Source organism: Alloalcanivorax balearicus MACL04 (genome assembly GCF_025532145.1).
Classification (GTDB): Bacteria; Pseudomonadota; Gammaproteobacteria; order Pseudomonadales; family Alcanivoracaceae; genus Alloalcanivorax; species Alloalcanivorax balearicus.
In genome coordinates this window covers 57,672-108,253 of the sequence record NZ_ARXS01000016.1, presented here as the reverse complement: position 1 = coordinate 108,253, position 50,582 = coordinate 57,672, and the positions used below count along the sequence as shown (strand labels likewise).

At 56.7% G+C, this 50,582-nt stretch carries 54 protein-coding genes (1 of these 54 only partly in view); 43 read left to right on the top strand and 11 right to left on the bottom strand.

Translation table 11 applies throughout. The features are described 5' to 3' along the window. Positions 1–58: 58 nt before the first annotated feature. Together MA04_RS14225 and MA04_RS14220 are read right to left on the bottom strand one after the other, a co-directional pair. A complete protein-coding gene (locus MA04_RS14225; RefSeq protein ID WP_262461116.1) occupies positions 59–457 on the bottom strand; it encodes a GntR family transcriptional regulator in 399 nt (132 codons plus the stop codon). Further along, positions 454–717, bottom strand: coding sequence for a hypothetical protein (locus tag MA04_RS14220; RefSeq protein WP_163121362.1), 264 nt, complete (start codon positions 715–717; stop codon positions 454–456). Before MA04_RS14220 ends, MA04_RS14225 begins: the two co-directional genes overlap by 4 nt. 111 nt (positions 718–828) lie before the next feature. On the opposite strand from MA04_RS14220, the gene MA04_RS14215 reads away from it, so the two are divergent. The 10 genes from MA04_RS14215 to MA04_RS14170 all read left to right on the top strand — a co-directional run bounded on the left by MA04_RS14215 (position 829) and on the right by MA04_RS14170 (position 12,740). Further along, positions 829–1,605, top strand: coding sequence for an AraC family transcriptional regulator (locus tag MA04_RS14215; RefSeq protein WP_262461113.1), 777 nt, complete (start codon positions 829–831; stop codon positions 1,603–1,605). Positions 1,606–1,857: 252 nt separating this feature from the next. After that, positions 1,858–2,313: an REP-associated tyrosine transposase gene (locus tag MA04_RS14210; protein ID WP_163121358.1), complete on the top strand. Its 456-nt coding sequence runs from the start codon at positions 1,858–1,860 to the stop codon at positions 2,311–2,313. Between the two features lie 210 nt (positions 2,314–2,523). Continuing rightward, complete coding sequence (locus MA04_RS14205; protein WP_262461112.1) at positions 2,524–3,498, top strand: quinone oxidoreductase family protein; 975 nt, start codon at positions 2,524–2,526, stop codon at positions 3,496–3,498. A gap of 193 nt (positions 3,499–3,691) precedes the next feature. Continuing rightward, complete coding sequence (locus MA04_RS14200) at positions 3,692–4,303, top strand: IMPACT family protein (RefSeq protein WP_262461111.1); 612 nt, start codon at positions 3,692–3,694, stop codon at positions 4,301–4,303. A 354-nt stretch (positions 4,304–4,657) separates the two neighbouring features. Next, complete coding sequence (locus MA04_RS14195; protein ID WP_262461110.1) at positions 4,658–5,065, top strand: DUF1330 domain-containing protein; 408 nt, start codon at positions 4,658–4,660, stop codon at positions 5,063–5,065. Between the two features lie 380 nt (positions 5,066–5,445). Then, positions 5,446–6,945 carry a capsule assembly Wzi family protein gene (locus tag MA04_RS14190; RefSeq protein ID WP_262461109.1) on the top strand — a complete coding sequence of 500 codons (1,500 nt, stop codon included), beginning with the start codon at positions 5,446–5,448 and terminating at the stop codon, positions 6,943–6,945. Between the two features lie 18 nt (positions 6,946–6,963). After that, a complete protein-coding gene (locus tag MA04_RS14185) occupies positions 6,964–8,097 on the top strand; it encodes a polysaccharide export protein (RefSeq protein ID WP_262461108.1) in 1,134 nt (377 codons plus the stop codon). Then, on the top strand, positions 8,097–8,525 hold the full coding sequence (locus MA04_RS14180) for a low molecular weight protein-tyrosine-phosphatase (RefSeq protein ID WP_262461107.1): 429 nt from the start codon (positions 8,097–8,099) through the stop codon (positions 8,523–8,525). The genes MA04_RS14185 and MA04_RS14180 overlap by 1 nt, the downstream gene beginning before the upstream one ends. Positions 8,526–8,547: 22 nt before the next feature. Further along, a complete protein-coding gene (locus MA04_RS14175; RefSeq protein WP_262461106.1) occupies positions 8,548–10,758 on the top strand; it encodes a polysaccharide biosynthesis tyrosine autokinase in 2,211 nt (736 codons plus the stop codon). Positions 10,759–10,967: 209 nt separating this feature from the next. After that, positions 10,968–12,740, top strand: coding sequence for an SLC13 family permease (locus MA04_RS14170; RefSeq protein WP_262461105.1), 1,773 nt, complete (start codon positions 10,968–10,970; stop codon positions 12,738–12,740). 108 nt (positions 12,741–12,848) lie between these two features. On the opposite strand, the gene cysC is transcribed toward MA04_RS14170, so the two are convergent. Then, on the bottom strand, positions 12,849–13,466 hold the full coding sequence (cysC, locus tag MA04_RS14165; protein ID WP_026950059.1) for an adenylyl-sulfate kinase: 618 nt from the start codon (positions 13,464–13,466) through the stop codon (positions 12,849–12,851). A gap of 690 nt (positions 13,467–14,156) precedes the next feature. Here cysC and rfaH point away from each other — a divergent pair. The 32 genes from rfaH to MA04_RS14005 all read left to right on the top strand — a co-directional run bounded on the left by rfaH (position 14,157) and on the right by MA04_RS14005 (position 42,796). Beyond that, complete coding sequence (rfaH, locus tag MA04_RS14160) at positions 14,157–14,660, top strand: transcription/translation regulatory transformer protein RfaH (protein WP_262461103.1); 504 nt, start codon at positions 14,157–14,159, stop codon at positions 14,658–14,660. A 193-nt stretch (positions 14,661–14,853) separates the two neighbouring features. Further along, positions 14,854–15,138 (top strand): type II toxin-antitoxin system ParD family antitoxin, encoded by a 285-nt coding sequence (locus MA04_RS14155; RefSeq protein WP_163121338.1) that lies wholly within the window; start codon positions 14,854–14,856, stop codon positions 15,136–15,138. Beyond that, the gene (locus MA04_RS14150; RefSeq protein WP_316252608.1) at positions 15,089–15,391 is read left to right on the top strand and encodes a type II toxin-antitoxin system RelE/ParE family toxin; all 303 of its coding nucleotides are present in this window, start codon (positions 15,089–15,091) and stop codon (positions 15,389–15,391) included. Before MA04_RS14155 ends, MA04_RS14150 begins: the two co-directional genes overlap by 50 nt. 226 nt (positions 15,392–15,617) lie before the next feature. Then, entirely contained in the window at positions 15,618–16,160 is a 543-nt protein-coding gene (gene abiEi, locus MA04_RS14145) for a type IV toxin-antitoxin system AbiEi family antitoxin (RefSeq protein WP_063140803.1), read from the top strand. Further along, a complete protein-coding gene (locus MA04_RS14140; protein ID WP_163121336.1) occupies positions 16,150–17,058 on the top strand; it encodes a nucleotidyl transferase AbiEii/AbiGii toxin family protein in 909 nt (302 codons plus the stop codon). Before abiEi ends, MA04_RS14140 begins: the two co-directional genes overlap by 11 nt. Before the next feature lie 245 nt (positions 17,059–17,303). Then, entirely contained in the window at positions 17,304–17,552 is a 249-nt protein-coding gene (locus tag MA04_RS14135) for an addiction module protein (RefSeq protein ID WP_022997210.1), read from the top strand. Beyond that, positions 17,549–17,842, top strand: a complete 294-nt coding sequence (locus MA04_RS14130) for a type II toxin-antitoxin system RelE/ParE family toxin (RefSeq protein WP_163121334.1) — start codon at positions 17,549–17,551, stop codon at positions 17,840–17,842. The genes MA04_RS14135 and MA04_RS14130 overlap by 4 nt, the downstream gene beginning before the upstream one ends. 225 nt (positions 17,843–18,067) lie before the next feature. Then, entirely contained in the window at positions 18,068–19,498 is a 1,431-nt protein-coding gene (locus MA04_RS14125) for an MBL fold metallo-hydrolase RNA specificity domain-containing protein (RefSeq protein ID WP_262461101.1), read from the top strand. A gap of 89 nt (positions 19,499–19,587) precedes the next feature. Then, positions 19,588–20,112 (top strand): acyltransferase, encoded by a 525-nt coding sequence (locus MA04_RS14120; protein WP_262461100.1) that lies wholly within the window; start codon positions 19,588–19,590, stop codon positions 20,110–20,112. A 13-nt stretch (positions 20,113–20,125) separates the two neighbouring features. Further along, positions 20,126–21,070, top strand: coding sequence for a sulfotransferase family protein (locus tag MA04_RS14115; protein WP_262461099.1), 945 nt, complete (start codon positions 20,126–20,128; stop codon positions 21,068–21,070). Continuing rightward, entirely contained in the window at positions 21,051–22,160 is a 1,110-nt protein-coding gene (locus MA04_RS14110) for a glycosyltransferase (protein ID WP_262461098.1), read from the top strand. The genes MA04_RS14115 and MA04_RS14110 overlap by 20 nt, the downstream gene beginning before the upstream one ends. Then, positions 22,147–23,382, top strand: a complete 1,236-nt coding sequence (locus tag MA04_RS14105) for an O-antigen ligase family protein (protein ID WP_262461097.1) — start codon at positions 22,147–22,149, stop codon at positions 23,380–23,382. The genes MA04_RS14110 and MA04_RS14105 overlap by 14 nt, the downstream gene beginning before the upstream one ends. After that, entirely contained in the window at positions 23,379–24,599 is a 1,221-nt protein-coding gene (locus MA04_RS14100; RefSeq protein WP_262461096.1) for a glycosyltransferase family 4 protein, read from the top strand. Before MA04_RS14105 ends, MA04_RS14100 begins: the two co-directional genes overlap by 4 nt. After that, a complete protein-coding gene (locus MA04_RS14095; protein ID WP_262461095.1) occupies positions 24,592–25,443 on the top strand; it encodes a sulfotransferase family protein in 852 nt (283 codons plus the stop codon). The genes MA04_RS14100 and MA04_RS14095 overlap by 8 nt, the downstream gene beginning before the upstream one ends. After that, the gene (locus tag MA04_RS14090) at positions 25,430–26,062 is read left to right on the top strand and encodes a sugar transferase (protein WP_262461093.1); all 633 of its coding nucleotides are present in this window, start codon (positions 25,430–25,432) and stop codon (positions 26,060–26,062) included. The genes MA04_RS14095 and MA04_RS14090 overlap by 14 nt, the downstream gene beginning before the upstream one ends. Positions 26,063–26,117: 55 nt before the next feature. Next, a complete protein-coding gene (locus MA04_RS14085) occupies positions 26,118–27,293 on the top strand; it encodes a DegT/DnrJ/EryC1/StrS family aminotransferase (RefSeq protein ID WP_262461092.1) in 1,176 nt (391 codons plus the stop codon). Positions 27,294–27,651: 358 nt separating this feature from the next. After that, the gene (locus MA04_RS14080; protein ID WP_262461091.1) at positions 27,652–28,818 is read left to right on the top strand and encodes a lipopolysaccharide biosynthesis protein; all 1,167 of its coding nucleotides are present in this window, start codon (positions 27,652–27,654) and stop codon (positions 28,816–28,818) included. Positions 28,819–29,441: 623 nt separating this feature from the next. Beyond that, on the top strand, positions 29,442–30,608 hold the full coding sequence (locus tag MA04_RS14075; RefSeq protein ID WP_262461090.1) for a nucleotide sugar dehydrogenase: 1,167 nt from the start codon (positions 29,442–29,444) through the stop codon (positions 30,606–30,608). Between the two features lie 64 nt (positions 30,609–30,672). Further along, a complete protein-coding gene (gene galU, locus MA04_RS14070; RefSeq protein ID WP_262461089.1) occupies positions 30,673–31,560 on the top strand; it encodes a UTP--glucose-1-phosphate uridylyltransferase GalU in 888 nt (295 codons plus the stop codon). Then, positions 31,561–32,832 carry a UDP-glucose dehydrogenase family protein gene (locus MA04_RS14065; RefSeq protein ID WP_262461088.1) on the top strand — a complete coding sequence of 424 codons (1,272 nt, stop codon included), beginning with the start codon at positions 31,561–31,563 and terminating at the stop codon, positions 32,830–32,832. It begins immediately after the preceding gene. 28 nt (positions 32,833–32,860) lie between these two features. Then, positions 32,861–34,468, top strand: a complete 1,608-nt coding sequence (pgi, locus tag MA04_RS14060) for a glucose-6-phosphate isomerase (RefSeq protein WP_262461119.1) — start codon at positions 32,861–32,863, stop codon at positions 34,466–34,468. Between the two features lie 31 nt (positions 34,469–34,499). After that, the gene (locus MA04_RS14055; protein ID WP_262461087.1) at positions 34,500–35,882 is read left to right on the top strand and encodes a phosphomannomutase/phosphoglucomutase; all 1,383 of its coding nucleotides are present in this window, start codon (positions 34,500–34,502) and stop codon (positions 35,880–35,882) included. Positions 35,883–36,028: 146 nt separating this feature from the next. Continuing rightward, the gene (locus MA04_RS14050; RefSeq protein WP_262461086.1) at positions 36,029–37,231 is read left to right on the top strand and encodes an IS256 family transposase; all 1,203 of its coding nucleotides are present in this window, start codon (positions 36,029–36,031) and stop codon (positions 37,229–37,231) included. 487 nt (positions 37,232–37,718) lie between these two features. Further along, on the top strand, positions 37,719–38,864 hold the full coding sequence (locus MA04_RS14045) for an O-antigen ligase family protein (RefSeq protein WP_262461084.1): 1,146 nt from the start codon (positions 37,719–37,721) through the stop codon (positions 38,862–38,864). A 352-nt stretch (positions 38,865–39,216) separates the two neighbouring features. Continuing rightward, positions 39,217–39,456 (top strand): hypothetical protein, encoded by a 240-nt coding sequence (locus tag MA04_RS14040; protein WP_163121296.1) that lies wholly within the window; start codon positions 39,217–39,219, stop codon positions 39,454–39,456. Then, on the top strand, positions 39,456–39,770 hold the full coding sequence (locus MA04_RS14035) for a type II toxin-antitoxin system VapC family toxin (protein ID WP_262461082.1): 315 nt from the start codon (positions 39,456–39,458) through the stop codon (positions 39,768–39,770). The genes MA04_RS14040 and MA04_RS14035 overlap by 1 nt, the downstream gene beginning before the upstream one ends. A gap of 347 nt (positions 39,771–40,117) precedes the next feature. Then, entirely contained in the window at positions 40,118–40,405 is a 288-nt protein-coding gene (locus MA04_RS14030; protein ID WP_055100608.1) for a CopG family ribbon-helix-helix protein, read from the top strand. After that, positions 40,405–40,689 (top strand): type II toxin-antitoxin system RelE/ParE family toxin, encoded by a 285-nt coding sequence (locus MA04_RS14025; protein WP_262461080.1) that lies wholly within the window; start codon positions 40,405–40,407, stop codon positions 40,687–40,689. The genes MA04_RS14030 and MA04_RS14025 overlap by 1 nt, the downstream gene beginning before the upstream one ends. 42 nt (positions 40,690–40,731) lie before the next feature. After that, positions 40,732–41,289 carry a Fic family protein gene (locus tag MA04_RS14020; RefSeq protein WP_394356157.1) on the top strand — a complete coding sequence of 186 codons (558 nt, stop codon included), beginning with the start codon at positions 40,732–40,734 and terminating at the stop codon, positions 41,287–41,289. Between the two features lie 423 nt (positions 41,290–41,712). Next, complete coding sequence (locus MA04_RS14015; RefSeq protein WP_262461078.1) at positions 41,713–42,210, top strand: type II toxin-antitoxin system RelE/ParE family toxin; 498 nt, start codon at positions 41,713–41,715, stop codon at positions 42,208–42,210. Then, a complete protein-coding gene (locus tag MA04_RS14010) occupies positions 42,203–42,508 on the top strand; it encodes a helix-turn-helix domain-containing protein (protein WP_163121292.1) in 306 nt (101 codons plus the stop codon). The genes MA04_RS14015 and MA04_RS14010 overlap by 8 nt, the downstream gene beginning before the upstream one ends. Positions 42,509–42,535: 27 nt before the next feature. Further along, positions 42,536–42,796 carry a hypothetical protein gene (locus MA04_RS14005; RefSeq protein ID WP_262461076.1) on the top strand — a complete coding sequence of 87 codons (261 nt, stop codon included), beginning with the start codon at positions 42,536–42,538 and terminating at the stop codon, positions 42,794–42,796. A 269-nt stretch (positions 42,797–43,065) separates the two neighbouring features. On the opposite strand, the gene MA04_RS14000 is transcribed toward MA04_RS14005, so the two are convergent. The 8 genes from MA04_RS14000 to MA04_RS13965 form a co-directional block, all read right to left on the bottom strand. Next, a complete protein-coding gene (locus MA04_RS14000; protein WP_394356156.1) occupies positions 43,066–43,431 on the bottom strand; it encodes a helix-turn-helix domain-containing protein in 366 nt (121 codons plus the stop codon). Then, a complete protein-coding gene (locus tag MA04_RS13995) occupies positions 43,428–43,730 on the bottom strand; it encodes a type II toxin-antitoxin system HigB family toxin (protein WP_022997493.1) in 303 nt (100 codons plus the stop codon). Before MA04_RS13995 ends, MA04_RS14000 begins: the two co-directional genes overlap by 4 nt. 64 nt (positions 43,731–43,794) lie before the next feature. Continuing rightward, positions 43,795–45,117 carry a TRAP transporter large permease gene (locus tag MA04_RS13990; RefSeq protein ID WP_055100611.1) on the bottom strand — a complete coding sequence of 441 codons (1,323 nt, stop codon included), beginning with the start codon at positions 45,115–45,117 and terminating at the stop codon, positions 43,795–43,797. After that, a complete protein-coding gene (locus MA04_RS13985; protein WP_055100612.1) occupies positions 45,110–45,640 on the bottom strand; it encodes a TRAP transporter small permease subunit in 531 nt (176 codons plus the stop codon). Before MA04_RS13985 ends, MA04_RS13990 begins: the two co-directional genes overlap by 8 nt. A gap of 2 nt (positions 45,641–45,642) precedes the next feature. Further along, positions 45,643–46,788 carry a TRAP transporter substrate-binding protein DctP gene (gene dctP / locus MA04_RS13980; protein ID WP_262461074.1) on the bottom strand — a complete coding sequence of 382 codons (1,146 nt, stop codon included), beginning with the start codon at positions 46,786–46,788 and terminating at the stop codon, positions 45,643–45,645. 148 nt (positions 46,789–46,936) lie between these two features. Further along, positions 46,937–47,359 (bottom strand): Zn-ribbon domain-containing OB-fold protein, encoded by a 423-nt coding sequence (locus MA04_RS13975; RefSeq protein WP_262461072.1) that lies wholly within the window; start codon positions 47,357–47,359, stop codon positions 46,937–46,939. 26 nt (positions 47,360–47,385) lie between these two features. Next, the gene (locus MA04_RS13970) at positions 47,386–48,555 is read right to left on the bottom strand and encodes a thiolase C-terminal domain-containing protein (protein ID WP_163121286.1); all 1,170 of its coding nucleotides are present in this window, start codon (positions 48,553–48,555) and stop codon (positions 47,386–47,388) included. Continuing rightward, positions 48,552–50,216 carry an AMP-binding protein gene (locus tag MA04_RS13965; protein ID WP_262461070.1) on the bottom strand — a complete coding sequence of 555 codons (1,665 nt, stop codon included), beginning with the start codon at positions 50,214–50,216 and terminating at the stop codon, positions 48,552–48,554. Before MA04_RS13965 ends, MA04_RS13970 begins: the two co-directional genes overlap by 4 nt. 326 nt (positions 50,217–50,542) lie before the next feature. On the opposite strand from MA04_RS13965, the gene galE reads away from it, so the two are divergent. Next, positions 50,543–50,582, top strand: partial view of a UDP-glucose 4-epimerase GalE gene (gene galE / locus MA04_RS13960; protein ID WP_262461069.1) — the 5' end (the start) only. It continues 971 nt past the right edge of the window; only the first 40 of its 1,011 coding nucleotides appear in the window; its start codon is at positions 50,543–50,545; the stop codon falls past the right edge of the window.

Genomic DNA, 50,582 nt, shown 5'->3' with positions numbered 1-50,582 from the left:
GGAGACTTGCTCGCAAGCGAATGTCCCAACGTCGAAAAGGCGATTCGAGCAGTGCCCCTTACTCCGACAAAAACACCCGCCCCAGCCGTTCCGCCTCCTCCACGCTGGCCACTACCCGCAGCGGCACATTGAACAGCCCGGCCAGGGCCGCGCTCTGGGTTTGCATCACCAGCCGTTTGGTGGCGTTCGGCTGCACTCCGACCATGCCCTTGCAGGCACGGGCCAGCGCGTCCCGGTTGCGCTTGAGCCACAGCGTGCGCCGCTTGCGGTCCTCATGAGTCTCTTCCGCCACCTCGGCGTTACCCAGCAGCACCACGAACGGTTCCGGTTGGGTAATCAGAGCATCCATCTCTTTCTCCCAGCGCAGCGCGTAACCCTCCGGCAGGGACTCGGGGAAGAAACGCACCACCGGAAAGGCGCTGATGTCGTGAATCTCGAAGTCGTCCAGCGTCATCATCGCCCCTCCCGTTGATCATCCAGCCACTGGCGCAGGCTGGGTTGGCGCACCTGCAGGATATCGAACAGTCCCAGCGCATCCAGCGCCGGCAGCAATTCCGCCAGATCCCGTTCCGCTTCCCGCCGTTGCGGCTCCGGCGTGGCCGGGTCCAGCCACAGGCGGGCATTGACCAGAAACGCGCCCACCGACCCCTTGCGGATGGTGACGCCGTCGAGATTCAGGGTGCTTTGCTCGTCGGGCAGTATGTCATTGGCTCGCATGGTTAGGTCCTTTCAATGGAAGGGCGGGAACAAGGGGGTGAAAACAGACTAGCGCGAAGCGGATGACTGAAATACGGTATGGAGGTCATTCAATAACGGAAACTCGCCATCATGGCTTTAACTTCTGGCAGCGGCTCCTTCCCCGCCTTTCCCGGGCCTCTGGTGGCTCGTGTCTGGAGCAAACGGGACGCCGAACGCGAGGCGCGCATGGCTGGCGTGCACAGTCATGACGAAGGCCAGTTGTGCGGTGCCATCGAAGGGCTGTTGACCGTACGGACCGGCGCCACCCTGTGGGCGGTGCCGGCGGTTCACGCGATCTGGATTCCACCGCGCTGCGAGCACGGTATCGACCCCCATGGCCGGTTCGATGGCTGGGCGCTACTGATGCGTGAGGATCTGTGCGCGGGGCTGCCGGAGGAGCCATGCACGGTGCGGGTTTCCGGGCTGTTGATGGAAGCGGTGAAACGTGCCGCCAGCTGGGACCAGGAGAGCTGGGAGCGTCGGCGCGATCCGCTGGCGGCGGTCATCGCCGCCGAGATTCGCGAGCTGCCGGAAGCGCCGTTGGGGTTGCCCATGCCCACCGATCCACGCCTGCTGAAAGTGGCCCGCGCCCTGCTGGATGATCCGGCGGACCGGCGCGACCAAAGCGAATGGGCGTGTTGGGCCGGGCTCTCGGCGCGCACCCTGTCACGGCGCTTTCCCCAGGAAACCGGCCTCAGCTTCCAGCGATGGCGGCAACGGGCGCGGCTGCTGCGCGCCTTGGAGCGGCTGGCCAACGACACCCCGGTGACCACCGTCGCCCTGGAACTCGGTTACGACAACGTCAGCGCCTTCATCGCCGCCTTCCGCGACAGGTTCGGCGTAACACCAGGGAAGTGGCGGGGGTAGGGGGCGATACCATTCGCCAGCAGGCTGGCTCCCACAATTTGTGCTACGAAGCCGCTGTGGGAGATTCGCCAGCAAGCGGAGCGCCGCCCGGCTGGTCTCCCACAATCTTTCTACAGGGCCGCTGTGGGAGCTTGCCTGCAAGCGAACGGGGTTGCTATCCGTCCAATGGCGTTTTTTCCACGACGACCGGTATCCGTATCCCGACGCTCACCCTGCTAAGTTCAGAGTCCCATCAAGAACCGGAACACCGACATGCCAGGGAAGGCACAGTCACATCGCCTAAGGGCAGGCCGCCATAGCGAAGCCGGGCGGATTTATCATGTTTCAATAACGTGCCATCACCGACACGCTAATTTTGCGCAGCTCGGCCAGGGGCGCTGTGCGGTAAGAGCATTGCGGGCTGTTTCGGATTATGCCGATACCCTGTGCTTCGTGGTGATGCCGGACCATCTGCACTGGTTGCTGCAATTGCGACGTGATGCCGGCCTGTCCGGAACGGTACAGAAGGCGAAGTCAGTAGCAACGAGATATTGGCGCCTTGAGGAGGGGACAAAAGAGCCCCTTTGGCAAAGGGGCTTCCATGATCGGGCACTCCGAAAGGACGACGATGTCGTCGCCGCGGCCAGATACATCATCGCAAATCCTCTACGAGCAGGTCTGGTCCGCTCCGTGCGCGATTATTCGCTCTGGGATGCGGTTTGGATATGAAGACATTCGCCAGCAGGCTGGTTCCCACAGAGTATGCTACGAAGCCGCTGTGGGAGACTTGCTTGCAAGCGAATGCGCTAACGCCGGAGGTCGGGGATTCGCCAACAAGCTGGTCTCCCACAGCTTTTCTACAGGGCTGCTGTGGGAAGCTTGCTTGCAAGCGAATAGCCCGGGTACCGTTAAACCCTTTTCGAACTCGGGAGAACAACAATGGCGAAAGCCTTGGTAATGCGTGAAACCGGTGGCCCGGAAGTGTTGCGGGTGGAAGAGGTGGACGTGGGCGACCCCGGTCCCGGGGAAGTGCGGATCAAACAGACCGCCATCGGCGTCAATTTCCACGACATCTATGTGCGCTCCGGTCTGTATCAAACCTTGCCGCTACCCGGCATCCCCGGCCTGGAAGCCGCCGGTGAGATCACCGCGGTGGGCGAGGGCGTGGGAGGCTTCGCGGTAGGCGAACGAGTGGTGTACGTCTCCGGCAACTACGGCGCCTACGCGGACGAACGGCTAATCAGCGCCGATACCCTGGTGAAGATTCCCGATGGGGTGGATGAGATCAGCGCCGCCTCGATGATGGTGCGCGGCTCCACCGCCCACGTCCTGCTGCATCAGGTGTTCCCGCTACAGGCCGGCCAGACCATCCTGGTGCAATCCGCCGCCGGAGGTGTCGGGCAATTGCTGGTGCAATGGGCACACCATATGGGCGCCACGGTGATCGGCACCGTCGGCAGTGAGGAGAAAGCGGAGCTGGTACGCGCCCGGGGCTGTGACCACGTGATCCTCTATCGCCAGGAAGACATCGTCGAGCGGGTCCGGGAGATCACCCAAGGCGAGGGCGTGGCGGTGGCCTACGATTCCGTCGGCAAGGACACCTTTTACAAGTCCTTGGACTGCCTGGCACCGCTGGGACATTTGGTGAACTTTGGCCAGTCCTCCGGCCCGGTGGAACCGATGCCGGTCTCGCTGCTGGCGCGCGGTTCCAACACCGTGGTGCGGCCCATGCGGGGCCACTACACCCGTGACCCGAAAGAGCGGGACGCCACCGCCGCCGCCTTCTTCGAGGCCCTGAAAAGCGGCGTGCTGACACCGGAGCCGCCACGCGTGTACCCGTTCGAACAGATCGGCCAGGCGCACCAGGATATGGAGGATCGCCTCACCAGCGGCGCGGTGGCGTTGAAGGTGTAAGGCCTGGCGCCGCTGCGTTCGCCCGATTGTATGGCGACATGAATTCGCTGCCAAGGCAGCTTCCCACAGCGGAGGCTACGGAGCCGCTGTGGGAAGCTGCCTTGGCAGCGAACAGGCGAAGCAGGCTGTTCACAACCCTGGGGTAACAGGGAAGAGGCCGGACACAAAGGCCGGGACCCCGTACAATGCCGCCATGACGGAACCGGCCCCCCCTCCTTATCCGGTCCCCGCCGCGGCGGTGGATCGGGAGATTGAAATCAACAAAAGCCGCTTCATCGCCTGGCTGCGACCGGTCACCAACCGGGCGGCGGCACAGGCGGTGCTGGCGGAAGCCCGTGAGCGTTACCCGGACGCCACCCATCACTGCTATGCCTGGCTGATCGGGCCGCCGTCCTCCGCCCAGGGCGCCGCCAACGACGACGGCGAGCCCTCCGGCACCGCCGGACGGCCAATTCTCAACGTGCTGCAGCACAAAGGCGTGGGCGACGCCATGGTGGTGGTGATCCGCTACTTCGGTGGCGTCAAGCTGGGCGCCGGCGGCCTGGTGCGGGCCTATTCCGCCGCGGCGGAAGCGGTGCTGGCGGCCATGGAAGTGATCGAGCAGGAGCCCACCAGCGAGGTCACCGTGAGCCTGGACTTCGCCGGCGAGCAACCCTTGCGCCACTGGTGCGGCCAGCATGAAGCCGAGCTGATGGAGATCCTGTACGGCGAGGGCGTGACCGCCCGCCTCAGCCTGCCGGACCTGGCCCTGGCGGATCTGCGGGCGTTCTGCGCGGCGCATGGGTTTGCCATCGAGAAGTTGTAGGGAGATAGAATCTTCGCCAGCAGGCTAGCTCCCACAGACCATGCCACGAAGCCGCTGTGGGAGCTTGCCTGCAAGCGAATGGAGCAACGTCGGAGGCTGGAATTCGCCAGCAGGCTAGCTCCTACAGACCGTGCTACGAAGCCGCTGTGGGAAGCTTGCTTGCAAGCGAATGGGCCACGCCAGGGGCGGAATTCGCCAGCAGGCTGGCTCCCACAGACCGGGATTCGCCAGCAGGCTGGCTCCTACAGAGTCAGGGAAGCCCCAAGCCAAACACGTGACGCCTTTCACCATGGGCTAACCATCCCACTCCAGGCACTCTCGAAAGCCCCATTCCGATAATAAAAGGAGAGACTCATGTCCATTGTCGATCCGGACAAAGACCGCCTGCCGGAGATCCTCGCCGGCATTCCCGCCGATACCCCCATCGTCATGCTCAATCTGCTGCGTTTTCGCGCCGTGGCCCACTACCGGAAAACCGGTGACGCCGACTACGATGGCCGCGAAGCCTACCGCCGCTATTCCGAAGTGGCGTTCCGCAAAGTCGAAGGCGTGGGCGGCAAACTGATCTGGTCCGGGGACGCCCTGGCCGGGGTGATCGCGCCGCCGGATGAGCACTGGGATGAGGTGCTGCTGGTACGCTACCCCTCGATCCAGGCCTTCGCCGATATGCTGGCGGACCCGGAATACCGGGAAGCCACCCGTCACCGCACCGCCGCCCTGGAAGAAGCCCGCCTGGTCGCCATGAAGCAACAGTCCGCTTAATGCTCTGTAACAATTCCGGATCCGGGGCCGCCCCGGCCCCGTGCGCTGCGGCCCGCTCGCCGGTACCGTCCTGGCTTGCCGGGCCCCGGGGGTGGTCATAAACCGGTAACAGTGAGTCCTGACCCTGTTGCTCCGTGGTCCGGGGAGCAGGGCACCTTACCAACCGTGATTTCTGTCGAACAGAACACAGCGCGCCGAGGCTCGCGATGGCGAAATGATCAGGGCCTCGGGCCGGGCCGGATCGGGGAATCGCCTTTGGAGTAGCCATCCGGTGGTAAAGTCGATGTAAAATGCCGCCTGCCGCCGTATTCACGACGTAACGGCCGGGTCATAATCCCGCTCCGGAAGGAGTGTCAAAACGGGTTGGAAAAGGATCCCCAGTGGTTGATTGGGCTAAGTGGTTAAAAGGCAGCGCCGCCGTCGCGCTGGTCGGATGGGTGTCCGGGGTGCAAGCCGCGCCCTGGGTGGAAACCGGTGACCTGCGCGCCAGGCACCACGTGGAAGCGCTGTCCGCCATGGGCTGCTTCAAGGGGCTGACCCTGACCTGGCCGCTGAACTGGTCGGCGATTGCCGTGGGCATGTCCGGCATGCCGGAAGAATGCCGCAGTTCCGATCACGCCGCCTACCTGCGCGCGGCCATGGATCAGGCCAAGGGCCAGACCCGCACCGCCACCCTCACACTGGGCGGCGCCAACCAGGAACCGCTGTTCTCCCATTTCGGCTCCCAACCCATGGGCGAAGCCGATGCCCGCATGGCCGTCAGCTACACCGGCCGGCGCTGGGCCGCCAACATCGAAGCCCAATACATCGACAACGACCGTGATGAGCGCGAAGTGCGCGCCGACGGCAGCTACGTGGCCGGCCGTTTCGGCAACTGGCAACTGGGCGTCGGCGCCATCGACCGCTGGTGGGGTCCGGGCTGGCACAGTTCCCTGGCCTGGTCGTCCAATGCCCGGCCCGTGGCCGGTTTCTGGGTCAGCCGCCAAACCCCCTATGCACCCCAGTCCCGCTGGCTCAACTGGATCGGCCCCTGGGATCTGCAGATGTTCGGCGGGCAACTGGAGCAGGATCGCACCGTTCCCGATACCAAGCTGTTAGGTGGCCGCTTGACACTACGCCCGGCCTCTTTCCTGCAAATCGGCTTTACCCGGCTGTTCCAATGGGGTGGGGATGGCTTCTCCGAGAGTTGGAGTTCTCTGGGCGACGCCATCATCGGCAAGGACAACGGCCAGACCTCCGGCTTCGACGAAGGCGAGGACCCCAGTAACCAGGTTGCCGGTTTTGATTTCCGTGCAAACTTCCCGTTGTTCGGTGTGCCCACCAGTTTCTATGGCCAGGCCATGGGTGAGGACGAGGCCGGCTATATGCCGTCCAAGTACGCCACCCAGTTCGGCTTCGACTTCCTCACCCATATGGGCAAGGGCAGTCAGCGTTTCTTTATCGAGGGCGCCAACACCGTTGCCGGCGATCTGTTCGGCAACGCCCGTGAAGGCGTGATGTACGAACATTCAAGATATACCAGCGGCTTCCGATATTATGGACGCAACCTGGCCAGCACCTGGGAAAGCGACGCCAAGGTGGCGACCCTGGGGGTACAGCAGTTTTTCCGCAGCGGTGTGGTATTCACCGCGGCCCTCAGCAGCGCCACCCTCAATGTGGACGGCGGCAAACGGGCGCAGGTGCACCCGGACGGCGCCGAAATCCTCCAGGCCGTGGATGAGCAGGATGTGATCCTCGGTGAGCTGCGTCTGGAACACGATTTTCTCGGTGGCCGGCTCACCTGGGCGTTGGCCGCCACCGACGATCCGGTGGAAACCTTCGCTGGCGAGAGCGAACGTTTGACCGCCATGGCGCAATGGCGCCGTACCTTTGACTGGTAACAGGATTTTCCGGTGACTATGACGACAACTACCAAGTCCCTGCTGATCGCCGCCCTGTTGGGTGCGTTGGGCGGTTGTGCCTTCGCTCCGGGCGCGCACATCTCCAACGCGCCGGGCTGGTTCAGCGAAGACGACGGCGTGGAAGCCGAGGCGCTGCCCGATGTGGTGGAAATACACGAGATCAGCACCGCCATTCTGCGGCAGACCGAGCAGGAAGGGCCCTTGATGCCCCCCGAAGCGTTGCTGGACGAACCGGAAGATTACGATTACCGGGTGGGCCCCGGTGACGTACTGCAAATCACCGTTTGGGACCATCCGGAACTGACCATTCCCGCCGGCTCCATGCGCAGCCCCTCTGAGTCCGGTAACTGGGTGCACAACGACGGCACCATCTTTTACCCCTATGTGGGGAAAATCGACGTCAATGGTCTGAAGGTCACCGAGATCCGTGATTTGATCGCGAGCCGTATTTCTCAGTACATCGAAGACCCGCAAGTAGACGTTACCGTGGCGGCGTTCCGCAGCCAGAAGGTTTACGTCACCGGTGAGGTCAAACAGCCGGGGGCCTACCCCATCACCAACGTGCCCATGCGTTTGCTGGACGCGGTGAACGCCGCCGGCGGCCTGGGCGAAAACGCGGACTGGACCGATGTGGATCTGAGCCGTGATGGCACGGACTATCGTTTGAGCCTGAGAGCGGTTTATCAGCAAGGCAATCCGGCCCATAACGTGCTGATGCGCCCCGGCGACGTGGTGCATGTGGCCCGCAATGAAGACAACAAAGTCTTTGTGTTGGGTGAAGTGAAGGAAGCTCAGCCGGTGCCGATGACCCGTAACGGACTGACACTGGCGGAAGCACTGTCCACGGTGGGAGGCTTCAATCAAGATACCGCGGATGCTTCTGGCGTGTTCGTGGTGCGCCGGGCGCAACCGGGCTCCGAACACCTGATCGATGTCTACCAATTGAATGCCAAGGACGCCACCGCGCTGGTGATGGCGGACGCATTTCATCTGCAATCCCGTGATATCGTCTATATCACTGCGGCGCCGGTGGCTCGCTGGAATCGCGTGATCCGGAATATCCTGCCGACAGCTCAAGTCATTTACTATGGTGCTTTGTCACAGGATCGGTTGTGGGACAATGACAACTGATGTTTGACCATATCCTTGTGGTGTGCGATGGCAATATCTGTCGAAGCCCTACGGTGGCGGCGCTACTGCGTGAGCTAAAGCCGGAGAAGGCGGTGAGTTCCGCTGGTCTGGTGGGCCTCGAAGGGCACGATATGGACCAGATGGCCCGGGACGTGGCCCGGGCCAACGGCCTCGATTGTGGCGACCATAGCGGCCGCAAGCTCACCTCCGCCCTGTGTCGCGATGCCGACCTGATCCTGGTGATGGAAACCCGCCAACGAGACCGCATTATCAGTGAGTTTCCCGAAGCCAGTGGCAAGACCTTCCTGTTGAGCCACTGGAATGGCGGCCACGATATTCCCGACCCTTTCCGCCGTGGGCGGGAAGTGTTCGAACGCATCTACCCCATGCTGCGGCAGGCCACCGAGGCCTGGGCCGGCAAACTTTGATCAAAAGGAACGATCTCTCCCTATGAGCAGCCCGCAAACCGACAACTCCGGCCGCCTCAACGTGATCAACGACGAAATCGACCTGCGCCGCCTGTGGGGGCTGCTGATGGACGCCCGCTGGCTGGTTATCGGCACCACGGTGCTGGCGCTGTTGCTGGGGCTGGCCTACGGCTTTGTCGCCACCCCCATTTACAAAGCGGATGGTTTGCTACAGGTGGAACCGAAAACCGGCAGCATGGCGGGCATCGGCGATTTGAACGAGCTGTTGAGCCAGGAATCTTCTGCCGAGGCCGAGATCCAGTTGATCCGTTCCCGCATGGTGCTTGGCCAGGTAGTGGATCAGTTGCACATGGACATCGGCCTGGCGCCAGACCGGCTGCCACTGATCGGTGGTTTCAGGGCTCCGGAGCCGACCCCGGAAGGCGCTCCGGTGCCGCTGTTCGCCGGTTTCCGGGATAGCGAAACTTACGTCACCGTGAATCATTTCAATGTGCCGGACGGTTTGCTGGATGAGCCCTTTACCTTGCAATCCGAGGACGGCCAGCCGGCGCTCTATTACGACGGGGAACTGGTGGCCAAAGGCCCGGCGGATCAACCTCTGCGCAGCGAAGATGGCGGCATCCATCTGGAGTTAGGTGAATGGCAGCCCGGTGGAGAAGATCTCATCCTGACCAAGTATTCGATACTGACCGTGGTCAATGGTATTCGCGCCAACCTTGCTGTCAGCGAGGTGGGCAAACAGACCGGCATCATCAATATGAGTTATACCGGCCCAAATCAGGGACGTATCCGTGCCGTGCTCAACGCCATCGCCGATAACTATGTACTGCAGAACATTCAGCGTACCGCCGAGGAAGCGGAAAAGAGCCTGGAGTTCCTGGATCAGCAACTGCCGGAAATCAAAAGCACGCTAACCAATGCGGAAGAAAAACTTAACGCCTACCGGCTCAAGAGCGAGTCCGTGGACCTGAGCCTGGAAACCCAATCGGTATTGGAACGGCTGGTTTCCATCGAAGCCAAGCTCAATGAATTGAAAATCAAGGAAAGCGAAGTCTCCGCCCGTTTTACCCGTGAGCACCCGGCTTATCGCACCCTGCTGCAACAGCGCCGTTCCTTGGAAGGCGAGAAAGCGGAGATCAACAAGCAGATCAATGAATTGCCGGAAACCCAGCAGGAAATCCTGCGGCTGATGCGTGACGTGGAGGTGAACCAGGAGATTTACGTTGCCTTGCTGAACAAGGTGCAGGAACTGCGCATCATGCGTGCCAGCACCGTGGGTAACGTGCGTGTTATTGATAGTGCACTGGTGCAACCGGAGCCGGTGAAACCGCAAAAAGGCCTGATCGCTGCACTGGCCGGGCTATTGGGGTTGATGATGTCAGTGGGCCATGTGCTGGTGCGTGCCGCTTTCAATCGCGGCGTGGAAACTCCGGATCAGTTGGAAGAGCAGGGCATTTCGGTTTATGCGGCGGTGCCGCTGTCCGAAAGCCAGCAAAAACTGGACCGGGTGATGGCGGCATTGCGCCGTCGCAAACGCGGTAAGCACGAGCCTATTTCCCTGCTGGCGGAAAAAGATCCGGGCGACTTGGCCATCGAGGCGCTGCGCAGCCTGCGCACCAGCCTGCATTTCGCCATGATGGAAGCGGACAATAAAGTACTGATGATCTCCGGCCCCAGCCCGGGGGTGGGTAAATCCTTCGTCACCGCCAACCTGGCGGCGGTGCTGGCCCAGGTAGGACAGCGTGTGGTGGTGGTGGACGCGGATATGCGCAAGGGCCACCTGCACCGCTACTTTGAAAACGATGGCCAGACCGGGCTGTCGTCGTTCCTGTCCGGCCAGGCGGATCTGGATCAGGTGCTGGTGCAAACCAAGGAAGAAAACCTGTCCTTCATTTCCCGTGGCCAGATTCCACCGAACCCGGCGGAGCTGCTGATGCACAAGCGCTTCGGCGAGCTGATGGACAAACTCTCCGAGCAATTCGATCTGGTGCTGGTGGACACGCCGCCGATCCTGGCGGTGACCGACGCCGCCATTGTCGGCCAACTGGCCGGCACCAGCCTGATCGTGGCCCGCTACGGCCAAAACTCGGTGAAGGAAATTGACGTCACCATCAACCGCTTCGAACAGAACAAGGTCACCATCAAAGGCGCCATCCTCAACTGCATCGAACGCCGCGCCTCCAACGAATACGGTTATTACAGCTACTACAAGTACAGTAGCGATAAGAGCTGAGCTTCTCTCTGTGGGAGCTAGCTTGCTAGCGAATGTTTTTATTCATACGTAAGAGCAATTCGCTAGCAAGCTAGCTCCCACAGTAAATCCACACATAAACCCAAACGCTATATCCCCATAGCCAATCAATCATTGAATGGAATATGCGAGCCAGTACCATGGATGGCTTTAAGGTAATCCGCTACCTGACCACGGGCGCTCTCTGACCTATGACTCCGGAAATCCTGTTCACACTGCTGATTGTTCTGGGCGTGCTGGTCGCCCTGGCCAGTAACCGGGTACCGGCGGAAGTGACCATGATGGGGGCCATGGTGATTGTCCTGGTCTCCGGCATCATCACCCCGCAACAGGCCCTGGCCGGGTTCGCCAACCAGGGGTTGATGACCGTCGGCGTGCTGTACATCGTGGCCGCCGCGCTGCGGGATACCGGCGCCATCTATTGGGTGGCCCACAAGCTGCTCGGCCAGCCCAAAACCGCCTTTGGCAGCCAACTCCGTCTGATTGCTCCCACTGCCTTGCTCAGCGCCTTCCTCAACAACACCACCGTGGTGGCGATGATGATCCCGGCGGTGCAGGAATGGGCCCAGCGTCTGCGTTTGTCCGCCTCCAAACTGCTGATGCCGCTCAGCTACGCCGCCATCCTTGGTGGCACCTGCACCCTGATCGGCACCAGCACCAACCTGGTGGTGGACGGCCTGGTGCAGCAAAAAGGACTGCCCGGGTTCCACATTTTCGACCTCACCTGGGTGGGCTTGCCGCTGCTGGTAATCGGATCCGTGTTTCTACTGTTGTTCGGGCGGCGTCTGTTGCCCAGCCGGGAAGGGCTGGTGGAGCAGCTGGAGCACGCCCGCGAATACCATGTGGAAATGCGCATCCCCGAGGGCAGCCCGCTGCATAACAAGACCATCCAGGAAGCCGGCCTGCGCAATCTCACTCACGGTTATCTCACCGAGATCCAGCGCGATGGCCATCTCTATACCGCGGTGGGCCCGGACATGCAGCTGCAGACCGGCGATCAGTTGGCCTTTATCGGTGCCCCGGAGACCGCCCGGGAGTTACAACGGATCAATGGCCTGGTGCCGGCCCACGGCGCCGTGCACAAACTGAACCTCAACACCCATCAGCGCTGTCTGGTGGAGGTAGTAATCGGGCCGGAATTCCCCGGCGTCAACCAGACCGTCAAGGAAGCGGCTTTCCGCACCCGTTACCAAGCCGCCATTCTCAGCATCAGCCGCCATGGTCTGCGCCTGCCCGGCAAGGTGGGGGAAATGGTGCTCAAGGTGGGGGATACGCTGCTGCTGGACACCGGCGAGAGCTTTATCGAACAGTACCGCTACCGCCGCGACTTCATGCTGGTGAGCCCGCTGCGGGATTCCACCCCGCCGGATTTCCGCAAGGCGCCGCTGGCCACCGGCATCCTCGGGCTGATGATCCTGATGAACGTGCTGGGCTGGTTCTCGGTACTGGAAGCGGCGTTCCTGGCCGCCGGGCTGCTGCTGGTGACCCGCTGTGTCACCGTCAACCGCGCCCGTATGAATGTGAGCGTGAACCTGCCGGTGCTGGTGGTGATCGGCGCGTCCTTTGCTTTGGGGACGGCGCTGGAAGAGAGCGGGGCGGCGGGCTGGATCGTGGACAGCCTGTTCCGTGCCCACATCACCTCGCCGTGGATGGCGCTGGTGCTGATCTATGTGATCACGGCGCTGTTCACCGAGCTGATCACCAATAACGCCGCCGCGGTGCTGGTGTTTCCGCTGGCGTTGGGAGTGGCGGAGCAGTTGGGCGTGAGCCCGACGCCCTTCATCGTCGCGGTCATGTTCGCCGCCTCGGCCAGCTTCATGACGCCGCTGGGTTATCAGACCAATCTCATGGTCATGGGGCCGGGCGGTTACCGCTTCACCGACTACCTGCGCATCGGCGTGCCCATGAGCCTGCTGGCGGGGGCGGTATCCATCACGCTGATCCCGCTGGTCTGGCCGTTCTGAGAAAAACATTCGCTGGCAAGCCCGCTCCCACAGCGGCTTCGTAGTTTGTCTCACACAACAAGCATGACTACGAAGCCGCTGTGGGAAGCTTGCTTGCAAGCGAATGTCTTAAACCCCAATCCCTTCAATCAACTGCTTCACGCAGGTCTCAATATCATTCTCCGCGGTGTTGATCACCACCTCCGGCTTCTCCGGCGCCTCATAGGGGCTGTCGATGCCGGTGAATTCCTTGATGATGCCCTGGCGCGCTTTCTGGTAGAGCCCTTTGGGATCACGCTTCTCGCATTCTTCCAGCGGCGCATCCACGAACACTTCCACGAACTCGCCATCCTCGAACAGCTCGCGGGCGGCATCGCGGTCGGCGCGGAACGGGCTGATGAACGCGGTCACCACCACCAGGCCGGCGTCCACCATCAGCTTCGCCACTTCGGAGACACGGCGGATGTTCTCGGTGCGGTCCTCGTCGCTCATGCCCAGGTTCTTGTTCAGGCCGTGGCGCACGTTGTCCCCGTCCAGCAGATAGGTGTGCTTGCCTTGCTGAGTCAAAGCCACTTCCAGAGCGTTGGCCAGAGTGGATTTGCCGGAACCGGACAGACCGGTCAGCCAGATGCACTTGGGAGTCTGGCCCTTGGCCTTGGCCCGGTCGGCCTTGGTCAGGTGGGACTGATGCCAGATCACTTCGGCCTTGGCGTCGTGCTCACGCTTCTGATAAGGGCTGTCGCTCATTGAATCCTCCATTGATGGTAAATGCCGGCTGGCAGCCCGCTATGGTAGGGCTTTGGCCGGGGGGTTCAATATCTATTGGTTCTTTGCTTAAACCTTCGCCAGCAGGCTGGCTCCCACAGCAATCCACGAAGCCGCTGTGGGAGCGAGCTTGCTAGCGAATGTATGCCGTGCCCCCTTCGCATCAAAAAATGCCAGGATAATAAAAAAGCATTGCCAAACATTTTTCCTTAATCCTTTAGGATTAGAAAAAAAGAGCACCATCGTCCAGCCCAACCCCTTGAAGCGGCAACACTTTTACGGAAATCGGCACTGTCAGGAAAGGGTCACAAAAGACTACCAGAATCGCCAACTGACAATATTGTGAAGGCACCTGGGTATCGGTAGTATCGTGCCCGGGCGGTGAATGCAAATAATAGAAACCGATGAAGTGTTACAGGGGTGTAAAAACTTCACAAACCGGTATCCGCTCAATGTTCAGGTCAGGGGGATCCCAGTACAGTGCGGAGCGGCTGGCGCGATTGGAATGATCGCGGACCAGGCCGAGTAGTTGGTAAACAGCCAGGACGTAAGGATGCGATCGGCATGAGGAGGCAAGCAACTTGGGACGCCCCGCGACAGCCACAGTTCGGCACCCCATGCCGGCCCGCTTGTAGAGGCTTCGGGTAACCTATGTTGGACCCCAGCTCATCCGTGACGAACACCGCCGCCGGCCAGGATGCCTGGTACGTGGTGCAGTGCCGCGCCAACCAGAACTACCGGGCCCGGGAAAACCTGGAAAACCAGGGTTTCACCTGCTTTCTCCCGGAACTCTCCGTGGAACGCCTGCGCGCCGGACGCCGTATCCAGCGCGAGGAACCGTTATTCCCCGGCTATTTATTTATCCGTCTCGATCGCGCTGGTGGCTGGCACACGGTGCGCTCCACCCGTGGAGTGCAGAAACTGGTCACCTTCGGCAACCAGCCGGTACCGGTACCCGACCGCGTGGTGGAAGAACTGCAAACCCGTACCGAAAGTAAGGACCAGGAGCAGGCCTTTGCTCCCGGCGATACCCTGCGTATTGAAAACGGCCCCTTCAAGGACCTGGAAGCGGTATTCCAGCGCTTTGATGGCCAGGAAAGAGTGATCGTTCTGATGGGCATGCTGCACAAGCAGCACCAGTTAACCCTGTCCATCAAGGACGTCAGCCGCCATTAGCCCCCCAAATGGGGGATGGTCAACCGGATTGGCGGCCATACAATGCAACCGGGCCAACACCGCCCACCCGTTCTCAGGGAACCGACGGTAAACCCTGTGGCGGTAGCGTGCCCGGAGAGGGTGAATAGCAGCTTCACGGCGTACCCGAATTTGCGCTATATTCATAACTGCTCAATATGAATAGGAGTCAGCCATGGCTACGACAAGTTTGACCTTGGGCTCCCATTGGGAGCGCTTTGTTAAAGAAGAGGTCGCTAGCGGTCGGTACGGATCCGTCAGTGAAGTGATCCGGGACGGGTTACGTACTCTGGAAATGCGCCAGACAAAATTGGCGACCTTGCGCGCTCATCTCTTGGAAGGCGAAGAGCAGGCGGCTCGTGGTGAATACGTTGACAACTTCAGCATGGATGAGCTGATCAGGGATCAGGATGATGCCAAACAGCACTCGATATCGGGTAACACTCCGGGCCAGGGATGACCTCATTGCTATTGCCCGATATACAGCAGCCAATTGGGGCCGGGCGCAGCGCGACATATACATGCGGAACATGGAGCAACGTTTCGTGTGGCTTGCGGAAAATCCGGCGCGGGGGCGTCATCGACAGGATATCAAGAAGGGCTACCACTGTTATCCTCAAGGGAGCCACTTAATCTTCTATGTAATCAATGAGTGGGGAATCGACATCATCGGCATTCCCCACAAACGCATGGATATAGAAGAGCACTTCTAGCATTTCCTGCTGACCCTCTACATCGCCGCTGTGGGAGCGGGCTTGCCAGCGAAGTAGGCACGCCGAACGCCGTATTCGCGGCCAAGGCCGCTTCCCACAGCGGCTTCGAGGCCCCCTGTGGGAAGATTGTCGGGCGGCGCTCCGCTCGCAAGCGAACATTGAAAATGCCCGTATTCATAAAAAGGTGTACACTTAACCCCCAATAAAGGGGTGTAAATGTGCACTTATGACCCGAGACGAACTACAGAAAACCTTGAGCGAATGGGACAAACGTGGCCGGTACGTCTTCTCCCGCCACGACATGCGGCGCCTGTTTCCCAATGAATCGGAAAAGTCATTGGAAAAGGGGCTGGCGCGCATGGTAGAGCGTGGCTTGCTACAGCGCGCCGCTCGAGGGGTGTATCTGAACCCCTACGCCGGCAGCCAGGACGGCTACGCCATCGAGCATATCGCCAAGGCGCTGCGTCCCGGTGAGTACAACTACGTGAGTCTCGAATCCGCCCTGAGCGAATACGGCGTGATTTCGCAGATCCCCATCGACCGGCTCACCGTGATGACTACCGGTCGCAAGGGCACCTACCGGACCCGTCACGGCACCATCGAGTTCACTCATACCAAGAGAGGGCTCGACGAGATATTACAGAGCATGGTGCCGGTACCGGGGCGGCCATTGCGCATCGCCACGCTAGCCGCCGCCCGCCGGGACTTGCGCCGTGTAGGCCGCAATTGCCATCTGATGGAACAGGAGGGGGCCGGTGATGGCCAGTAAGGATTTCGAGGCGCTGGTCACCCGGGCCATGGCGGTGCCGGGCCGGACCCACATGCGCCCGGTGGTGGAAAAGGAGCTGTTGCATTACGACATCCTGTTCGCCTTGGACCGGCAGGGCCTTCTCGACCGGTTGACGTTTCAGGGAGGGACCAGTCTGCGGCTTTGTCACGGTGCCCCCAGGTTCTCGGAAGACTTGGATTTCGTCGCCGGCACGGAGTTCGGTGATCCGGAACTTCAGGACATCAAAGTCTGCCTGGAACAGTATCTGGGCGAGCGTTATGGGCTCCAGGTGTGGGTCAAAGAGCCGCCGTCAGGTGACGATACCCGGCCGGGCGTACAGGTCCGGCGCTGGCAGGTCAGTATTCGTACCGCTCCGGAGCGGCCGGATCTGCCACACCAGCGGATCAAATTGGAGGTGGTCAATGTGCCCGCCCATACCCGGGTACTCATGCCGCTGCGCCACAACTACGATTTTCTGCCCGATGGCTATGATGAAACCCTGGTCGGCGTGGAAACGCTGGACGAAGTGTTCGTGGACAAGCTGATCGCCTATCCGGCAACGGCGCACCCCCGCTACCGGGACATCTGGGACTTGCAATGGCTGGCCCAGCGGGAAGCTAAAATGGACGAAGCCGTACTGCGCGCCAAAATCGATGATTATGGGCTTGAGGATTATCCCGGCAAGCTGGAACAGGCCATCAAGGAACTGCCGGGACGTATCCAAAGCCAAGCGTTCATGGATACACTGAGCCGTTTTCTGCCCGAGGATACCCTGGATCGGACCCTCAAAAGAGCAGGGTTCCTGGACTATCTGACCAGCGCCGTCGGCGGCCATTTGCAAACCGCCCTAAAGGCGTTGCGAGCGGGCTCCGCGCCTGAACCACCGTTCAATATGTAAGTATGCTGTCCGTGGCAGCACCTGCAACGCAAACTAAGCCGCCTGCTCCCCCAGCCCTGCTGGCGAACCTGCTCTCTACACCGCCGCTGTGGGAGCTAGCTTGCCAGCGAATCCGTTCTCCCGAACAGGGAGAACGGACAAAAAACAAAAAAGAAACACCAAGGGGGAAGACGGTGCGCTGACCCAGCACCCGCTGGTCCGGCTCCGGATGGCACTGTCCATGTGTCCATGTCAGAATTGGAGCCATGAAAGAGACAGAGGGCAGAGAGATGGACTTTCAGACCATTGAAACCGAGGCGCTCCACCTCTCCAGAGAAGAGCGAACTCGTCTGATCAAGCAGCTTGTTTTGAGCCTGGATACGCCCTCCAAGGAGGAATTGAGAGACGATTGGCTCAGAGAAGCCCGGCGTAGAGCAACGGAATGGGACGAGGGTGTGATCCAACCCACGCCCGGAGATGAGGTATTGAAGAAGGCCCGAGCACTGATTCGATGAGCTATGAATTCCACCCGGCAGCGGAGGCCGAATTCCTGGAATCTGTTGGGCACTACGAATCCCGGGTTCCAGGATTGGGTGGCGCCCTGATCGAAGAAGTCGAGGCAGCTCTGGTCCTGATTGAAGAAACCCCTACCGCTTGGCAAATTGAATGTCAGCCGGATATTCGAAGGGTCCCGCTACATCGTTTTCCTGTTTCCCTGATTTACCGGGAACGAGAGGGTGAGCTGCATATACTGGCATTTGCTCACCACCGACGCCGTCCCCAATACTGGCTGGATCGTCGGTAACAAGCCCAATTCTCGGAATAAAGCGCCCTCTACACCGCCGCTGTAGGAGCGGGCTTGCCAGCGACCCCGCTCTCTACATCGCCGCTGTAGGAGCCAGCCTGCTGGCGAACCCGCTCTCTACATCGCCGCTGTGGGAGCTAGCTTGCTGGCGAATCCGTTCTCCCCAACAGGGAGAACGGACAAAAAAACATAAAAAAGGCAACACCAAGGAAGGGGGGAACCACAATGCACCAATCCAGCACCCGCTGGCCGGTAATCCGCCACCACGGCGCCGTCGACGGCGTCACCGGATCCGCCCACGAACTGTGTTTGGACCACCAGCACAGCCTGCTGGTGGACTGCGGCCTGTTCCAAGGCCGCGACCAGGGCCCCGGCGGCGCCAACGCCGACGACCTGACCATCGACTTCCCGGTGGCTCAAATCAAGGCCCTGGTAATCACCCACGTGCACATAGACCACGTGGGCCGAATACCCTGGCTGCTGGCGGCGGGCTTCAAAGGCCCGATCCTCTGCAGCCAACCCTCGGCGAAGCTGCTGCCCATTGTCCTGGAGGACGCCTTCAAACTGGGCTTCAGCCGCCGGCCAGACGACATCGACCGCTACCTGCGGGTGATCAAACGGCGCCTGGTGCCGCTGCCCTACGACCAATGGCACACCGCCCTGGACGCCGGCCACGGCCAGATACGAATAAGGCTGAGACGAGCAGGGCACATCCTCGGCTCCGCCTACGTGGAATGCGACGTAAAAGGGCCGCCGGGCCGGCACCGGGTGGTGTTCTCCGGCGACCTGGGCGCACCGCACGCCCCCATGTTGCCGGCACCCAAACCGCCCCACGGCTGCGACACCCTGGTGATCGAAAGCACCTACGGGGATCGCAACCACGAAGACAGGAAGGAACGCCAGCAGCGGCTGCAACGGGTACTGGCCCGCGCCCTGCAGGACCGGGGCACCGTCCTGATCCCGGCCTTCAGCATCGGCCGCACTCAGGAACTGTTGTACGAACTGGAGGACATCCTCCACCGCAACCAAAAGAGCAGAGTGCACAACGCTCTGCCCTGGAAGGAACTACCGGTGATTCTGGACTCCCCGCTGGCCAGCCGCTTCACCAGGGCCTACCGGGAACTGAGGCCCTACTGGGAGCAGGAAGCGCTCAAGCGGATCACCAAGGGCCGCAAGCCCCTGGGCTTTAAACAACTGCTCACGGTGGACGACCACGACGCCCACCTGAGAATGGTCCGCCACCTGGTGGACAGCGCCCGCCCCGCCGTGGTGATCTCCGGCAGTGGCATGTGCACCGGTGGCCGCATCGTCAACTACCTGAAGGCGATGCTGCACGATCCGAGGCATAATGTGCTGTTCGTGGGCTACCAAGGCAAAGGCACACCGGGGCGACAGATACAACGGGAAGGGCAGGGCGGCACTGTAACCCTGGACGGAGAAACCCACGCCATCCAGGCAGGCGTGGACAACCTGGGGGGCTACTCCGCCCATGCCGACCAGCGAGGGCTGGTGCGATTCGTTCGCAGCATACGGAAAAGGCCAAGGATTATCCGTATTGTGCATGGTAGTACTCACGCGAAGCGGCAATTGCGAAATGCTCTTACCCAACAATACCGGAGGCGAGATCTAACGTCTGAAATTGAAATCCCTATCTAAAACTAATGCTTGGTCAAATTTCACTATTTTAAATAATGGCTTTTATAAGGCGGTGCTGACTATTGGTTATTGATATGGAGGTTGGCTAAGTGCTGTATTATATATTTAAGTTAATGGATAGAGTTAAGAGAAAAGCGTATTCAAAATACTATAAGAGAATTCTTAATATACATAGAAGTGTGTCCTTGGGTGAAGTTGTTTTAGATAAGAAAAATATAACTATAGACAAAGGCTCTTATATTAGGTCGGGAGAGGTGGCCTCCGGTGAGGCAAGCGTCGTTATTGGGAGATATTGTGCGATTGGGAGCAATGTTAGTATTCGAGCTAGATCCCATGACTTTAGAGTCCCAACGGCTAGCGACTTTAATGAAGAGAACCTAAGGGTGCACGGAGATATAATAATTGGGGATTATGTATGGATAGGAAATAATGTTTTCATAAGGCATGGAGTGAAAATAGGGGATCATGCCATAATTGGTGCAAATTCAGTGGTGGTTAGTGATGTCCCCGATCGAGCTATATATGCAGGTGTGCCAGCAAAGCTCATAAGGATTAATGAAGAATTAATTGAGCCTGAGTTAAGGTCTAGTGTGGTGGGCGAGAATGAAGTTTAATAGGTTTCGAAGAATGGCTCCGGAAATGATGGTCAGATCAATCGATAAGATGAGGAGTCCTGGTGCGGCGTTGTGGAGAGATAAATATAGTATTTCTGACTCGGAAGATGCCCCTTTTTTTATTGTAGGGGCAGGGAGATCTGGAAACACGCTGTTAAGAAAAATGATATGCGAAAATACACTAACCGCAATTCCTCCAGAGCTGCCAGGGTTGGGGAATATTGTAAGATTGTATGATCGTATGCGTAAGTGTTCGTGGGAAGATTTTTGTTTCAATATAATTGAGGAGTTTAAGTTTCAATGCGAAAAGACTCCAGGGGTTGTGGAAGAAGAGTCAAGATGGGATGAGTTGGGGGTTAGGTTTAGCGATATTATTGAAAGATGTAAGGAATCTGAATCTAAGTCTTTGGCATCGGTAGTAAGGGCACTATACAAAGAATATATGGAAAAGAACATGCCAGGAAGCACTAAGTATGGGGATAAAACTCCGTGGAATGCTTTCCATGTAGGACGAATTGATCGGATGTTTCCAAATGCTAAGTATATACATCTGATTCGAGATGGTAGAGCAAGCGCATTATCTTATAGAGAATCTCTGAACTATAATTATCAGGATGCAGTGGATAGATGGATAGATGCAAATAAGAAGATCGAGAATTTTAAAGCAAAACGACAAGATCGTTTTATAACTATAAAATATGAGAATCTCGTGTCTGAAACTGATGCTTGCTTGTCTGTAATGGTGGAGTTTTTAGAATTAGAAGAAACTGTTCCCGAGAATCGAGTCAATATGAACTACGGTGATATGGGGGCGAAACATCACAGAAATGCTGAGTCAGGAAAAATTATGGAAGGTAGAAAAGATGCATGGAGAAAGAGAATTACTAAGGAAGAGATGCTTTACTCTGAAAAAAGAATGGGGAGATTGCTAAAGAGCTATGGATACGATGTTTCCTAAAAAAGTGATGTTTTTGGCTAATGCCACAGTAGGGCATACTATTAAATGGGTCAATGAAATATCTAGGTCGGGAATCGACGTTGTCTTAGTTAGCAAGGAGGATCGATCGCCAGAAATTGAAGATACAGTTAAGTATGTTAGATTAAAGCATAGGGGAGGGTTAGGTTATGTCCGCAATGCTGGTCAGCTTCGTGCTTTAGTAAAGAAACATAAACCAGATATTATTAATGCGCACTATGCCTCAGGGTATGGTTTGTTGGCGCGTTTGGCTTCTGTTAAAAAGTATGTTCCCTACTTGTTGTCTGTATGGGGAAGTGATGTATATCGCGTCCCCGGACGAGGGCGGTTTTGGAAATGGCTTGTTAAAGGGAACCTACGATATGCGTCAGCCGTTGGCTCAACAAGTCATGATATGGGGCATGTGGTAAAACGGCTTTGTCCAACTAAGAAGGTATTAATCACACCATTTGGTGTTGATATTGATGTATATAAAAAAAGCAAAGAGGACATGAAGGAAGATCAATTCGTTGTGGGAACTGTGAAGAAGCTTGAGTTTGTATATGGAATGGATGTATTAATAAAAGCTTTTTCCCTTGCTAAAAGTCAGCGTCCTCATATGAATCTGGAGCTGAGAATAGCTGGAGGGGGAAGTCAGCTCGCAGAGTTGAAAAGGCTATGTAATGAGTTGGGTTTGAAGAAAGATGATGTCAAATTTCTTGGAAGGCTGGAGCAAGAACAAGTGCCAGCCGCACTGAATGATCTGGATGTGTATGTTGCAGTTAGTAGAAGTGAAAGCTTTGGTGTTGCTGTATTAGAAGCGTCGGCATGTGAAGTCCCTGTTATTGTGAGTAATGTAGGGGGGTTGCCTGAAGTTGTGGCAGATGGTCTAACCGGCTATATTGTCGAATCAGAAAACGCAGACGCGCTATCAAGAAAATTAATTAAAATGATGGATTCTAAGCAAGATGCCAGGTTTTGTATGGGGAAAGCTGGTCGCGCATTCGTGAAAGATAACTACGAAATTGGTCATACTACGAGTATTATGATTCAGGCTTATAAGGAATGTATAAGGATTTATGATTGCAATTAGCTTCTGGGTCTTTTTGTTCCCTTCTAAATATGCCTATGTTTATTATGTCGGCTTGCTTTTCCTATGCCTTCCTCGGATTGTTATATCCAGTCGCATTAGGATTGATCGGCCAACTTTGTTTATATTGATTTTATTTTTCTTGGTTAGTGTTTCTGCTTTGCTAAGGTCTATTGCCGACTCTGTATATATTGAGAACCTTGTGGAGCCTTTTAGGTGGTTTTGTCTTTTTGTTTTGTCTCTTGTGGTTTTGATGGATTTGCACTCCAAAAATAATAATGTCTTGGTTTCAGTAATGTCTGCGTGCCTTGCATATGTGATTGTTAGTGCATTAGTTTCATATTTGCAGATAGTGAACCCAGACTTGGTGTCGCCAATAAACTTATTATATGGCGTGGAAGGCCACTTGGAGCGCTCTTTAGCTTTAGACAATAGAGCAACAGGGATATCTAGTGGCCCCGCACAAAATGCACTTTCTGTGGCGATAGCATCGTTGTTTGTTATCAGCGCCTCTTTTTATAAGAAAGACTCTAAGTTGGGGAAGGCCGCTAAATGGCTGTCTTTGATTTCTGCCATCGTTGTTATTTTCTATGCACAATCGAAAACGGCTTTTGTTGTTTTCCTGTTCGGTGTGCTTTTGACATACGCCCTTCAGTTTAGGGGGCGCATTAAGATTATTTCGCTGCTATGGCAAGCTCCGTTAGCTGCTTTTTTCACTCTATATATTTTTATGAAAGTTATGGAGTTCGGATACTTGTCAAAGGTTTTCACCGAAGGGCTTGATTCGAACTCTTATGTGTCTCGAATTGAAAAATGGTCTTATCTCTTTGATATGGCTATTAAGGAACCATATTGGTTTTTGTCTGGCTTTGGTAAAAGCTATTTTGGCGAATACGCTGGAGCTATGGATAATGAGTATGTTTTTATGTTTTTGGTCTATGGGGTTGTTTTCTTTTTAGTATATATATCGTTTATTCTCTTTATGATGTATGAGGCGTTAAGGAATTACTCACATATCAGAGGCGCAGACAGATTTTTGGTCTTGAGTTTCATGGTTGTCACTATGGTTGGCTTAATTGCGGCTTGGCCTAGTATGTTCGTTACTAATTTGAAAACAGCATTTCTGTTTGTTGTTTCAATGGTTCTTGCTGAGTCAATTATAAGACAGCGCTCTACTGCCACTGCATCCAAAATAGGAAGCAACCCTTATCGGAGTGCCTGGTGAAGATATTGATTATATCCCATGGAGGCGGTTCGCCTTATCATGGCCCTAATATGAGATGGTACTATTTGGGGACAGCCCTAAAATCGATGGGGGTGGATGTGTCTATAGCCTCATCCTCGTATTTTCATAAATTTTTCAACTTTCCAGAGGTTAACTCTTCTTACTCAGTGGAAGAAATAGACGGAATAGAGTATGTCTGGCTGAAAACGAATAAGTATTCGGGGCGTATGTCTCAAATTATTAATCAGGCTTGGTTTTCTTTGAAATCTTTTTTTTTGTTGCCGCAGTTAGCAAGAAAAGAAAAGTATGATGCTGTAATTGCGTCTTCACCGCACCCGTTTGTGGTGTTTGCGGCTAGACGGTGTGCGAATGTCCTTGGGGTTCCTTTTATTTATGAGGTTCGGGATCTTTGGCCTCTCGTAATTCAGGAATTGAGTGGGGCGTCGGATAGTCACCCCTATATTCGACTGGTTTCTTTCGCGGAACGTTATGCAGTGCGTAATGCGAATGCTATTGTTTCTGTTAAGCCTGGTGATGGAAAGTATTTTGGTGAAAGGTATGGTGTGAGTGAGAGTCGGTTTCATTACATTCCTAATGGCTTTTTGCCTAGTCGAAATGTTCAGCTAGAAAAAAATAGAGATCAGAACGCTCCTTTTGTGATTGGATATGTTGGCGCCCTTAGCTCCTATTACTGCATAGATAATTTGATTGGTGCGGCAAGAGTCCTTAAAGATCACCAAGATGTGCACTTCAGAATTGTTGGTGGTGGTGAAGATCTTGGGAAGTTAAAAAATTTGGCCTTCCAATATGGTCTTGAAAATATTTCCTTCACGGGGAAGGTTAGCAAAGACAAAGTGGTCGAAGAGTTAGAGCGATTTGATGCGTGCTATGTTGGGTTGAAGGAGGTTAAGGCGAACCTCTATGGTATATCCTGTAATAAGATTTTTGAGTATATGTATGCGGCTAAACCAATAGTGGCGAGCTATATTACTAATTATGATCCGGTCCAAATGGCCGGCTGTGGAGTGACTATTCGATCAGGTACACCTGAGCAGCTTGGCGAGGCAATTTTGAATTTGAAAGAGAACCCTGAGCTTGCACGGGATATGGGAAAGAAAGGCCGCGAGTTCTTTGATCAGAACCACGACTTCAAATTGATTGCTGGCCGTTATAATGAGCTATTATCCAGTCTTATATCCAGGAGAAATAATGCTTGATGTGGTTATTGTTGGTGCTCCGAGATCAGGAACCAACATGCTGAGAGATGTTTTAACGTCTTTCGATAAAGTCGGAACTTGGCCATGCGATGAAATTAACTACATTTGGCGACACGGTAATGTTCGTTATCCGTCCGATGAAATTCCTCCTGATCGAGCTACCCCGGGAGTGTCTGCATACATTCGGGCTCGTTTTGACGATATTCGCCGGACCCAGGATTTAGATATCGTCGTTGAGAAGACTTGTGCCAGTTGCCTGAGAGTGCCGTTTGTGGATCGAGTCCTGCCTGGCGCGAAGTACATCTATATCTACCGTGATGGCATTGATGCCACCGGCTCGGCCAAGCAGCGTTGGACTGCGAGGTTAGATATTCCGTATATCATGGAGAAGGTGCGGTTTGTACCTGTTACGGATTTGCCGTATTACGGGCTGAGATATTTTTGGAGTCGTATTTACCGGCTGTTTTCCAAGGAAAAACGCCTCGCTTTCTGGGGGCCGAAACTGGATAACATGGAAGAGATTTTACAGAAGCACACTTTGAATGAAGTTTGCGCATTACAATGGCAACGCTGTGTTGATAAAGCAGACAGGGATTTAGGGGAAATCGCCCCAGAAAGAGTCATTCGTATTCGTTATGAGGATTTCGTGTCCAATCCGGTCCCGGAACTTCAACGTATCCTTGTTTTTTTGAACTACACCGCATCACTAGAAGAAGTTCAGGCTGCAGTAAAACGAGTGTCTAATGGGAGTCTCGGTAAGGGCCGAAAAGCGTTGGGAGATGAGGAAGTTGCGAAGCTCGAAGCCTTAACGGGGGAGACGTTGAAGCGCCATGGATACCTCTAATACTATGGTGGATGCTCCATCCCTTTCGCTTTCTCAATCTCTCGTTAAACGTATTTTTGATTTTATTCTGGCCTTGTTAGGGTTGCTGTGCGTCTGGTGGCTTATCGCGATTGCATTCATGGCTGCCTGCTTGGACACCCGGAGCAACGGCTTTTTCGTCCAACAGCGCGTCGGCAAAGGCGGGCGAGCGTTCAAAGTGGTTAAGATTAAGACTATGCGTCCAGATACGATGACAACCACTACGGTTACTCGCTCAGGCGATCCTCGTATCACACCGCTAGGCCGCTTTTTCAGAAAAACCAAAATAGATGAGCTTCCACAGCTATGGAATGTGTTGCTTGGGCAAATGAGTTTCGTGGGCCCGCGTCCCGATGTGCCGGGATATGCAGACACCCTGGTTGGCGTTGAGCAAGCTGTTCTATCAATCAGACCGGGTATTACCGGGCCGGCCACTTTGAAATATCGAAATGAGGAAGAGATTCTCGCATCTCAACCAGAACCAGAGCGTTACAATCGAGAAGTGATCTATCCCGATAAAGTTCAAGTGAATCTTCAGTATATCCGTGATTGGACGTTCTGGGGCGATATTCGCTATATCTTGCAAACCGTCTTTGGTTGAAATTTTTTTTCAAGATGCTCATAGACACATATAGAGCATGCGCTGAGGGCTGATCATGTTGAATGGACCTTTCCCCCCCTGGCCTTCCTTTACCCAGGAGGAAGCGGAGGCAGTACAACGCGTGCTGCTGTCCAACAAAGTGAACTACTGGACCGGGCAAGAATGCCGCGAATTCGAGAAAGAGTTCGCTGCCTTTGCCGGTACGGAATACGCCATTGCTGTGGCCAATGGCACTGTGGCGCTGGATCTGGCGCTGCAAGGGCTGGGCATTGGGCCTGGCGATGAAGTGGTGGTGACGCCACGTACTTTCCTGGCCTCCGCCACCACGGTGATCAATGCCGGGGCGACACCGGTATTTGCCGATGTGGATCCGGACACTCAGAACATCACTGCTGAGACCGTTGCCAAGGTGGTAACACCACGCACCAAGGCCGTTATCTGTGTGCACCTGGCCGGCTGGCCCAGCGATATGGACGCCATGATGGCCCTGGCTGATGAACACGGCTTCTATGTTATTGAGGATTGCGCCCAGGCCCATGGCGCTACTTGGAAAGGGCGTCCGGTGGGTGGCTTGGGCCATGTGGGTTGCTGGTCCTTCTGCCAGGACAAGATCATGACCACGGGCGGAGAGGGCGGCATGGTCACCGTGAATGACCGCGACCTTTGGTCCCGCATGTGGAGTTTCAAGGATCATGGCAAAAGCTGGGATGCGGTGTATGAGCGTGACCATCCACCGGGCTTCCGCTGGCTGCATGAGAGCGTGGGCACCAATTGGCGGATGATGGAAATGCAGGCGGCCATTGGGCGGATTCAGCTGAAGCGTATGCCGGAGTGGACTCGCCAACGTCTGACCCATTCCCGGGCGATCTGGCAAACCGCTAGTGAGATCCCAGCCTTGCGTGTGCCGGAGATTCCCACCGAAGTAGGGCATGCCGGTTACAAATGCTACGTGTTTGTGCAGCCGGAGAAACTGGCCCAGGGCTGGGATCGTGATCGTATCATGAACGAAATGGTCGCTCGTGGTGTGCCTTGTTTCTCAGGCTCCTGTTCTGAAGTCTACCTGGAGAAGTGCTTCCAGGATCTCGGCTTGGGGCCGAAAGAGCGTTTGCCGGTGGCGAAAGAGCTGGGGGAGACCAGCTTAATGTTCCTGGTGCATCCTACCCTGGAGCAGGCACATATCGGTAAGACATGCGAGGTGCTGCGGGAGGTGATGGCGGAAACATGGACTTAACGGTGAGTTGCCGAGAAATTAGGTCGGTATCGCAATCCTTTCTTTGATGAAGAGGACTATTCCTACAGCGATGTTTGCGGCCCTAGTGTAGGAGAGGTTCACGTACCGTGATTTTGCCTACTATGTATGGAGTTATGAGTTGAGTCGTGTTCGCCGTTTATCGGCTGATTTGTCAGACCGTCTCCGTGGAGAGATGGGGCAGGCGTTGATACGTACTTTTATTGCTCGGGCTATAGCCGCTCTCGGGGCCTTGGCTCTCGCGCTGGTTATCGGTCGCTTGTATGGTCCGTCGGGGGTTGGTGTTTACGCTCTCGCTCAAGGTTTTCTGCTGGGGGCTGGACTGCTCTCCCGGACTGGAATGGACCATGCTCTGATGCGTTATGTGGGCCAGGATCACGATTCCCCTTTTGTTTTACGCTATCTACGCTGGGCGGCAATACGATGCCTGTTAATCAGTTTAGTTGCGGCAACGATCTTGTGGGCCGGACGGCCTTGGTTTGAAACCCTCTTTGACGCCACTGGTCTTGCTGGTGTCTTGGCGGGTATTACCTTAGCGGTCCCCGCTCATGCATTTGGCTTCTTGCTCTCAGGTTTTTTTAAGGGGATCCGGAAGCCGGCCACCGCCTGCTTGTTGGAAAACGGTTCCGTAGCCCTTGTGGCCGGGATGTTGATTCTGGCTTGGGAGAAAGTGGGGGACGGCAGTAGTCTGACTACTATTGGTTATGCTTATGCGGTGGCTGCCTGGCTCGTGGTTTTGCAAGGCGGGTATCAGGTATGGCGCTGGTGTCATAGACAAACCTGGTGGTTGGATCGCTCCAATCAGGCTTTGGCCTCGACGGGGGCTCAGGCTTCTCTAGGGCAGTTTACGGCAACGTCCCGTGCTTTTTTTATGATCAATCTTGCTGGCTTTATGCAGCAAGTTCTTGGTGTAATGATTGCCGGCTGGTTACTGAGCAGCGCTGAACTTGGTTTATTTAAGGCATCGCAGCAGACGTCTGTACTGATTGGGTTTGTCCTTATTGTTCTTAATGCCGTCTTTCCTCCGCGTTTTGCTTCTCTTTACCGTCAGGGGAAAATAGATGCTCTGGGTAGATTGGCTCGACAAGGCGCATTACTAGGTGTTGTGGTTGCGGCGCCTTTGCTTTTATTGTGCCTGCTGTTTCCCGGCTGGGTTTTGGGCTGGTTCGGTGAAGGCTTCGGAGATGGGGAGTGGTTATTACGTATCATCGCAATAGCGCAAGCTGTGAACGTTTCCACCGGTTCTGTTAGTTTTCTGCTCAACATGACAGGGCATGAACGTCTGGCCAGGAATATCGCTTTAATTTGCAACGCACTTGGCCTGCTCGCCTTTTTCGTCTTAATTCCTCCTTTCGGTGCTTTTGGTGCAGCTCTGGCGTTGGCCTTCGTCCTTGTGGTACAAAACCTGGCGACACTGCTGTTCGTCTGGCGTCGCCTGGGCATTTGGACTTTACCAGGTCCCAATTTGTTAGCTCTAATGGGGATGAAAAGTTCAGTCGTGCCGTAGCAATTGAAAGTGTAGTGGTCCGTGTGTGGCCGTCTCCCTCCTCTTCGAGTATGACCATCGTCGTAAGTGTGGTTGATGACACTGCTCATTTGCCGCGGCAGTCCGGTTGGCATGTTTCTCCGAGTGGCTGTCCGTATGTTAGGTCTATGCCTTCCTAGTGATGCGCTGTTTGAATAATAATTTGGTGGATTAGCGTGTGGTTACGTGTCGAGATCACGGCCTTGGCTCTCGGGCGTTGTGGGGTAGCTAGTTGTTTGTGATTCAAGTGAGTTGGTTGCTGCGCTAGGGCCTGAGCTCATGGAGCTTTCCTCGATGGTATCGGCTGGCGCATAGTCGCGAATCTTGGTCGGTGTGGATCAATACCTTCACTCGATTACTCGACAGGTGGCGGACAGATAAGTGTGATGCGACTTGGTGGCGCGAGGCACCTGAATCGGGATCGCTGGTTCAAGATGGAATCGTAAAGCGTTTATCAATATCTGGCCCTGCGTATGATGCAGGTGAACAATTATATAGGTTTCAGAATGATGCTTAAGAGCCGTAATGATATTGCAAAGATTAATGCGTAATCCTTCGGTGAAGATTTTAGCGTCTCATAGATAAAAGGCATTGAAGGCTTTTTTATGAATATAACTGTTGTTGGTACCGGATATGTAGGATTGTCTAATGCTATGCTGCTGGCACAGCATAATAAAGTAATGGCCTTAGATATTGACGTTGATCGAGTATCTCTTTTGAATGAAAGGCGCTCGCCTATTGATGATGCAGAGATAAGGGGGTTTTTGATAAGAGACGATATTTCCTTTGAGGCGACGATAGATAAGGAGTTGGCATACGGTGAAGCAGAAATTGTCTTGATTGCTACGCCAACAGATTACAATCCCAGAGAGAATTTCTTTGACACATCTAGCGTAGAGTCAGTAATAAGGGATGTTTCTGAAATAAAGCCGAAAGCTCTAATAGTTATTAAGTCTACTGTCCCGGTTGGTTATACAGAGAAGATTAGAGAGGATTTTGGTTTAAAAAACATTATATTCTCTCCGGAGTTTCTAAGAGAAGGAAAAGCTTTATATGATAACCTTTACCCATCGAGAATCATTGTTGGTGAACGGTCTGAACGGGCTGCTGAATTTGCAGGCCTTCTGAAACAAGGAGCTATCCCAGAGGATGTGCCGATACTCCTAACTAGTAGCACTGAAGCGGAGGCGATCAAGCTTTTTGCCAATTCTTATCTCGCTCTACGTGTTGCTTACTTCAATGAACTAGATAGTTACGCTGAAACACACGGTTTGGATACCAAGCAGATCATTGAAGGTGTCGGACTGGATCCTCGTATTGGCGATCATTACAACAACCCTTCTTTTGGTTATGGCGGCTATTGTTTGCCAAAGGATACCAAACAGCTACTGGCCAATTACCAAGATGTACCTAATAACATCATTCAGGCAATTGTTGACGCTAATAGAACTCGAAAGGATTTCATTGCGGAATCCGTATTGAGCCGAGACCCCAAGGTTGTTGGGGTCTATCGTCTGATCATGAAGTCAGGGTCCGACAACTTCAGAGCCAGTGCCATGCAGGGTGTGATGAAACGCATTAAGGCCAAAGGTGTCGAGATAGTGGTATACGAGCCCGTGTTAAAGGAAGACACTTTCTTTGGGTCGCGAGTGATTCGTGACCTGGAGGCCTTTAAAGGGGCATCGGATGTCATTCTTACCAACCGTATGGTGGATGAATTGGCCGATGTGGAAGATAAAGTTTATACCCGTGATCTGTTTGGCAGTGATTGACGTAACCTCTTTTGCCCTTCCTTTGGTTGACCTCGCCAGTTCTGAATAACGTTTGGAGATCCTGATGATTCGCAAGGCCATATTGCCCGTTGCCGGGCTTGGCACCCGTTTCTTGCCGGCTAGCAAGTCCATCCCCAAGGAAATGATCACCGTGGTTGACAAGCCGGTGATTCAGTATGTGGTGGACGAAGCCGTTGCCGCTGGCGTGCGTGAGATTGTATTGGTCAACCATTCGGCAAAGGCCGCCATCGAGAATTATTTTGACATTAATTATGAGCTGGAAGCGGAGCTTGAGAAAAAGAACAAGCAAGCTTTGCTGCAGGTGCTGCGCAATATTGTACCAACGGACGTCAGGGTTATCAGCGTTCGCCAGGGGCGTCCTTTAGGGCTTGGGCATGCGGTGCTGTGCGCCAAGGAGGTGATCGGTGATGCCCCTTTCGCGGTACTCCTGCCGGATGTGTTGGTGGACAATCATGACAATGATGGCGATTTGGATCTGACTCGTATGATCCGCCGATTCGACCAGACCCGTGCTTCTCAAATCATGGTGGAAGCGGTTCCTCGTGAGAGGGTGGACCAGTATGGCGTTGTGTCCTTGAGTGGTGAGGCGCCGGAGCCAGGCCATAGCACTGCAATGAGTGGTGTAGTTGAAAAGCCGCACCCGGATCAGGCCCCCTCCAACTTGTCGGTGGTGGGGCGCTACGTGCTGCCGGCACGGATCTTTGAAATGCTTGAACGCACCGGGCCAGGGGCAGGAAATGAGATTCAGCTTACCGACGCTATTGCTGATTTAATGAACGAGCAACCGGTGGAAGCCTACCGCATGATCGGGCAGACGTATGACTGCGGTAATAAGTTGGGTTATTTACAAGCCACGCTTCGTTACGGGGCACGCCATCCTGAAGTGGGTGAGGGGTTTCGCACCATGTTGCGGGATATCGGAGAGGATTAGATGTATCTGGATATCTACGGCGACAGTCTATGCGCACTGGTGACGGCAGCGGCCCTGGCCTCCAGCGGACACCATATCACTCTGCGTCCGCCGAATCTTGCTGAATGGCAATCCGCCGTTGGCAAAGGGCGTCTCGATATCCAGGAACCCGGTTTGGATCGGCTATTTGCAGAGCAGATCTCTGAAGGACGTCTATCCGTGGGGGATATAAAGGCCCCCCCGAGACCGGAGGTGAGCGCTGTATTCCTGGCTGTCCACTCTCATCAGCGGGCGTTGGCCGAGCATGTGGTTACCGTCAGTGCTCCGGAGGCAGGGCGACAGCGGGTGGTGATTAACCAGTCTCCTTTCCCTGTGGGGACAACGGAAGAACTGCAACTGCTCTGTCCTCAGGTTCCCGTGGTAGTGCTACCAGAACTGCTTCAGGAAGGGGGCGCGCTTCAGAGTTTTATGAGACCCGCTCGTTTGTTGCTAGGTTGCGATGACCGCGATGCAGAAGTACTGGTCCGTGAGATATTTCGCCCCTTCAACCGCTTAAGTGATCACTTTTTAGTGATGGGACCGAGGGAAGCGGAATTCACCAAGTTGGCGATTACCGGGATGTTGGCCACTCGCGTTAGCTATATGAACGATATGGCCAACCTGGCGGAGACCCTGGGGGTGGATATCGAAAATGTTCGCCAGGGAATGGGGTCTGATCCTCGCATCGGAGAAGCGTATTTGTATGCAGGGTGTGGCTTCGGTGGCCCCGGGTTGTCACGAGACGTGTTGAACCTGTCGGAGAAACTGAGTACCAGCGGTGTGGGCTCGGAGCTGCTTCGTCAGGTGATAGAAATCAATGAGCGCCAGAAGGAAGTGCTGTTCCGGAAACTTTGGGGCCATTACGACCGTAACCTGGAGGGTAAGGTGGTGGCGATCTGGGGGGCGGCCTTCAAGCCGGGCACTGGCCGTGTCGACAACGCACCGGTCGAGCGCTTGCTGAATGCTTTATGGGCGCAGGGGGTTATCGTCAAGGTGCACGATCCTCAGGCGCTTCCTACCCTCCGCGACCGCTACGGGGAGCGTCCAGACCTGATACTGTGTGAGCGGCCTTATGACGCCAGTCAGGATGCCGATGCGCTGATGTTGGTGACTGAGTGGAAAGCCTACTGGAGCCCGGACTTCGATCATTTGAGGCAGGGCATGCGCAGCCCGGTTATTCTTGATGGCCGCAATATCTATGACCCCGCTTATCTTCGCCAGGCCGGCTTTATCTACTATGGCGTAGGCCGGTAGTTCTACACGGATTCTGTTGGTGACACACATGGTATGGAATGACCTTAAGGCGCATGCGGATGAGCTGGCCCAGCGGCATCTTGCTGATCTGTTTGTAGATGATCCCCAGCGTTTTGCCCGCTTACATCGCAAGGCAGGGCCGTTGTTGCTCGATCTGAGTAAGCAACGTCTCAATGGCGACACGCTTTCACGGCTGTTCTCATTGGCCGATGCCCGTGAGCTGAAGGCCTGGATTACGCGGCTGTTCGCTGGTGAAGAAGTGAATGGCACGGAAGGCCGGGCCGCCATGCATTGGGCATTACGGGCGCCGACCGGCTCCGGGTTGGCGCCAACTGAAGTCGAAGCCTTGGTTCACGGTGAGCTGGAGCGGATGGCACGCATCGTGGAGCAGCTGCATTCAGGCCAATGGCGTGGCTATACCGGTGAACCGATCACCGACGTGGTCAATATCGGTGTCGGTGGCTCGGACCTGGGGCCACTGATGGTGTGTCGCGCATTGGAGGATTTCGCCGAGCCTGCTGCCAATGGTCTGAATGTTCACTTTGTGTCATCCATGGATGGTAGTCAGGTGGCCCATTTACTCCGGGCACTCAGGCCTCAAACGACGCTGTTTATCATTTCCTCCAAGTCATTTACCACTGTGGATACCCTGTATAACGCCGACACGGCTCGCACCTGGTTACAACGGGCGCTGGGAGATGATGAGGCGGTGATTCGTTGTCATTTTCTGGCGGTTTCCAGTGCGGTGGAAAAGGTAACCGAATGGGGCATTGAGGAACGGAACTGCCTGCGTCTTTGGGATTGGGTCGGCGGGCGTTATTCTCTATGGTCAGCGATTGGATTGCCCGTGGCCATTCGGGTTGGCATGGCACGCTTCCGTGAACTGTTGGCGGGCGCGCACTTCATGGACCGGCATTTCCTGGAAGCCCCCTGGGAAGACAATATACCAGTGCTGATGGCGTTGGTCGGCGTTTGGAATACGAACTTTCTGGATATCCACGGCCATGCGATCTTGCCCTATGATGGCCGGTTGAAATACCTACCCTCCTATCTTGAACAGTTGGAAATGGAGTCCAACGGCAAATCCGTGACTCGGGACGGCGAACCTGTCTCCGAGAAAACCTGCCCGATTCTTTGGGGCGATGTTGGTCCCAATGCTCAGCACGCCTTTTATCAGCTTCTCCACCAAGGGACGGAACCCGTTACTTGCGATTTCATAGCCCCGGCGCGGCGCTATCATGAAGACGTGCATTCAGAGGGGGCCGGGGAGTTGGTGCGTCAACATGAGTTGGCACTGGCTAATTGCCTGGCTCAGTCCCGTCTGCTGGCTCTTGGTGAGGCAGCCCTGCCCAGTGATGAGCAGGTGCCGTTCTATAAGCGCTACCGGGGTAATCAGCCCAGCACCACCCTGATGATGGATGAACTGGCTCCCTATAGTTTAGGGGCGCTACTCGCTGCCTATGAGCACAAAGTATTCACGCAGGCCGTGATTTGGAGCATTAACCCCTTTGACCAGTGGGGCGTGGAGATGGGCAAGAAGATCGCCACCAGCACCCTGCAGGCCATCCGTGAAGGGGATGATGGAGGAATGGATGTCTCCACCAGTGGACTGCTGACGTTTATACGGAATAGTTAAAGCCCGGCTTGCCGGGCTTTAGGAGTATTGAATGAGCGAGATCGAGCTTAAACCGTCTATTTTTCGGGCATACGACATCCGTGGGATTGTCGGGGAAACCTTGAGTGAGGAGATCACCCGTCAAATAGGGCGGGCAATTGCCGCCGAAACGCTGGCCGCAGGGGAGTCGCGCATTGCGGTGGCCCGAGATGGTCGTATCTCCGGGCCACAGGTGAGCCAGGCTCTGATCGAAGGGCTGCGTAAAGGCGGTTGCGATGTGGTGGATGTGGGCATGGTGCCAACCCCGGTACTGTACTTTGCTACTCATGTGGTAGAGGGGCTCAACTCTGGCGTCATGGTGACGGGCAGCCATAACCCACCGGACTATAACGGCTTCAAGATCGTGATCGGTGGCCAAACGCTTTCCGGTGATCGTATTCAGGGGCTGTATCAACGTATTGTTCAAGCGGATTTATCCGACGGGCAGGGCGAGCTGAGTAGCCTGGATTTGCGTGAACAGTACCTGGATCGCATCACCTCTGATGTCACGCTCAAACGCCCGTTGAAAGTGGTGGTGGACACCGGTAACGGTGTTGCCGGTGAGTTGGCGCCGCGTTTGATGGAGCGCCTCGGTTGCACGGTGGTGCCGCTCTTTACCGAAATTGATGGCACCTTCCCCAATCACCACCCCGATCCTGGTGAGCCGGAAAACGTGGTGGATCTGATTCGCACCGTGGCCGAAACGGGAGCGGATCTGGGTCTGGGTTTTGATGGTGACGGTGATCGGGTAGGGGTGGTGACCCCCAAAGGCGAGCTGATTTACCCCGATCGGCTGATGATGGCCTTTGCCGAGGATGTGCTCTCCCGCGTGCCGGGTGGCCGCATCATCTATGATGTGAAATGCACGGGCAACTTGGCGAAAGTGGTCACTGAGCTGGGCGGCGACCCTGAGATGTGGCGTACTGGGCATTCATTAATTAAGGCGCGAATGAAGGAGACCGGAGCACCGCTGGCAGGAGAGATGAGTGGGCATATCTTTTTCTCCGAGCGCTGGTATGGCTTTGATGATGGCCTGTACGCGGCGGCACGACTGGCGGAGATCCTGGCCGCGCAGGAGAAAGACGCTGATGCATTTTTTGTCCGTTATCCGCAAAGCCCCAGCACGCCGGAGATTACCATTCCTGTTCCAGAAGATTACAAATTCGCCGTGGTGGAGCGGTTGATCGCCGACGGTGATTTCGGTGATGGCCGACGCACCACCATTGACGGCATTCGTGTGGACTATGAGGATGGTTGGGGATTGTGCCGTGTGTCCAATACCTCTCCGAAGCTGGTTACGCGCTATGAAGGGGCGACACAAGAGGTCTGTGATCGTATTCGGGCTTTGTTCGAGGCCAGCATCGTGGATGTGATGAGGCGGCTGAAGGTCTTGTGATATCAATGAGCATTCGGAGCAAGGGAGTTTATTTATCTGGCCGGAGTCTAAAGATTACTTCAAGGATTAGAGGCGGCTCGCTGGGAAACGGGGAGTGTTAGAAATTCTGTGTCAATCCACTAATCTCTACATGAGAGGATTGACCTATGAACGACAAGTTTGATTTTGACAACGCCCTGAAGGCCCTGCAATCAGGCAAAGCGATTACCGGGAAGGACGGTGTCCTGACCCCACTAATCAAGCAGCTCACTGAGGCAGCGCTGGAGGCCGAGTTGGATTCCCATCTGGCCGATGACGTTGCTCCCAACCGCAAAAATGGCAAGACAAGTAAGACGGTCAAGAGCACTGCCGGCCCCTTTGAGTTGGACACACCCCGCGATCGCGCCGGTACTTTTGAGCCGCAGCTGATCAAGAAGCACCAGACATCGGTCAGCGATGAAATCGAGGCCAAGATCCTGTCAATGTACGGCCTGGGAATGAGCTACCGGGATATCTCTACGCAGGTCGAGGATCTTTACGGCATCAAGGTCTCCACGGCCACCCTGAGCGCTATTACCGATAAAATAATAGCCGAGGTCAGGGATTGGCAGCAGCGCCCCCTGGACAGTCTGTATCCCTTTGTCTGGCTCGATGCCATCCACTATAAGGTCAAGGACAATGGGCGCTATAAGAGCAAGGCGGTTTACACAGTGCTGGCGGTCAATCTGGAAGGCAGGAAGGAAATTCTCGGGCTCTACCTGTCCGAAAGCGAGGGAGCCAACTTCTGGCTCTCTGTTCTGACCGACCTCAAAAATCGCGGTGTCGATGATTTCCTGATTGCCAGCGTGGATGGGTTGACTGGATTCCCGGAGGCCATCGCCACCATCTACCCGGACACTGAGGTTCAACTCTGCATCGTCCACCAGGTTCGCAACTCGCTGAAGTACGTAGCATCGAAGAACCAGAAGGCGTTTATGGTCGACTTGAAGCGCGTCTATCGGGCCACCTCCAAAGAGGCAGCGGAGCAGGCTCTGGATGAGCTGGAGAATCGCTGGGGCGACCTGTATCCCATTGTGATCAAGTCCTGGCGAACGAAGTGGGACAATCTATCTGCCTACTTCAGGTACCCGCCAGATATTCGCCGTGTGATCTACACGACGAATTCCATTGAGGCAGTGCACCGCCAGTTCCGGAAACTGACCAAGACGAAGGGTGGCTTCCCCAACGAGGACAGCCTACTGAAGTTGCTTTATCTCGGCGTTCAAAACGCCAGCAAGAAATGGACGATGTCGATCCAGAGCTGGAATATCACGCTGTCCCAACTGGCGACCTTCTTTGAAGGCCGACTCGACGGCGTGTTGGATCTGTGATCAGATGATTAACGAGGAATTACTGTGACACAGAATTCTGAACACTACCGGGAAACGAAGTCGGGGTCATCCGTGGACGTCAAGCCTCTCCGTCGCTTCTATGGCCAGGTATAGAGTCTATTGTTGGGTAGTTCACGGACCGCGACTACTCAATGATTTCTGCACCTGCTGTAATCATGGTCTTTCAGCTCTCTTAACTGTTTCGTGAACCTGTTCATGCCCCTGGCAGGAACGGCATTGCTTCCTTTCTGTCCAATCACCGACGGATTTATTAGCCAGGGCTGGTTTGATAAAGATCGGCTCTGATAAAGGAATACAGGTGATGATGGTTTCCTCTTTTCCCCCCGCATCTGGGCCGGATCGTTTTTTTTCCGCGCTTTCTAGCCTTCTGCTCTTCGCTTTCCTTTCCTTGTTGATGACCTTCCGCTACAGCTATGCCGTGATGCCTTTACTGGCCGGAGGTGTGGCCTTGTGTGGCTTGTTGTTTGTGTGGCTTCAACCGGGGCATTCGTTGCGGCTGGGCCGGGGGGATGTTCTTTGTCTGACTGCTCTTCTTCTGTTCTCCCTGCTTTGGTTGGCGGATGTGGTCCGAACGGGCAAGTGGCCGGTAGGCGAAGGGAACCAGGGTATTCTGCTGCCATTGTGGCCCGTGCTGGCGGCCCTGGTGCTAATGGCCTGGCGTGGGCTTCCGCCGAAGACTGGATATTGGTGGTTTGGAGTGGCGCTGGGGGCGTTGCTGGCCGGCGGCATTGCTTCCTACGAGCATTGGGTGCTGGGGCGCGGGCGGCCGGATAATGGCATGAACGCCATTCCCTTCGGCAATGTGTCGCTGTTGTTGGCGACGCTATCGCTGGTGGGGCTGTTGGCGCGGCTGGGGATGCGGCCTGTAAAAGGGGAGTGGTGGTTGCGTGGCTTCTACGCGTTGGCCGTCGGTGCCGGTTTGCTCGCCGCCGTGCTGTCTGGCACCCGAGGCAGCTGGATTGTTTTCCCGGCACTGATTTTGCTGGTGTTTGGTGTTTTCTGGCGGCAGTTACACCGTGGTGGCATGGTGGCCTTGGCGGTCTTGGTGGCGGTGGTGGTCCTGAGTGCGTCCTTCATGCCCAGGGCAGGAGTGACCCAGCGTGTGGCCCAGGCGGTGGAGAATCTGGAGGAATATACTGAAGGCGATACCTATTCCTCTCTGGGCATTCGCCTGGAAATGTGGCGGGCCGGTGTCCGGTTGTTCCGTGAGAAGCCCATTCTTGGTTGGGGCGAAGGGCGGTTGGAAGCGCGCCGTGATCAATGGGTGGCTGAGGGGCTTTACGACAAGGGCATCAGCCGTTACGACCAGCTCCACAACGACCTGATCGATACCGCCGCCCGCCGGGGTCTGGTGGGGCTGGTTTCGTTATTGTTGCTGTACGGCGTGCCGCTCGTCCTGTTCGCTACACACTTGCGACGGCGTAAGGATGTTCAGGGGCAGGCGCTGGCCTTGTCCGGGGTGATCGTGGTGGTGGCGTTCATCGGTTTCGGGCTGACGCAGTCCTTGTTGCGGGATGTGCGCGGGTTGTCCGGCTTTCTCGGGATGCTGACGGCGTGCTGGTGTTTGTTGAAGGCGACGCCGGAGGGTGCGAGAAAAACGGCGCAAAGCTGATTTCTGAGCTGCTGTGGGAAGCTTGCCGGGCGGCGCTCCGCCTGCAAGTGAATCCTGGCACCGGAGGCCGCATTCGCCAGCAGGCTGGCTCCCACAGATTACGCCACGGAGCCGCTGTGGGAGGCTTGCTTGCAAGCGAATTGCCAACGTAATTCGCTGCCAAGGCAGCTTCCCACAGTGGCTTTGTTGTCCGGCATGATGGTTTTCAGGGGTTCCTTGGATTTGGACTCCAATCCGGAGTCCGCCGGGACATGCTTGATACTGCCCTAATGAGCAGTGTATTGTGGTGATCGGTCTGGAATCCCGGTTTCGCCGCTGTCAAGGCGTCGTGCTCAAGAGGAGTGATCTGGCAATGTATGCGATTGAGTTTGAGACAGACATCAAAGGTGAGTTCATTCGCCTGCCGCGCTTTGAGCAACTGAAGGATCGCCACGTTAAGGTCATTATTTTGACGAAAGAAGTCGTGGAGGAGGGCGCCGCTCAGCAAGAGAATACGTCGGCTACCCGGCGCAAACCTGCTCAGGTGCCCCCTATTCAGTTCAAAGGTGATGTCTTTGATACAGCTTCAGGATCAGATTGGGATTTGCCCTGATGCAAGTGTTGGATACCCATGTCTGGCTTTGGTGGATGTCTGGTGATGAACGCCTGAAACCTGTTTGGAATGATGTGATTAACAACGATACTGACGTGGGAGTCAGTGCGATCAGCTTGTTTGAGGTGTCGGGTATCTCGCTGCTGCCGATCACGCCTGCGATAGCCATGAAGGGGGTGAGATTGCCGGAGCATCATAGCGACCCCCAGGATCGTCTGATTATGGCAACAGCATTGGAGCATAACGCCGGTTTATTGTCGGCGGATACCAAATTCAAATTGTATGAAGAACTGGAAAGCATTCTGGTTCGGTAAGTTTTTTTCCCGGTTTTCCCTGCTCGATCCTCACTGAATGCATCTCTGGATTAATTTCCTGAGCGGACCTTCGCTGCTCCCTGGCCTTCCTTTACCCAGTAGGAATAATGGGTTCAGGCTATCAGAACCTGGTGGTATTCATCGGCTTGGGGCTGACGCAGTCCCTGTTGCGGGATGTGCGCGGGTTGTCCGGCTTTCTCGGGATGCTGACGGCGTGTTGGTGTTTGTTGAAGGCGACGCCGGAGGTTGGGAGAGAAGGGACGGTTGGCTGGCCGCGGCAGGAGGTAGCGACGCCACGGATTAATGTGTTACCTTGTATTTAATATGTAACACATGGGAGGAATGTCATGAGCGATGCTACCTTCACCTTTCGGGTCGATGAGGGTCTGAAAGCGGAATTCGCCAGTGCGGCCAAAGCTCACGACCGCACTGGGGCCCAGCTTCTGCGCGACTTCATGCGTGATTATGTGGCGCGGCAGCAGCAAGCACAGGATTACGACGACTGGCTGATTACCAAGGTGGAGCAATCACGAGCCTCGGCGGAAGCAGGGAACCTCATCCCTGACGCTGATGTTGAGGCCAGGTTTGCTGCCCGCCGTGCCGCAACTCGCGCTCGCTTGGCGAAGGCGAAGTGATGGAGCTGGTTTGGACGCCAGAGGCAATACAGGACCGTGATGACATTTACGATTACATAGAGTCGGGAAATCCGCTGGCGGCCTTGAGGCTTGATGCGTTGTTTTCCGACAAGGCCGCGTTGCTGTTGGATCATCCCGACGGCGGGCGGCCTGGCCGTGCTCCAGGTACTCAAGAGTTGGTCGTCCATCCCAGTTACATGTTTGTATATGAAGTCGTGGAAGGCCAGGTTCGTGTGCTGAACGTCGTGCATACAGCGCGCCTGTGGCCGCCTGATCAAGAGTAGAAGACTTCGTAGCTCACACTGTGGGAAGCTGCCTTGGTCGCGATGGAGTTCATCGCTGCCCACTGGGCGTCGTATTTATCTTGCTGCTCCAGCAGCATCCGCATAGCCCGCTCCCGGAACTCTGGGGGGTATCTCATTGGTTTGCTCATTGCTCCATCCTCTCAAGGTTTGGAGCCTCCGACAAAACCGGGGCGATTCACCTCGGCGGCGATTATCCATCCTGGCAAAGAGCAGGAGGATTTCTTTTCCGGCTATTCCATGCCGCGCATTCTTAAAGCCTACTCTCGGGAGCAGTTTACTTTCGTGTCCCAGTTTGTGCGATTGAGTATGCCGATGGATGAGGCTGGAAGAGTGGGAGGGCAAGTCACAGGGCAAGTCGCCAAGCTCATTGCGGTGTTGCAAGTGCCAATGAGCCGTAAGGAGATGATGAATACCCTTGGGCTTCGAGGTCGTGATAATTTTGAAAAACTCTACCTCCGCCCAGCATTGTCGGAAGGCTATATTGAATACACCCTGCCAGACAAACCCAATAGCCGCTTGCAGCAATACCGCTTAACGGAAAAAGGCCGCGCTGCATTGGCATCCTCTAAACCAAACTGATTCCGAACAACATTTTGAGTACATCATGCTGAAACCCGCTCAGGTGCCCCTCATTCAGTTCAACGGTGGTGTCTTTGATACGGTCGCGGGCTGACGCAGTCCCTGTTGCGGGACGTGCGCGGGTTGTCCGGCTTTCTCGGGGTGCTGACGGCGTGCTGGTGTTTGTTGAAGGCGACGCCGGAGGGTGCGAGAGAAACGGCGCAAAGCTGATTTCTGAGCTGCTGTGGGAAGATTGCCGGGCGGCGCTCCGCCTGCAAGCGAATCCTGGCACCGGAGGCCGCATCCGCCAGCAGGCTGGCTCCCACAGAAACCTCAGCTACGAAGCCGCTGTGGGAGCCGCCCGGCAAGCTTCCCACCGATTGATCTCCTACAAGGTAACGATACTGGCCTGGGGTCTGGCCAAGCCTACTTGATACTGATCGTATGGCCAGTATATTGTGGGAGGCAATCCATGGCCTAACCAATTGTTCAGGTGTCCATGGAAAGAGGGATGGGGTTATTTTTTATGGCACTTGGTGCTATGGTTCGTTGGGTGGGATGATGCAAATATATAAGAACAAAGAGTTTGCTAAATGGGCAGCAGGGGAAGGAATAGAGGATGGTGACTTGTGCCAGGCTGTCGCAGAAATAGAAAAGGGGCTCATTGACGCCGATCTAGGTGGAAATGTGCTGAAAAAACGCGTTTCTTTGGCTGGTCGTGGCAAGAGAGGCGGGGCTCGAACCCTGATCGCCTACAGGCAAGGTAATAAGGTATTTTTTGTCTATGGCTTCGCCAAGAATATCAGGGCGAATATTCAGGGGGCTGAATTGAAGGCGTTGAAAGCCTATGCGAGGGTTCTGCTGGGTTACGGTGCCGAGGAATTGCGCAAGGCCATAAAGGCTGGGGCGTTGATCAAGATCGAGGTAGAAGACGGTGGATAAGTCGATTTTGGATGTGGTGCATGAAGGTGCAAAAGACCTACAAAACGCGGGCGTGTTGGATGAGGTAACCATGCGCGAGTTTGATGCGCTTTGTTTACCGCCAGTAAAAAAGTACACGGCAGTCCAGATTAAGCAAATTCGTACTCGCAACAAAGCCAGTCAGGCGGTTTTTGCGGCCTATTTGAATACTAGCCCGTCTACGGTTCAAAAATGGGAACGAGGAGCCAAAAGCCCTAACGGGCCGTCTTTGAAGTTGTTGAATCTGGTGGACCGTAAGGGCATTGAGGTGTTGGCATAGGTCGATACCGCTGCCCGCCGTGGTCTGGTGGGGCTGATTTCGTTATTGCTGCTGTACGGTGTGCCGCTCTTCCTGTTCGCTACACACTTGCGGCGTCGCAGGGATGTTCAGGGGCAGGCGCTGGCCTTGTCCGGGGTGATCGTGGTGGGGGCGTTCATCGGTTTCGGGCTGACGCAGTCCCTATTGCGGGATGTGCGCGGGTTGTCCGGCTTTCTCGGGATGCTGACGGCGTGCTGGTGTTTGTTGAAGGCGACGCCGGAGGGTGGGGGAGAAACGGCGCAAAGCTGATTTCTGAGCGGCTGTGGGAAGATTGCCTGCAACCGAATCCTGGCACCGGAAGCCGCATTCGCCAACAGGCTGGCTCCCACGGATTACGCCACGGAGCCGCTGTGGGAGGCTTGCTTGCAAGCGAATTGCCAACGGCAGGGAAAATAATTCGCCGCCAAGCGGAGCGCCGCCCGGGCAGCTCCCACAGGGGCTTCGTAGTTGAGGTTTCCGTGGGAGCCAGCCTGCTGGCGAATGCGGCTTCCGGTGCTGGGGCAGTTGGAACGCTCCGGCTAGGCGGCGGCGTCGCTCATCAGGCTTTCATAGGGAATTCTCAGACCGTGATGGAGACGCCGGATCATATTCAGGCTGAGCCCTCTTTTCCGGTTCAAGACTTCGGAAACCCGGCCACTGGAACCTATGTAGGGCTCCAAGTCCTGGTTGGTAAGCCCTAATTGTTCCATGCGGAATTTAATGGCTTCAATTGGATCGGATGGACCGATGGGGTAGTGCTTATCCTCGTACTTCTCGATCAGAATGGACAGTACCTCCAGCTCATCGGCTTCCTCCGAGCCTTCTTCGGCGGTCCACAGCTGCTCCATGCGAGCAAAGGCGCGCTCCAGATCGGCGTCGGTATGGATCGGCTGAATATTCATCATATCGTCTCCGCATCAACCTCATCATACTGAGCGTGGGTACCAATGAAGCGTACCCAGGCAATCTGTTTGTCATACCGGATCGCAACGATCACCCGGTATTTGTTCCCCCCTATATTGAAGACCACACGCCCTCCTTTAAGAATGCTGGCTGTGGCGATGTCGGCCTTCAGCTCATTCGGGGTAGCCCATGTCGCTTTTAGCAGCATGTTGTACCACTCGATGAGAGGCGTTTGAGCGTCGCTGTGCCCCGGCTGTTCCCAAAACGCCTTTACCGTCCGTTTGGCGATGACTCTCATCATTCCTCCCTTTTTGGGAGAAAATACGCTCTCCCATATTGGGAGTCAAGTGAACTGCCTGGACGCTTCAGAACTTCGCCTGCCCGGGTAGCCACAGGACCAGTTGCGGGAACAGGGAAATCAGCACCACGACCACCAGCATCACCGCCACGAAGGGCAGGGCGCCGCGCAGGATGTGGCCCCATTGCATGCCCGGTGGTGCCACGCCTTTGAAGTAGAACAGGCTGCCGCCCACCGGCGGGGTCAGGAAGGCGGTTTGCAGCATCACCGCCACGCAGGTGATCACCCACAGCGGGTCCAGATCGTATTGCCGGATCAGCGGCAGGAAGATCGGGAACAGGATCAGCACGATGGCAATCCAGTCGATGAAGGCGCCGAGGACGAACGTCAGCACCATGATCACCAGGTAGACGCCCCATTTGTTCAGGTTCAGATGGCTGACGAAATCGACGATGATCTGGTCGCCGTCCATGCTGTGGAACAGGGCGGTGAAGCACACCGCGCCGACGATGGTGACCATCGCCATGGCGGTGATCTTGGCGGTTTCCTGCACCGATTCCTTGAGCATGGTGAGGCTGAAGCGGCCGTAGGCGATGGTCATCAGCAGGGCGACGAAGGCGCCGACGCCGGAGGCTTCGGTGGGGGTGGCCCAGCCGGAGAAGATCGAGCCGAGCACCGCCGCCACCAGAATCACCGGTGGCACCAGATTGACCAGCGCGCCGCTGATGCGTTTGCCAACCGGCATGGCGGCGGCTTCTTCCGGGCTGAGCGCGGGGCCCCGTTCCGGGTAGCGCCAGCATAGCCCCAGCACGTACAGCACGTAGCACAGCGACAACAGCAGCCCTGGCACGATGGCGGCCAGGAACAGCTTGCCCACCGACAGCTCCGCTTCATTGCCCATGACGATCAGCATGATGCTGGGCGGGATCAGTACGCCGAGGGTGCCGCCGGCGGTGATCACCCCGGCGGAGATTTCCTTGCGGTAGCCGTATTTTTCCAGCACCGGGGCGGCCAGCAGCCCCATGGTGACCACCGAGGCGCCGACGATGCCGGTGGTGGCGGCGAAGATGGTGGAGACCACGATCACCGCCACCGCCAGGCCGCCGCGCACCGGGCCCAGCAGGTAGCGCAGCGACTCGAACAGGCCTTCCGCCACCGCCGATCGCGACAGGAAGTTGGCCATCAACGTGAACAACGGGATCGCCACCAGGGTGTAGTTGTTCATGGTGGAGAACACGGCGCTGACAAAAATGTCGATGATGCCGGTGCCCCAACTGGTGAGACCGAACAGCATGGCGATGCCGCCGAACACGAAGGCGATCGGGTGGCCGGTGGCGATGCCCAGCAGCAGCGCGGCGAACATGCCGGCGATGATCCAGACTTCATTCATGTTGCGCCTCCGGCTGGTCGCCGCCTTCGATCAGTACCAGAAGGTGTTTGAGGGTTTCCGAGAGGCCTTGCAGCGCCAGCAGGGCGAAGCAGACCGGAATCACCGCCTTGAACGGATACAGTGGTGGCGCGAAGGCGGTGTTGCTGGTTTCGCCCATGGACCAGGAATACTCGGTGAAGCCGATGCCGTGGACCGCCACGGTGATCACGAACGGGAAGAACAGCACCAGGTAGCTGACGATGCTGAGCAGCGCTTGCGCTCGTGGAGCCAGGTGCTCGTAGAGCAGGTCCACCGAGACGATGCTGCGATGCAGCAGGGCATAGGCGGCCACGATCATGAAGTGGAAGCCGAACAGCATGGTGATGGTCTCGAAGGCCCAGATGCCGGGCGCGTTGAAGACCCGGCGGCTGACCACTTCGAACACGGTGACCAGCATCATCGCCAGCACCGACCAGGCGCCGATGCGGCCGACCCAGTCGCTGATGCCGTCGAGAATACGGATAAGGTGGCGTATGGCCTGCATGATCAATCCAGCCGGTAGCCGTTGAGTTCATTGGTGCCGAAGCTCCAGGGGCCCTGCATGCGGCGGTAGGGCGCGTAGGCTTTGAGGTAGGCTTGCTGGCTTTCCAGCACTTCCTGGAAGTCCGGGTTCTTGGCGGCGATGTCGCGTACCGCCTTGTTGACGATGCCTTCGATGGTTTTCAGATCCTGGTCGGGCATTTGGTTGACTTCGATGCCGTACTCCTCCTCGAACCGTTGCGCGGCGACGCCATCCATGTAATTCCGGTTGGCGCTGGAGCGGGCCATGATCGCTTCGCTGGCGGTGGCGACGATGTTCTGTAGGTCCTCGGGCAGCTCGTTCCAGGCGTCCTTGTTGATGGCGATGCCGTAGACCGCCGCGCTCTGATGCCAGCCCGGGGTGGACCAGTATTTGGTGACGTCCTGCAGGTGCAGGATTTCGTCGGAGTCCGGGCCGCCCACTTCGCCGGCGTCCACCACACCCCGTTGCAGTGCTTCATAGACGTCATAGACGCCGATGGATACCGGCGAGGCGCCGAGCTCGGTCATTACCCGGGTCTGGATCAGGCCGGCGATACGCACTTTCAGGCCTTTGTAATCTTCCAGGCCGCGGATCGGCACATTGGAGCGAATGCCGGACTCGGTGCCCAGGGTGGTGATCGGGAAATAGACCGTGTTGAACTGGCCGTAAATGCGGTTGTATTGCTCCAGGCCGCCGGCGGCGTAGATCCATTGGAAAAAGTCGAAACCGCTGAAGCCCATGACATGGGAGCCGAGCAGATCGAAGGCGGTGTTCTTGCCGGACCAGTAGTTGGGCCAGTCGCCACCGGCTTGCACGGTGCCTTTGCTGACGGTGTCAAGCACCTGGGTCGGGCTGACCAACTGGCCTTGGGAATAGCGTTTGATTTTCAGGCGGCCGTTGCTGAGCTGGTCCACCAGGTCAACGAATTCCTGTTCGTATTCGCCGGAGCTGGAGGTGTCGCTCCAGGTGCTGACCATTTTCCAGGTGAAGGTTTCCTGGGAGGTTTCGGTGCTTTTTTCGCCGCTGGCATTGGCGGTGTCACTGATGTCACCGGCTTCGCCGGAGCAGCCGGCAAGGGTGAACAGGGTGAGTGTGGTTATGGTGATCAGCATCGTTCTGATGGGATTCATGGAACGCTCCTGGATTTGTTTTAGGAATGGCGTTGGTTGATTCGCTTTGTTCTGCCTACGAAGCCGCTGTGGGAGACTTGCTTGCAAGCGAATCGCCAACGGCAGGAAAGCAATTCGCTGCCAAGGCAGCTTCCCACAGCGGCTTCGATTAACTCGTCGTGGGCACCCACCGCAAAAAGCAGACACCGCTGTCCTCGTCGTGCTGAAAGTGCGCCTTCACACGCACGCCGCATTGAATCTTCTCCACGTCTGCGCCGAAGGCGTTACCGAGCAGTCTTAAGCCGTTTTCCAGTTCGGCGACGACGATGGCGTAGGGCAGATGCTCCTTGAACCAGGGGTGGGGCGCGCGGTACACCACGGAGTAGGTGTAGACCACCGCCTGATCGGGCATCACCGGCCAGTGGAAACGGTCGCCGTGGCACTGTTTGCACAGGTCCCGGGGCGGCCATTGCAACTGACCGCAGGCGTCGCATTGCTGTACCCGCAGTTGCTGGTCTTTCAGGCCCTGGAAGTGAGCCTGATAGAGCGGGTCCTCGATGTCGGGCAGGGGGCGTTGAACGGGGTTACCCATGGTGTCCTCGCTGGGTCCTGTGACCATTAGTTGTGCAGGATGGCGATGGCGCCGTCGCCGAAATCGCCATAGCCGGTGACCAGGCCGAGATGGGCGCCGGCCACCTGGGCCTGGCCGGCGTCGCCGCGCAGTTGGCGCACCGCCTCCACCACATGGTTCATGCCGGAGATATGCGCCTGGGAGAGCAAGCCGCCGTGGGTGTTCAGCGGTAATTCTCCGCCCAGGGCGATGCGGCCGTTGGCGACGAAGTCCGGTGCTTCGCCGCGCTGGCAGAAGCCGATTTCCTCCAATTGCCGCAGCACGATGAACGTGAAGCAGTCATAGATCTCGGCGAAATCCAGTTCGTCCAGGCGGATGCCGGCGATGTCCAGCGCCCGCGGTGCCGCTTTGCCGATGCCCATGCCGAGAATGTCCGGGCGATTGCTGAGATCGTCCGGGGAATCGGGATGGCCTTCGGCGGTGGCCGCCACGTACACCGGCGGCTTGCCACCGGCGCGGCGCGCGGCGTCGGCGCGGGTGACCAGAATGGCGGCGGCGCCGTCGGTTTCCAGGCATACGTCCAGCAGCTTGAACGGTGTCACCAGCATCGGGGAGGCGTCGTAGTCCTCCCGGCTCATGGGCCGGTCACGGAACCAGGCGCGCGGATTGAGGTGGGCGTGGCGGCGGGTGTTCAAGGCCACCGTGGCCATGCCTTCGCGGCTGGCGTTGGTTTCATGGAACCAGCGGTTGGCGTGCAGGCTGTACCACTGCATCGGCGCGATCATGCCGTAGGGGTATTCCAGGTTGCGGCGGATGTCGTCGCCGGGCCACACCACCCGGGGGCCGGAGTCGGTGGCACCCAGGCGCATGCTGCTGTAAGCGTTGCGGCCGGCGCTGACCAGCACGCGTTCGGCGATGCCCGAGGCCACCGCATGGCAGGCCAGGTGCAACCCGGCCACCGGGCTGGCGCCACCGATCTTGATGTGGGCGTGGAACTTCAGATCGGTGATGCCCAGGCCGGCGACGAAGTCCTCGTTGGTGCCCACCCGTGAGGTCATCACCAGGCCGTCCACGGCGTCGCTTTCGATACCGGCGTCGGCGCAGGCTTTCAGCGAGGCTTCCATCAGCAGTTGCAGGCCGCTTTTGTCGGTGCCCCGGGTGTATTCGGTTTCGCCGATGCCGGCGATGGCGGCGGTGTCCGGTTGATAGCCGCTCATGACGCGGCCCCGGTGTTCAGCCCCAGTTTATCCATGGCCAGGGTGCGCAGTGCCGGCTTGTCGAACTTGCCGGTGAGGGTGATCGGCCATTCTTCCCGTGTCACCGCCACCAGGTGTTTGGGTATCTTGAAGCCGGCGATGCGTTCCTTGCAGAAGGCTTTCAGGGTGTCCAGTTCCAGATCCTTGCCGGGGTGGGTTTCCACCACGGCCGTCACCGCTTCGCCCCAGCGGTCGTCGGGAACGCCGACAACCTGCACGGTGGCGATATGCGGGTGCTGTTCCAGGAACATTTCCACTTCCCGCTGGGACACATTCTCGCCGCCGGTTTTTACCATCTGCTTGAAACGGCCCCGGTAGTAGACGTTGCCGCCGGCGTCTTTCCAGCCGTAGTCGCCGGTGTGGAAGAAGCCTTCGTCGTCCATGCTCTCGGCGGTTTGCTTCGGCATCTTGTAGTAGCCGAGGAACAGCGACCAGCCGCGCACACAGATCTCGCCCGGTTCGTCGGCGGCGCATTCACGGCCGGTTTCCGGGTTCACTATTTTTACTTCGCAGCCGGGGAAAGGGCGGCCGTTACTGTTCTTGCGCACGACCTCGTCGTTTTCTTCCGGCGGTACCGCCACCGAGGTGCCTTCGGTAAAGCCGTAATGGTGGGTGACCGAGGTGTGGCCAAAGCCCAGCTCGCGGACTTTGTCGTACCACTCGGGGCCGCAGGCCAGCATGATGCGGTCGACCTTGCTGACGTCGGTATTGGCGAAGTCCGGGTGCGCCGACATGGCCCGGTAGTGGGTGTCGAAGCCGCCCATGCAGGTGATGCCTTCCTCGCGGATCAGCTTCAGGGCGTGGCCCGCTTCGAAGTAGTCCATCAGCACCGTGCTGGCGCCGAACAAGGCGTTGCCCAGGGTGGTATAGATGCAGCCGCCGACATGATAGAAGGGCGACATGCCGAGCTGGCGGTCACCGGGTTTCATGCGAAAGGTGGATTGATAAAGATGGCCGGCGATGGCGACGTTGCTGCCGTGGCTGCGCAACGCCGGCTTCGGGAAGGCGGTGCTGCCGGAGGTGAACAGAATATAGGACGGTGCGCTGGGGGAGAGCCGGGCGAACCAGGCCTCCACTTCCCGTGGCCGCACGTGGGCGCCGGAGCGCATGACGTCATTGAAGTCGAAACAGCCGTCGTGGGTGCTGCCCGCCGGGCTCAGCGTCACCACGGTTTTCAGATGGGGGAAGCGTTGGCTGTGCAGGAAGCCCGGCGCGGCGCCGACCCGTTCCGGCAGCAGTTCGGAGAACAGGGCCAGATAGTCCACGTCGCGGAATTCGTCCATGGTCACCAGCGCCTTGACGTCGGCGCAGCGCAGCACGTGTTCCAGTTCCTGACGGCGGAAGGTCACGTTGATCGGCACGATCACCGCGCCCAGCAGGCTGATGGCGTAGGACAGATAGAACCATTCCGGCCGACCGCCGATCAGTGTGGCCACGTGATCGCCGGGCCCGATACCCAGATTGCTCAGCCCCTTGGCCAACGCGCAGGCCCGCTGGTATTGCTGTGCGAAGGTGATCGATTCTCCGTGATAACGCAGCGCGACACCGTCCGGCCATTGCTCGGCCGCGTCCCGGGCCACGTCGGGAATGGTTTTGTGCAACAGAGACGGCTCGCTGGCCATGATCGGTTCTCCTTGTTGGCGGGGGGGGGCAGGCTCGACTGACCGGTCAGCCTAGAACGGGCGTCATTCCTGTTCTTGCGTCAACTGGCTAGACATATAGAGGCGGGTTCGCCAGCAGGCTGGCTCCTACAACTGCTCCGTCGGCCCACTGTGGGAGCCAGCCTGCTGGCGAATCTTTTTCGGGGCCACCCATTCGCCAGCAGGCTTGCTCCCACAGAGGAGCTACGAAGCTTCCCACAGCGGCTTCGTAGCCCTCTCCGTGGGAAACGATTAAGGTAGCAACCACTCCAAGCATCCAGGACGCGTACGAAGGAGAAGGAATCAGTATGGCGACGGTATTGGTCACCGGCGGTGCCGGTTATATCG

Bases quoted from the DNA above. Each gene is read 5' to 3' on its own strand.
- MA04_RS14225 (WP_262461116.1), bottom strand. From the start codon at position 457: ATGATGACGCTGGACGACTTCGAGATTCACGACATCAGCGCCTTTCCG.
- MA04_RS14220 (WP_163121362.1), bottom strand. From the start codon at position 717: ATGCGAGCCAATGACATACTGCCCGACGAGCAAAGCACCCTGAATCTC.
- MA04_RS14215 (WP_262461113.1), top strand. From the start codon at position 829: ATGGCTTTAACTTCTGGCAGCGGCTCCTTCCCCGCCTTTCCCGGGCCT.
- MA04_RS14210 (WP_163121358.1), top strand. From the start codon at position 1,858: ATGCCAGGGAAGGCACAGTCACATCGCCTAAGGGCAGGCCGCCATAGC.
- MA04_RS14205 (WP_262461112.1), top strand. From the start codon at position 2,524: ATGGCGAAAGCCTTGGTAATGCGTGAAACCGGTGGCCCGGAAGTGTTG.
- MA04_RS14200 (WP_262461111.1), top strand. From the start codon at position 3,692: ATGACGGAACCGGCCCCCCCTCCTTATCCGGTCCCCGCCGCGGCGGTG.
- MA04_RS14195 (WP_262461110.1), top strand. From the start codon at position 4,658: ATGTCCATTGTCGATCCGGACAAAGACCGCCTGCCGGAGATCCTCGCC.
- MA04_RS14185 (WP_262461108.1), top strand. From the start codon at position 6,964: ATGACGACAACTACCAAGTCCCTGCTGATCGCCGCCCTGTTGGGTGCG.
- MA04_RS14180 (WP_262461107.1), top strand. From the start codon at position 8,097: ATGTTTGACCATATCCTTGTGGTGTGCGATGGCAATATCTGTCGAAGC.
- MA04_RS14175 (WP_262461106.1), top strand. From the start codon at position 8,548: ATGAGCAGCCCGCAAACCGACAACTCCGGCCGCCTCAACGTGATCAAC.
- MA04_RS14170 (WP_262461105.1), top strand. From the start codon at position 10,968: ATGACTCCGGAAATCCTGTTCACACTGCTGATTGTTCTGGGCGTGCTG.
- cysC (WP_026950059.1), bottom strand. From the start codon at position 13,466: ATGAGCGACAGCCCTTATCAGAAGCGTGAGCACGACGCCAAGGCCGAA.
- MA04_RS14155 (WP_163121338.1), top strand. From the start codon at position 14,854: ATGGCTACGACAAGTTTGACCTTGGGCTCCCATTGGGAGCGCTTTGTT.
- MA04_RS14150 (WP_316252608.1), top strand. From the start codon at position 15,089: ATGATGCCAAACAGCACTCGATATCGGGTAACACTCCGGGCCAGGGAT.
- abiEi (WP_063140803.1), top strand. From the start codon at position 15,618: ATGACCCGAGACGAACTACAGAAAACCTTGAGCGAATGGGACAAACGT.
- MA04_RS14140 (WP_163121336.1), top strand. From the start codon at position 16,150: ATGGCCAGTAAGGATTTCGAGGCGCTGGTCACCCGGGCCATGGCGGTG.
- MA04_RS14135 (WP_022997210.1), top strand. From the start codon at position 17,304: ATGAAAGAGACAGAGGGCAGAGAGATGGACTTTCAGACCATTGAAACC.
- MA04_RS14130 (WP_163121334.1), top strand. From the start codon at position 17,549: ATGAGCTATGAATTCCACCCGGCAGCGGAGGCCGAATTCCTGGAATCT.
- MA04_RS14125 (WP_262461101.1), top strand. From the start codon at position 18,068: ATGCACCAATCCAGCACCCGCTGGCCGGTAATCCGCCACCACGGCGCC.
- MA04_RS14115 (WP_262461099.1), top strand. From the start codon at position 20,126: ATGGCTCCGGAAATGATGGTCAGATCAATCGATAAGATGAGGAGTCCT.
- MA04_RS14110 (WP_262461098.1), top strand. From the start codon at position 21,051: ATGGATACGATGTTTCCTAAAAAAGTGATGTTTTTGGCTAATGCCACA.
- MA04_RS14105 (WP_262461097.1), top strand. From the start codon at position 22,147: ATGATTGCAATTAGCTTCTGGGTCTTTTTGTTCCCTTCTAAATATGCC.
- MA04_RS14095 (WP_262461095.1), top strand. From the start codon at position 24,592: ATGCTTGATGTGGTTATTGTTGGTGCTCCGAGATCAGGAACCAACATG.
- MA04_RS14090 (WP_262461093.1), top strand. From the start codon at position 25,430: ATGGATACCTCTAATACTATGGTGGATGCTCCATCCCTTTCGCTTTCT.
- MA04_RS14085 (WP_262461092.1), top strand. From the start codon at position 26,118: ATGTTGAATGGACCTTTCCCCCCCTGGCCTTCCTTTACCCAGGAGGAA.
- MA04_RS14080 (WP_262461091.1), top strand. From the start codon at position 27,652: ATGGACCATGCTCTGATGCGTTATGTGGGCCAGGATCACGATTCCCCT.
- MA04_RS14075 (WP_262461090.1), top strand. From the start codon at position 29,442: ATGAATATAACTGTTGTTGGTACCGGATATGTAGGATTGTCTAATGCT.
- galU (WP_262461089.1), top strand. From the start codon at position 30,673: ATGATTCGCAAGGCCATATTGCCCGTTGCCGGGCTTGGCACCCGTTTC.
- MA04_RS14065 (WP_262461088.1), top strand. From the start codon at position 31,561: ATGTATCTGGATATCTACGGCGACAGTCTATGCGCACTGGTGACGGCA.
- pgi (WP_262461119.1), top strand. From the start codon at position 32,861: ATGGTATGGAATGACCTTAAGGCGCATGCGGATGAGCTGGCCCAGCGG.
- MA04_RS14055 (WP_262461087.1), top strand. From the start codon at position 34,500: ATGAGCGAGATCGAGCTTAAACCGTCTATTTTTCGGGCATACGACATC.
- MA04_RS14050 (WP_262461086.1), top strand. From the start codon at position 36,029: ATGAACGACAAGTTTGATTTTGACAACGCCCTGAAGGCCCTGCAATCA.
- MA04_RS14040 (WP_163121296.1), top strand. From the start codon at position 39,217: ATGTATGCGATTGAGTTTGAGACAGACATCAAAGGTGAGTTCATTCGC.
- MA04_RS14035 (WP_262461082.1), top strand. From the start codon at position 39,456: ATGCAAGTGTTGGATACCCATGTCTGGCTTTGGTGGATGTCTGGTGAT.
- MA04_RS14030 (WP_055100608.1), top strand. From the start codon at position 40,118: ATGAGCGATGCTACCTTCACCTTTCGGGTCGATGAGGGTCTGAAAGCG.
- MA04_RS14025 (WP_262461080.1), top strand. From the start codon at position 40,405: ATGGAGCTGGTTTGGACGCCAGAGGCAATACAGGACCGTGATGACATT.
- MA04_RS14020 (WP_394356157.1), top strand. From the start codon at position 40,732: ATGGAGTTCATCGCTGCCCACTGGGCGTCGTATTTATCTTGCTGCTCC.
- MA04_RS14015 (WP_262461078.1), top strand. From the start codon at position 41,713: ATGGCCAGTATATTGTGGGAGGCAATCCATGGCCTAACCAATTGTTCA.
- MA04_RS14000 (WP_394356156.1), bottom strand. From the start codon at position 43,431: ATGATGAATATTCAGCCGATCCATACCGACGCCGATCTGGAGCGCGCC.
- MA04_RS13995 (WP_022997493.1), bottom strand. From the start codon at position 43,730: ATGATGAGAGTCATCGCCAAACGGACGGTAAAGGCGTTTTGGGAACAG.
- MA04_RS13990 (WP_055100611.1), bottom strand. From the start codon at position 45,117: ATGAATGAAGTCTGGATCATCGCCGGCATGTTCGCCGCGCTGCTGCTG.
- MA04_RS13985 (WP_055100612.1), bottom strand. From the start codon at position 45,640: ATGCAGGCCATACGCCACCTTATCCGTATTCTCGACGGCATCAGCGAC.
- dctP (WP_262461074.1), bottom strand. From the start codon at position 46,788: ATGAATCCCATCAGAACGATGCTGATCACCATAACCACACTCACCCTG.
- MA04_RS13975 (WP_262461072.1), bottom strand. From the start codon at position 47,359: ATGGGTAACCCCGTTCAACGCCCCCTGCCCGACATCGAGGACCCGCTC.
- MA04_RS13970 (WP_163121286.1), bottom strand. From the start codon at position 48,555: ATGAGCGGCTATCAACCGGACACCGCCGCCATCGCCGGCATCGGCGAA.
- MA04_RS13965 (WP_262461070.1), bottom strand. From the start codon at position 50,216: ATGGCCAGCGAGCCGTCTCTGTTGCACAAAACCATTCCCGACGTGGCC.